This window comes from Rhizobium sp. BK491 (assembly GCF_014194925.1).
Taxonomy (GTDB): domain Bacteria; phylum Pseudomonadota; class Alphaproteobacteria; order Rhizobiales; family Rhizobiaceae; genus Rhizobium.
This window is the reverse complement of the sequence record NZ_JACIAR010000004.1, coordinates 460,148-517,064: the sequence shown is the minus strand read 5'-3', so window position 1 is coordinate 517,064 and position 56,917 is coordinate 460,148. Positions and strand designations below refer to the sequence as shown.

General features: G+C 58.0%; 54 protein-coding genes and 2 pseudogenes (2 of these 56 cut by a window edge). 30 read left to right on the top strand and 26 right to left on the bottom strand.

Annotation, left to right across the window (positions count from 1 at the left end):
• On the top strand, positions 1-424 hold the 3' portion of the coding sequence (locus FHX05_RS20755; protein ID WP_112412529.1) for a MarR family transcriptional regulator. Its footprint begins 128 nt before the window's first position; 424 of the gene's 552 nt are visible here — the last part of the coding sequence; the start codon falls outside the window, past its left edge; its stop codon occupies positions 422-424.
• 93 nt (positions 425-517) lie between these two features.
• On the opposite strand, the gene FHX05_RS20750 is transcribed toward FHX05_RS20755, so the two are convergent.
• Complete coding sequence (locus FHX05_RS20750) at positions 518-1,459, bottom strand: MYG1 family protein (protein WP_183874168.1); 942 nt, start codon at positions 1,457-1,459, stop codon at positions 518-520.
• A gap of 149 nt (positions 1,460-1,608) precedes the next feature.
• Positions 1,609-2,505 (bottom strand): GGDEF domain-containing protein, encoded by an 897-nt coding sequence (locus FHX05_RS20745; protein ID WP_183711737.1) that lies wholly within the window; start codon positions 2,503-2,505, stop codon positions 1,609-1,611.
• A gap of 441 nt (positions 2,506-2,946) precedes the next feature.
• Between FHX05_RS20745 and FHX05_RS20740 the strand changes: the two genes are divergently transcribed.
• A complete protein-coding gene (locus tag FHX05_RS20740; RefSeq protein ID WP_183874166.1) occupies positions 2,947-4,992 on the top strand; it encodes a flotillin family protein in 2,046 nt (681 codons plus the stop codon).
• A gap of 80 nt (positions 4,993-5,072) precedes the next feature.
• Here FHX05_RS20740 and FHX05_RS20735 read toward each other — a convergent pair whose 3' ends face one another.
• Genes FHX05_RS20735 through FHX05_RS20720 form a run of 4 tightly spaced genes read right to left on the bottom strand, consistent with a single transcriptional unit; the run spans position 5,073 to position 6,322 of the window.
• The gene (locus FHX05_RS20735) at positions 5,073-5,648 is read right to left on the bottom strand and encodes an alpha-ketoglutarate-dependent dioxygenase AlkB (protein ID WP_183874164.1); all 576 of its coding nucleotides are present in this window, start codon (positions 5,646-5,648) and stop codon (positions 5,073-5,075) included.
• Between the two features lie 15 nt (positions 5,649-5,663).
• Positions 5,664-5,858, bottom strand: a complete 195-nt coding sequence (locus FHX05_RS20730) for a hypothetical protein (protein ID WP_015343205.1) — start codon at positions 5,856-5,858, stop codon at positions 5,664-5,666.
• Between the two features lie 42 nt (positions 5,859-5,900).
• Complete coding sequence (rpsU, locus tag FHX05_RS20725) at positions 5,901-6,137, bottom strand: 30S ribosomal protein S21 (RefSeq protein ID WP_112337728.1); 237 nt, start codon at positions 6,135-6,137, stop codon at positions 5,901-5,903.
• 32 nt (positions 6,138-6,169) lie between these two features.
• Entirely contained in the window at positions 6,170-6,322 is a 153-nt protein-coding gene (locus FHX05_RS20720) for a hypothetical protein (RefSeq protein WP_183711731.1), read from the bottom strand.
• Between the two features lie 864 nt (positions 6,323-7,186).
• On the opposite strand from FHX05_RS20720, the gene FHX05_RS20715 reads away from it, so the two are divergent.
• On the top strand, positions 7,187-7,714 hold the full coding sequence (locus FHX05_RS20715; RefSeq protein ID WP_183874162.1) for a hypothetical protein: 528 nt from the start codon (positions 7,187-7,189) through the stop codon (positions 7,712-7,714).
• A gap of 69 nt (positions 7,715-7,783) precedes the next feature.
• Positions 7,784-7,945 carry a DUF1328 domain-containing protein gene (locus tag FHX05_RS20710; protein ID WP_015343210.1) on the top strand — a complete coding sequence of 54 codons (162 nt, stop codon included), beginning with the start codon at positions 7,784-7,786 and terminating at the stop codon, positions 7,943-7,945.
• 187 nt (positions 7,946-8,132) lie between these two features.
• On the opposite strand, the gene FHX05_RS20705 is transcribed toward FHX05_RS20710, so the two are convergent.
• A complete protein-coding gene (locus FHX05_RS20705; protein ID WP_112609014.1) occupies positions 8,133-8,507 on the bottom strand; it encodes a hypothetical protein in 375 nt (124 codons plus the stop codon).
• A gap of 600 nt (positions 8,508-9,107) precedes the next feature.
• On the opposite strand from FHX05_RS20705, the gene FHX05_RS20700 reads away from it, so the two are divergent.
• From FHX05_RS20700 to FHX05_RS20665, 8 genes are all read left to right on the top strand, one after another.
• The gene (locus tag FHX05_RS20700) at positions 9,108-11,114 is read left to right on the top strand and encodes an ABC transporter ATP-binding protein/permease (RefSeq protein ID WP_183874160.1); all 2,007 of its coding nucleotides are present in this window, start codon (positions 9,108-9,110) and stop codon (positions 11,112-11,114) included.
• A gap of 149 nt (positions 11,115-11,263) precedes the next feature.
• Positions 11,264-12,064, top strand: a complete 801-nt coding sequence (locus FHX05_RS20695) for a hypothetical protein (protein WP_183874158.1) — start codon at positions 11,264-11,266, stop codon at positions 12,062-12,064.
• Positions 12,065-12,228: 164 nt separating this feature from the next.
• Positions 12,229-12,525: a hypothetical protein gene (locus tag FHX05_RS20690; protein ID WP_244441516.1), complete on the top strand. Its 297-nt coding sequence runs from the start codon at positions 12,229-12,231 to the stop codon at positions 12,523-12,525.
• 99 nt (positions 12,526-12,624) lie between these two features.
• Positions 12,625-13,416 (top strand): SDR family oxidoreductase, encoded by a 792-nt coding sequence (locus FHX05_RS20685; RefSeq protein WP_112337734.1) that lies wholly within the window; start codon positions 12,625-12,627, stop codon positions 13,414-13,416.
• Positions 13,417-13,473: 57 nt separating this feature from the next.
• Positions 13,474-14,160 carry a Crp/Fnr family transcriptional regulator gene (locus FHX05_RS20680; protein ID WP_112609008.1) on the top strand — a complete coding sequence of 229 codons (687 nt, stop codon included), beginning with the start codon at positions 13,474-13,476 and terminating at the stop codon, positions 14,158-14,160.
• A gap of 151 nt (positions 14,161-14,311) precedes the next feature.
• Positions 14,312-14,722, top strand: coding sequence for a VOC family protein (locus FHX05_RS20675; protein WP_183874156.1), 411 nt, complete (start codon positions 14,312-14,314; stop codon positions 14,720-14,722).
• 248 nt (positions 14,723-14,970) lie between these two features.
• Positions 14,971-15,444 (top strand): MarR family transcriptional regulator, encoded by a 474-nt coding sequence (locus tag FHX05_RS20670; protein WP_183874154.1) that lies wholly within the window; start codon positions 14,971-14,973, stop codon positions 15,442-15,444.
• On the top strand, positions 15,425-16,753 hold the full coding sequence (locus FHX05_RS20665) for an alpha-amylase family protein (protein ID WP_183874152.1): 1,329 nt from the start codon (positions 15,425-15,427) through the stop codon (positions 16,751-16,753). Before FHX05_RS20670 ends, FHX05_RS20665 begins: the two co-directional genes overlap by 20 nt.
• A gap of 170 nt (positions 16,754-16,923) precedes the next feature.
• Here the strand turns inward: FHX05_RS20665 and FHX05_RS20660 are convergent, their stop codons facing one another.
• From FHX05_RS20660 to FHX05_RS20645, 4 genes are read right to left on the bottom strand one after another with little or no spacing between them, the layout of a single operon-like run.
• A complete protein-coding gene (locus FHX05_RS20660; RefSeq protein WP_183874150.1) occupies positions 16,924-17,844 on the bottom strand; it encodes an HlyD family efflux transporter periplasmic adaptor subunit in 921 nt (306 codons plus the stop codon).
• On the bottom strand, positions 17,831-18,568 hold the full coding sequence (locus FHX05_RS20655) for an ABC transporter ATP-binding protein (RefSeq protein WP_246699020.1): 738 nt from the start codon (positions 18,566-18,568) through the stop codon (positions 17,831-17,833). The genes FHX05_RS20660 and FHX05_RS20655 overlap by 14 nt, the downstream gene beginning before the upstream one ends.
• A 1-nt stretch (position 18,569) precedes the next feature.
• Positions 18,570-19,706: an FtsX-like permease family protein gene (locus tag FHX05_RS20650; protein WP_183874148.1), complete on the bottom strand. Its 1,137-nt coding sequence runs from the start codon at positions 19,704-19,706 to the stop codon at positions 18,570-18,572.
• Between the two features lie 2 nt (positions 19,707-19,708).
• Complete coding sequence (locus tag FHX05_RS20645; protein WP_246699019.1) at positions 19,709-21,013, bottom strand: TolC family protein; 1,305 nt, start codon at positions 21,011-21,013, stop codon at positions 19,709-19,711.
• A 695-nt stretch (positions 21,014-21,708) separates the two neighbouring features.
• Between FHX05_RS20645 and FHX05_RS20640 the strand changes: the two genes are divergently transcribed.
• Positions 21,709-22,638: a GNAT family N-acetyltransferase gene (locus tag FHX05_RS20640; protein ID WP_112608996.1), complete on the top strand. Its 930-nt coding sequence runs from the start codon at positions 21,709-21,711 to the stop codon at positions 22,636-22,638.
• Between the two features lie 29 nt (positions 22,639-22,667).
• Here the strand turns inward: FHX05_RS20640 and FHX05_RS20635 are convergent, their stop codons facing one another.
• Positions 22,668-22,895, bottom strand: a complete 228-nt coding sequence (locus FHX05_RS20635) for an HAD hydrolase-like protein (protein ID WP_246699042.1) — start codon at positions 22,893-22,895, stop codon at positions 22,668-22,670.
• Between the two features lie 75 nt (positions 22,896-22,970).
• Between FHX05_RS20635 and FHX05_RS20630 the strand changes: the two are divergent.
• A pseudogene (locus FHX05_RS20630) lies at positions 22,971-23,473 on the top strand (sugar phosphate isomerase/epimerase family protein); the annotation flags it as partial.
• Positions 23,474-23,565: 92 nt separating this feature from the next.
• Here the strand turns inward: FHX05_RS20630 and FHX05_RS20625 are convergent.
• From FHX05_RS20625 to FHX05_RS20615, 3 genes are all read right to left on the bottom strand, one after another.
• Positions 23,566-24,399 (bottom strand): carbohydrate ABC transporter permease, encoded by an 834-nt coding sequence (locus FHX05_RS20625; RefSeq protein ID WP_183874146.1) that lies wholly within the window; start codon positions 24,397-24,399, stop codon positions 23,566-23,568.
• Positions 24,396-25,292, bottom strand: coding sequence for a sugar ABC transporter permease (locus FHX05_RS20620; protein ID WP_112608992.1), 897 nt, complete (start codon positions 25,290-25,292; stop codon positions 24,396-24,398). The genes FHX05_RS20625 and FHX05_RS20620 overlap by 4 nt, the downstream gene beginning before the upstream one ends.
• 131 nt (positions 25,293-25,423) lie before the next feature.
• Entirely contained in the window at positions 25,424-26,758 is a 1,335-nt protein-coding gene (locus FHX05_RS20615; protein WP_183711714.1) for an extracellular solute-binding protein, read from the bottom strand.
• Between the two features lie 236 nt (positions 26,759-26,994).
• On the opposite strand from FHX05_RS20615, the gene FHX05_RS20610 reads away from it, so the two are divergent.
• Entirely contained in the window at positions 26,995-27,618 is a 624-nt protein-coding gene (locus tag FHX05_RS20610) for a GNAT family N-acetyltransferase (protein ID WP_183874144.1), read from the top strand.
• A 26-nt stretch (positions 27,619-27,644) separates the two neighbouring features.
• On the opposite strand, the gene FHX05_RS20605 is transcribed toward FHX05_RS20610, so the two are convergent.
• A complete protein-coding gene (locus FHX05_RS20605; RefSeq protein ID WP_183874142.1) occupies positions 27,645-29,402 on the bottom strand; it encodes a glycogen debranching protein in 1,758 nt (585 codons plus the stop codon).
• A gap of 41 nt (positions 29,403-29,443) precedes the next feature.
• On the opposite strand from FHX05_RS20605, the gene FHX05_RS20600 reads away from it, so the two are divergent.
• Positions 29,444-29,659: a hypothetical protein gene (locus FHX05_RS20600; RefSeq protein WP_162708060.1), complete on the top strand. Its 216-nt coding sequence runs from the start codon at positions 29,444-29,446 to the stop codon at positions 29,657-29,659.
• Between the two features lie 113 nt (positions 29,660-29,772).
• Positions 29,773-30,945 carry an ROK family transcriptional regulator gene (locus tag FHX05_RS20595; protein ID WP_183874141.1) on the top strand — a complete coding sequence of 391 codons (1,173 nt, stop codon included), beginning with the start codon at positions 29,773-29,775 and terminating at the stop codon, positions 30,943-30,945.
• Positions 30,946-31,087: 142 nt separating this feature from the next.
• Here the strand turns inward: FHX05_RS20595 and FHX05_RS20590 are convergent, their stop codons facing one another.
• The 4 genes from FHX05_RS20590 to FHX05_RS20575 form a co-directional block, all read right to left on the bottom strand.
• Entirely contained in the window at positions 31,088-32,947 is a 1,860-nt protein-coding gene (locus tag FHX05_RS20590) for an ABC transporter ATP-binding protein (RefSeq protein WP_281411872.1), read from the bottom strand.
• Between the two features lie 621 nt (positions 32,948-33,568).
• Positions 33,569-33,976, bottom strand: a complete 408-nt coding sequence (locus FHX05_RS20585; protein WP_015343243.1) for a hypothetical protein — start codon at positions 33,974-33,976, stop codon at positions 33,569-33,571.
• Positions 33,977-34,546: 570 nt separating this feature from the next.
• Positions 34,547-35,638, bottom strand: a complete 1,092-nt coding sequence (locus tag FHX05_RS20580; protein WP_246699018.1) for an AraC family transcriptional regulator — start codon at positions 35,636-35,638, stop codon at positions 34,547-34,549.
• A gap of 102 nt (positions 35,639-35,740) precedes the next feature.
• The gene (locus FHX05_RS20575) at positions 35,741-36,877 is read right to left on the bottom strand and encodes an acyl-CoA dehydrogenase family protein (protein ID WP_183874139.1); all 1,137 of its coding nucleotides are present in this window, start codon (positions 36,875-36,877) and stop codon (positions 35,741-35,743) included.
• A gap of 78 nt (positions 36,878-36,955) precedes the next feature.
• On the opposite strand from FHX05_RS20575, the gene FHX05_RS20570 reads away from it, so the two are divergent.
• Complete coding sequence (locus FHX05_RS20570; RefSeq protein WP_183874137.1) at positions 36,956-37,201, top strand: hypothetical protein; 246 nt, start codon at positions 36,956-36,958, stop codon at positions 37,199-37,201.
• 3 nt (positions 37,202-37,204) lie between these two features.
• Here the strand turns inward: FHX05_RS20570 and FHX05_RS20565 are convergent, their stop codons facing one another.
• A complete protein-coding gene (locus FHX05_RS20565; RefSeq protein WP_183874135.1) occupies positions 37,205-38,701 on the bottom strand; it encodes an aldehyde dehydrogenase family protein in 1,497 nt (498 codons plus the stop codon).
• 147 nt (positions 38,702-38,848) lie between these two features.
• On the opposite strand from FHX05_RS20565, the gene FHX05_RS20560 reads away from it, so the two are divergent.
• From FHX05_RS20560 to FHX05_RS20550, 3 genes are all read left to right on the top strand, one after another.
• Positions 38,849-39,595: a glucose 1-dehydrogenase gene (locus FHX05_RS20560; RefSeq protein ID WP_112337808.1), complete on the top strand. Its 747-nt coding sequence runs from the start codon at positions 38,849-38,851 to the stop codon at positions 39,593-39,595.
• A gap of 163 nt (positions 39,596-39,758) precedes the next feature.
• On the top strand, positions 39,759-40,997 hold the full coding sequence (gene serA, locus FHX05_RS20555; RefSeq protein WP_183874133.1) for a phosphoglycerate dehydrogenase: 1,239 nt from the start codon (positions 39,759-39,761) through the stop codon (positions 40,995-40,997).
• A 214-nt stretch (positions 40,998-41,211) separates the two neighbouring features.
• Positions 41,212-41,670, top strand: coding sequence for a hypothetical protein (locus tag FHX05_RS20550; protein ID WP_246699017.1), 459 nt, complete (start codon positions 41,212-41,214; stop codon positions 41,668-41,670).
• A 48-nt stretch (positions 41,671-41,718) separates the two neighbouring features.
• On the opposite strand, the gene FHX05_RS20545 is transcribed toward FHX05_RS20550, so the two are convergent.
• Positions 41,719-42,495 (bottom strand): SDR family NAD(P)-dependent oxidoreductase, encoded by a 777-nt coding sequence (locus FHX05_RS20545; protein ID WP_183874131.1) that lies wholly within the window; start codon positions 42,493-42,495, stop codon positions 41,719-41,721.
• A 534-nt stretch (positions 42,496-43,029) separates the two neighbouring features.
• Here FHX05_RS20545 and FHX05_RS20540 point away from each other — a divergent pair.
• Positions 43,030-44,964: pseudogene (locus FHX05_RS20540) on the top strand (methyl-accepting chemotaxis protein).
• A gap of 100 nt (positions 44,965-45,064) precedes the next feature.
• Here the strand turns inward: FHX05_RS20540 and FHX05_RS20535 are convergent.
• Complete coding sequence (locus FHX05_RS20535) at positions 45,065-46,591, bottom strand: SulP family inorganic anion transporter (RefSeq protein WP_183874129.1); 1,527 nt, start codon at positions 46,589-46,591, stop codon at positions 45,065-45,067.
• 5 nt (positions 46,592-46,596) lie between these two features.
• Complete coding sequence (locus FHX05_RS20530) at positions 46,597-47,286, bottom strand: carbonic anhydrase (protein ID WP_183711684.1); 690 nt, start codon at positions 47,284-47,286, stop codon at positions 46,597-46,599.
• A gap of 437 nt (positions 47,287-47,723) precedes the next feature.
• On the opposite strand from FHX05_RS20530, the gene FHX05_RS20525 reads away from it, so the two are divergent.
• The gene (locus FHX05_RS20525; protein WP_183874476.1) at positions 47,724-48,521 is read left to right on the top strand and encodes a creatininase family protein; all 798 of its coding nucleotides are present in this window, start codon (positions 47,724-47,726) and stop codon (positions 48,519-48,521) included.
• On the opposite strand, the gene FHX05_RS20520 is transcribed toward FHX05_RS20525, so the two are convergent.
• Entirely contained in the window at positions 48,509-49,477 is a 969-nt protein-coding gene (locus FHX05_RS20520) for a LysR substrate-binding domain-containing protein (RefSeq protein WP_183874127.1), read from the bottom strand. The genes FHX05_RS20525 and FHX05_RS20520 overlap by 13 nt on opposite strands.
• A 184-nt stretch (positions 49,478-49,661) precedes the next feature.
• Here FHX05_RS20520 and FHX05_RS20515 point away from each other — a divergent pair, with 184 nt between their 5' ends.
• The 7 genes from FHX05_RS20515 (at position 49,662) to FHX05_RS20485 (ending at position 56,652) form a co-directional block, all read left to right on the top strand.
• Positions 49,662-50,678, top strand: a complete 1,017-nt coding sequence (locus tag FHX05_RS20515) for an ABC transporter substrate-binding protein (RefSeq protein ID WP_112399943.1) — start codon at positions 49,662-49,664, stop codon at positions 50,676-50,678.
• 146 nt (positions 50,679-50,824) lie between these two features.
• The gene (locus FHX05_RS20510; protein ID WP_183874125.1) at positions 50,825-51,649 is read left to right on the top strand and encodes an ABC transporter ATP-binding protein; all 825 of its coding nucleotides are present in this window, start codon (positions 50,825-50,827) and stop codon (positions 51,647-51,649) included.
• Positions 51,649-52,515 (top strand): ABC transporter permease, encoded by an 867-nt coding sequence (locus tag FHX05_RS20505; RefSeq protein ID WP_246699016.1) that lies wholly within the window; start codon positions 51,649-51,651, stop codon positions 52,513-52,515. Before FHX05_RS20510 ends, FHX05_RS20505 begins: the two co-directional genes overlap by 1 nt.
• Positions 52,515-53,828: a cytosine deaminase gene (locus tag FHX05_RS20500; protein ID WP_183874123.1), complete on the top strand. Its 1,314-nt coding sequence runs from the start codon at positions 52,515-52,517 to the stop codon at positions 53,826-53,828. The genes FHX05_RS20505 and FHX05_RS20500 overlap by 1 nt, the downstream gene beginning before the upstream one ends.
• A 1-nt stretch (position 53,829) precedes the next feature.
• Positions 53,830-55,239: an FAD-binding oxidoreductase gene (locus tag FHX05_RS20495; protein ID WP_183874122.1), complete on the top strand. Its 1,410-nt coding sequence runs from the start codon at positions 53,830-53,832 to the stop codon at positions 55,237-55,239.
• Positions 55,236-55,817: an NAD(P)H-dependent oxidoreductase gene (locus tag FHX05_RS20490; RefSeq protein WP_183874121.1), complete on the top strand. Its 582-nt coding sequence runs from the start codon at positions 55,236-55,238 to the stop codon at positions 55,815-55,817. The genes FHX05_RS20495 and FHX05_RS20490 overlap by 4 nt, the downstream gene beginning before the upstream one ends.
• A 337-nt stretch (positions 55,818-56,154) precedes the next feature.
• Complete coding sequence (locus FHX05_RS20485; RefSeq protein WP_183874119.1) at positions 56,155-56,652, top strand: BON domain-containing protein; 498 nt, start codon at positions 56,155-56,157, stop codon at positions 56,650-56,652.
• 56 nt (positions 56,653-56,708) lie between these two features.
• On the opposite strand, the gene FHX05_RS20480 is transcribed toward FHX05_RS20485, so the two are convergent.
• On the bottom strand, positions 56,709-56,917 hold the 3' end of the coding sequence (locus FHX05_RS20480; RefSeq protein WP_183874472.1) for a YqaA family protein. It continues 229 nt past the right edge of the window; 209 of the gene's 438 nt are visible here — the last part of the coding sequence; its start codon lies beyond the right edge, outside the window — the gene reads right to left on this strand; it ends in the stop codon at positions 56,709-56,711.

The following is a 56,917-nucleotide window of genomic DNA, read 5'->3' as shown; positions in this document are numbered from 1 at the left end:
CGCTGAGCTGCTCGCCTCCTATTACGGACCAAGATACGGTCTGTCGCAAGCCTCGTGGCGAATTCTCGCCATCGCCGGTGGCCGTCCCGGGCTTTCGAGCAAGGAAATCTGCCACGCAGGCGCGCTCGATCAATTTGCCGTCAGCCGCGGTATCGCGCAACTGGTTTCGCTGGGCTTCGCCCGGCGCAACGCCGGCGCGGGCGACCGGCGGTTTTCGGCCGTCGAACTCACATCCGAGGGCTACAAGGTGCTCGACGAGATCGTGTCGATCGGTCAGGCGATGGAGGCACGCATTCTCGAAAGCCTGTCTGAACACGAGCGCGAGATGCTCCATGCCATGCTCGATCGCATCGAGGATGCTTGCGCTGGAGCTGTCGCTCGCGGGTGGCAGGCCGTGGTTGGCGACGTCAGATCTGGAGGCTGATCCAATTCGGCATGCAAGCGGCCCGGCACATGGCTGAAACCAGCCGCTTGTTCTTCCCGACGTTTGCGGCATGTGCCGATGGCGAGTTCAGCCTTAGTTCGAGACTCGATCGGCTCTTTTTTCCACGTCCTCTACCGCCAACCTAGCGAGAGCAAGTATAGCTTCTCGCGTTTTGGCGGCGGCAATAAAACGGCCGTTATGGCAGAAGCTGGCTCCCTCGACCCCCGTCGCCACTTCCAAATCGCGCCCGCTCAACCCCGCCCAAGCCGCCGGCAGGTCGGCGCGCAGCTCGAACCCTTCCTCCGCGCGGCGAATTCCCGTCAGGCACCAATCGGCCTCGCGAGGATGAACCACAAACAGAAGGTGATCGGCACCTGCCTTCATGATGGCCGGACGAAACGGCATGCCCATCGGCAGCTCGAGAACACGGCCCTCCCCGGCGGACGCAATCGCCTTCAGAACCAGGGTTTCAGCGCGTAGTTTCGCGTGGATCCCGGCAATCTTTGCTTCGACAAAACTGCGGGCGATCGCAACCGCAGCATGGAAGGCTCGATCGGTCGCCTCCGGATCCGGATCGTCGAAGACAGGTTTCAATGTTTCGAGCAGGGACGGCAGGGTCAATCCCGCCAGCAGACCGGCGCTATCCGGGCTGAGTGCGCCATTGTCGACCAGGTCGATCGGCAAGACGAAGCTGGCATCGAAGGCGGCATGCATCGTCTCCACGAAGGCGCCCGGAACAGAGAGCGCGGCCAGATAGTCACGACCGAAATGTTTCCAGATCAAGCCGAACGAGCTGAAGGGCTGGCCATCGTTGCGCTGCGGGGCGCCGCGCTGGTGATGATCGAAAATCCCGGCAGCGGCGTCATAGGCGCCGCCGACATCATAGACGATGCGATCGGCGCCGGGGGTGATCCATTCCGGCGCCCTGCTGCGAACAAGCCGTGCTTCAGGGAAAATCTGCGTGAGAATGACGCTGGACAACACTTCGTCGGCATGAAAGCCGCCGGAATGCGTGACGAGGAAATTTGGAGCCATACGGCCATAGCCTTACTGTTCGCGAATTGGACAGCCCGGCAGATAACCAGTTCCGGCCGTTATCTCAACTGCTTATCACGAAAGTGAAGGGATACCGGCAGGTGCTGCCATGTTGAACCGCAGAACGATGTGCAAGGTGGAACGATACTTCAGGCAGCGCGAACCCGGTCGCGGCCGCTGAGCTTGGCAGCGTAGAGAGCCTGATCGGCGCGCCGGTACAAATCCGGCGCACTGTCGGTTTCCAGGCAGGCAGCAATGCCGGCCGAGCAAGTGTAACCGAAATCCGGCGAGGCTGTGAGCGGTCGGGAAAACCGGATCGTCGTCAACATCCGTTCAATAAGTTCGATTGCATCTTGCTGCGTTGTTCCCGGCATGACGAGAACGAACTCCTCGCCGCCGACGCGCCCGAAACAGTCGGTACGCCGCACATATTGATGGAGCCTATGTGCAAAATCCCGCAGGACGAGATCTCCGGCGTCGTGACCGTGCTTATCGTTGATCAGTTTGAAATTGTCGATATCGAATACGGCAAGGCATCCGATATCGCCACTCCTGGCGCCGGCCAGCATATCGTCTATTCGCGCCATGACGAAACGGCGATTGGCGATCCCTGTGAGCTCGTCGGTTTGAGAAGCCTTGATGGCCTGGTCGCGATCTTGCCGGACGCTTCGGCCTTCAGCACGCAATGTTGTTATATCGCTCGCAATGCACAGCATCCAGCCATTCTTCTGCATGGTTTCGGTCATCCAAAGCCAGCGACCGTCCACCAAATCCGTCTCGAAGGCTCGATAGCCGATCTTCCCGCGACGTGACTGCGTCGACCGTAGCCATCCGTCGAAGTCGACCGTGCGAATGACCGTACCGCGCCCAAGTGTGAAGTTGCGCCGCATCAGATCCGGCCATAGCGGTGCTTCATCGGGATCGATAAAATAGGCTGATCGAAAGGCAGGGTTTGCATATCGCAACCGATCCTCGGCGTCATAAACCGCCATAAGCGTCGAACTGGTTGCACAAAGGTGCAGAAGCTGTTCGATTATTTCGTCCATGTCGGCTCCTGCTAATTCAGCCGCACAATACTTACCGCAGAATCGCTGCGAGAAAAGGGGCGAGCCAGCTGGACGGAATCGGCTTGCCCTTCAATTTGCTTTAGCCCCGCCTGCGATCGATTGGTTGCTCGAAATCGCCGAATCATTGGAAGTACTTATGCGATTTCCGCACCAAGCATCTTTAAACCTATAGGCGCAATCCCTACGTGGTCTACCGTTATGTCTATCAAGGCAACACCGATGTGAGATTACTCACGACCACGCAGTTCCCCAGTGGGGACTGGAGACGCGCGGTCATTTTTCCAGACAATGAGCAGCCCAAACTTTCGACACGCCCTTGGTGCGTCGAGTGCTTAGGCGCGCAATCTCCCCGTCTTATCAACCAATACCAACCGGGCGGCTGTCGGGTGGATGAACCCGTGCGCCCACAGGAGAGAAGAGATGGAAGCCCTCACCAATCTCAGTCCGATGGAATGGCTGGCGATCGAGATCGCCGGTGCCGCAATCGTGCTCGCGATAGTTTTCCGATGGAGCGGCGTGATCCGCTATATTCCCAACGACAGGCTCGGCATCCTCGAAAAGCTGTGGAGCTTTCGCGGTTCCGTGAAGAACGGTTTCATTGCGCTGAACGGCGAGGCCGGTTTCCAGCCTGAGGTCGTGCGCGGCGGCCTGCATTTTTTCATGCCGTTTCAGTATTCCCTGCATCGCGCCAATCTCGTGACCATTCCACAGGGTCAGATCGGTTACGTCTTTGCCCGTGACGGCAAGCCGCTGCCGCCCACCCAGACGCTTGCCTCGAACATGGAAGCCGATGACTTCCAGGACGTGCGCGACTTTCTCCTCAAAGGCGGACAGAAAGGCCCGCAGCGTAAAATCCTGCGCGAAGGCACCTATGCCATCAATCTTGCGCAGTTCATCGTGCTGACCGCACAATCGATCTATGCCGTCAACCTCAGTTCGTCGGAACAGAAACTGTTTGCCGACATGTCGACGCAGATCACCGAGCGGGAGGGCTTCGAGCCCGTCGTCATTCATGACGCAGAGGACATGATCGGCATCGTGACCATCCATGACGGCCCGGCCCTGCCCGACGGCGAGATCATCGCACCGACGGTTGCCAACGATCCGACGGATGCAAACTTCCATAACAATTTCCAGGATCCGGAGAAATTTCTCAATGCCGGCGGCTATCGCGGCCGTCAATTGCAGGTGCTTGCCGACGGCAGCTACTTCCTTAATCGCATTTTTGCGACCGTCGAAGTGGTCGACAAGACGATTATAGATGTCGGCACGGTCGGTGTTGTTGTCTCTTATACCGGCCGCCGCGGCGCAGACATTTCCGGCAAGTCCTATCGCCATGGCGAACTGGTGGAGACCGGCGCGCGCGGCGTCTGGTCGGCACCGCTTCTGCCCGGCAAGTATGCGTTCAACACCTATGCCGGTAGTATCGTCATCGTACCGACCACCAACTTCGTACTCAAATGGACGAAGGAACAGTTCGGCGAGCACAGGCTGGATGAGAATCTGTCTGAAGTATCGCTGATCACCAAGGACGCGTTCGAACCCGTGCTGCCGCTCTCGGTCGTCGTACATATCGACTATATGAAGGCACCGCTCGTCGTGCAGCGCTTCGGCGATATCAAGCGCCTGGTGGAGCAGACGCTCGATCCGATGGTCTCGGCCTATTTCAAGAATATTGCCCAGACCAAGACCTTGATAGAACTCCTGCAGGAACGCAGCGAAATCCAGCGCAAATCCGGCGAGGAAATGCGCGAGAAGTTCGCCTCTTACAGTCTCGAGCTGCAGGAAGTTCTGATCGGCACCCCGCGCGCCAGCAACGGCCAGAACAGCATAGAGCAAATCCTGATCCAGCTGCGCGAACGCCAGATCGCCGTCGAAAAGGTCGAGACCTATAAGCTGCAGGAAGTTGCGGCCGTCCAGGAGCGCACATTGCGCGAGAAGGAAGCGCTTGCCGAACAACAGGCCAAGATCACCACTTCTGCATTGACCATCGAGATCAGCGAGAACGAAGGTAAGGCGCAGCTGGCCCGCACCCGCCAGGAGGCGGAAACCATCCAGGTCACTGCCAAGGCTGAGGCCGAGAAGGTACGCCTTGCGGGCCTCGGCGAGGCCGACCGCATCAAGGCGATTGCGCTTGCCGATGCCGAGCGCATCAAGGCAACAGGCCTTGCCGATGCCGAAAAGGTGCGCGCCGTCGGTCTGGCGGAAGCAGAAGCCACCGAAAAGAAGGTCGCAGCCTTCGGCGGGCCGGATTATCAGCTGAATTCGCAGGTTCTGATGCGCTTCGCTGAAGCGATCGAGAACGGCAGGCTGCCTCTCGTGCCGCAGATCCAGGTCGGCGGTGGCGCTGGGGAAAAGGGTGCCGCCAACGGTCTTGTCGAAATGATGTTGTCGATGCTGGTCGCCGACCGGCTTGGGCGGCAGGAAGCGCCGGCTGCTGCCCCCACAGCGATCGCCCATGATTGATTGCGGATGGGCCGGCTATTCCGGCCCGTCTTGTCCAGTGGCTCGCTTCCAGCCGCAACTCACTGCGGCTCGACATCGCGCTAACCGATTTCCCGAAAGGTAATCGAATAGCGAAGCCGATCAACCGGCGGGATGGAATGCTCCCATTCGCTTCGCGCAGGACCTGACAGCACGTAAGCGGAACCGGGTTCGCAGATTAGCGTGGCGCGCTGCCATTTATCCCCGGCACGGCGCCTCAGCCTGAACGTACAAGGCGATAGCAGGGAAATGCCGACAACCCGCCCGAACACCTTCTTGTCCCTATGCCAGCCGATCGGCGCACCCAGCGCGTATTCAGTGACGAGGGCTTGCTGCAGATCATCAGGCGCTATTCCCGCAAACTCAGCCGCGATGCTACGCATGGGCAGAAGGAACGACGGAATTTCGCCAGTGCGCCTCGGACGCTGCGCCTCGTAATCGTATTTCCAACCATAGGAGACGACGCGTCGCCTACCTTCGAAGCCATGAAAATCGAACGGCTTCAGCGGCAATTGCGGTATCTCGCGAAGCAGATCCAACTGGATGGACTCCGGAACGATATCGGCTTGGTAGCGGAAACCCTCCGGCAACGGCGGTTCTACTGCCGCAAACAGGTTTCCTTGCGCTGAAATGCCCATGGCCGCTCCTTCTGTTTAATGGACACTTGGAACTTTCGCGACCGCGGCGAAATCCTCCGCGACAAGTTCGCTGATCGCAATCAGGACCTCTTCGGCCGAGAAACCGGAGACAATCGTGCTCCGGATCAGCTCCTGCAGATCGAACTCAATAGCATCGCGGCAGTCTTCCAGCCGCTGCTCCGAAACCGTAATGCTGTGCAGTTCTTCCATTATGTGATCCTTTCGTAGATGCTTGCGGTTGCTGCCAACGATTTATCGAGCAGCCGCCCGGCGCCTGGAGGAAGGAAGAAGCCCTTCGCGCTGCATCCTCTTGCGGACGGCCTTGCGCTGGCGGGCAATCGCTTGCGCCCTTTCGCGCACACGCCGCTCGGACGGCTTTTCATAGGCCCGATGTTCCTTCATCTCGCGGAACAGACCTTCACGCTGCATCTTCTTTTTCAGTGCCCGAATGGCCTGTTCGACATTGTTGTCTCTGACGATGACTTGCATTCTCGTTCTCCTTGTTTCGTTGATAGTTCCGCTCAACCGAGCTGCTCGGCTATGATCGCCTTCAATTCGGCGCGCGTGAGCAGGCAGGGATATGGCTTCTGGTTTTTGTCCGGTCGTTCGATGCGTTCACCGCGGTCGCGCGGCTCCATCGCCGCCGGAGCGGCGGGGATATTTGCTTTGTTCAATTGAAATTCCTTACCAGCCATTCGGCGAAATGGCGGTCCGGCGCTGTTGCGCACGGGAGCGCCGACGACTTCAGCCGTCCGCTGTGGCCAATTATGTGAGTGATGTCGGAAATATAAGGAGTGGCATATCGCATTACAAGGCGATATCCAGGCTTTGAAAGGCCTTGATCCAACGCCATTGGAGCCGGAACATCGCACGTCGGGTCGAAGGGTGGATTAATTAGCTATTGACGTGCTTGATCGAGCCCGGTGTAAGAGGCCCGAATTTCGCCGGCTCGGCAACGAGGACGCAAACCTAGCTTGCTAGCCGAAAAAGCAAGAGGGCACGACGAAGTTCTGAAGACCGCCCTTCTATCGCTCACCAAGTGAAACGAGGACCGAAAGAGCCGTAGTAGCCCGGTGTCGAGCCGCCTGGAGCAAGCTCATTGTCTCGCTGTACTCTCTCCGCCCATCGCCGACGCTCGGCCGCTTTTTTGGCGGCGGCAGGATCTGTCGATTTGCTTGCCGCTACGGAACCCGATTGACCGCCAGTTCTATTTCCCGTCGAGCAGGACGCACAAAAAACAGCCGGAAAAATAATCAGAATGCCTAGGGCTATTGCCCTTTTGAGCCTGTGGTAGATCGGCTGCATAGACATTCTCAATACTCTCTGACCATTCGCGATGAGAAGAGACATTATTCGATTCCACATCGCATGGGAACTAAAGGCTATTCGCGTTTCCGCTACGACGATAACGGCCGTTCTTCCATCCGTGCAGGGGAAAACGCCAGGTAACCGCAACTGTATCGGCGGATTTTCAGTCTTGCCATGCTGGTGCCGGATTCTTCTGATGGTTAGCTGCGCCGACATTGGAAGGGCACACCATGGAATTCCTCAATCGCTACATCGATCTTCCGCTGCTTCGCGGCGGATCGGCAGCCATGCGGCTGTGGCACAAACAAACCGGTCTTTCTCCGCAGACGCTAAGCCCGTCATGGAGCCTTATCGTTGTTCTTGCCCTTATGGCGGCAAGCGGCCTGTTGCTGAATGGCCCGCTTTACGCTTTCGCCATCGGCACGCTCTTCATGCTTTCCGTTCCGTCATTGCGATTTTTGATGCCGGGTCGAATGGGGCGCAATTACGATATACGATCCTATCAGGCACTGGCAGCTACAGCCACGCGTAAGCGTGAGAGCGAATGGGCGACCCGACTGACAGTTTTGCTTACCGCCGTCATTTTCCCCTTCTGTGTCTACGCCGGCGACGAGGCGGCAGGCACCTTCCTGCTTGGCGCCAGCCTGTGGTTTGTGCTCACGGCTCCGGTAAAGATGTATCTGGATGCCGCCGAACCGCCGCCGCCGGACGCCGGCGGAAAGCAAGTTTGGTTGAAACAAGCCGTAACCACGGCGTAACGCCAGCCCCATTCAAGGAACAAAGTGCACTTTACTCCGTTCTCCATCCAGCAACCAATGGAGAGCGAAATGCTTTATTATGCACTGGTATTTCTCGTCGTGGCCTTGATTGCAGGAGCCCTCGGCTTCGGCGGCATAGCAGGCGCCTCTGCGTCGATCGCCCAGGTCCTGTTCTTTATCTTTCTTATCTTCTTCGTCGTTTCGCTCGTCATGAATGTGATGAGACGCTGAAGGCGATGAGACCATGATCCGAATGCCAGCCCACCCGATCAACCATGACGGTGGGCTGGCCGGCGCCCTTCCTTAATTGATTACGACAAATATTCTCCGGGACGGCCCCTTCCCGTCACATTTCATAGCTGCGGCGAAAACTCGGCAGAGGTTCATTGGTAAGAGCGGCCTCAGCCCTTTAGCACCCCTATTTCTCAGATCGCTGCAGAAGAATTCGCATCTCCTCAAAATGTCGCTTGCGATCCGCATCCCCGTCATTAGGCACATAGCATGTGCTGGAGACGCAAAATTTGACGAGGTTGTGAGGCTTGTCCGCCTTTTCGAACTCGCATTCGAAAGTGTCGCTCATCTCGGCTGCCGCAGTGCCGGGCCGGGTGGAGTAGGTCATACGAACGCCAGGCGGCTTGAGTTCCGGAAAGGACTGCACCGTTCCAATCGCAAGCCCGTCCGATAAAAAGAAATTCTTGGCGACGGTCTTGCATGTTGCTTCTAGATCAGGGGACTGGGCAAGAACGGCGGTTGGAAAGAGGATGATGCTGAATAAAACAGGAAATTTAAACACGATAGCCTCCTGTAAAGATCTCCAGGATCGAAGAGATCGCGATCAGCAAACGTCGGTCGAAACATAGAGTTCCATGAACCTATGCCAAGCAATTTCCGCGACCGGCATCAACGCTATTAAGTTCGAAAGCCTTTCGCTTCAACAGCACGGACTACCGCGAGTGTGCTGTTTTCCGTCGCTATATATCTACTCTGCGAACCGGATCTTCTGCCCATCAAGGTAGCCATGCTCGTAGGCTTTCGCCTGTTCGCTATCCTCGGAATAGGGGTTCTTTCTATTTTCGGCGTCGCATTTTCCATCCTTCACCCCCTTTTCGTAAGCCTCCTTTTCGCTCTCCGAAGCCGGAAGGCGAGGCGATGGCTCGGGGAAATATTGTATGGGGTTCGGGAGTCCAAGCGCAGGTGCGAAGTCTGAGGCCGTAATCGGCATTTGCGGGCACATGGTGAATTCCTCCTCTCATTGAAACGCCCTTTGCGGTCGACGGTTCCCTCAAGTCTTTTAACCCTCGCGCTGCTTCCGCGCGGCCTGTCCTCCAAGCCCCTGCATGCATGCTCATGATCAAGGGTGAAACTTTTTGAATTTTGGGCCGTTGTCCTGCTTATGACCGACGCAAAATCCAGTCCGAAATCGGTCGATGACGCCAAGCCGGCTGATGCCGAAAGCTTGCATCGGGGGAAGAGTTCGACTGTCGAGGCCGAACAGCCACCCGATTTAGTAGAACCTGACCCGGATTTGACCCCCGAGCAAACAGAGCAGGCACGCAAACGATATTTGCTCAGCCGTTTCTGGATCAGCGCCCGCGGTTATTGGAGCCGTCGTGGAGACCGTTTTGCCTGGCCATGCTCGATTGGCCTCCTTGCCCTAATCGGCCTGAATGTCTGTTTCCAGTATGGGATCAATATCTGGAACCGGGCGATTTTTGACGCGATCGAGCAACGCAACGCTCATGCCGTCTACGTCCTGAGCGCGGTGTTTCCCCCACTCGTGCTCGGCAGCGTCGCCCTCGTCACCATACAAGTCTATGTTCGTATGATGATGCAAAGACGCTGGCGCTTCTGGCTCACAACCGCTTTGATCGCCCGGTGGCTCGCCAACGGCCGCTATTATCAACTGAATCTGATCGGCGGCGACGATCACAAGAACCCCGAGGCCCGTCTCTCGGAGGATTTGCGGATCGCCACGGAATCCCCGGTCGATTTCATTGCTGGCGTCATTTCAGCATTTCTCTCGGCCTCGACCTTCATCGTGGTCCTCTGGACGATCGGCGGCGCCCTGACTTTCGAGGTCGCCGGTTCAATCATTACGATTCCCGGCTTCCTCGTCGTCACGGCGGTCCTCTACGCCGTGGTCACGTCTACCTCGATGGCGGTCATCGGCCGCCATTTCGTGCGGGTTTCCGAGGTCAAAAACCAGATGGAAGCGGAGTTTCGCTACACGCTGACGCATGTCCGCGAAAACGGTGAGAGCATCGCATTGCTCGGCGGTGAAGAGGAAGAGCGCAACGACCTCGAGCGGACATTCGGAAACGTGTTGAAACAGTGGGCGTTGCTTGCCCATCAATATATGCGCACGACCCTCGTGTCGCAGGTCTCCATGTTGATTGCGCCTGTCGTGCCGGTCCTGCTTTGTGCGCCGAAATTTCTGGAAGGCAGTATGACGCTCGGTCAAGTCATGCAGGCTGCCTCTGCCTTCGCCATCGTTCAGAGCGCATTCGGATGGCTGGTCGACAATTATCCGCGCCTTGCCGACTGGAACGCCTCGGCGCATCGTGTCGCCTCGCTTATGACCTCGCTTGACGGGCTCGAGCGCGCCGAAAAGAACGATACGCTCGGACGGATCAAGCATGGAGAAACCGAAGACGAGACGATGTTGTCGCTCAACGATCTCTCCGTGACGCTCGACGACGGCACGTCCGTAGTCAAGGAAACGGAGGTGGAAATCGATCCGGGGGAACGCGTCTTGGTCGCCGGCGAATCCGGTTCGGGCAAAAGCACGCTGATACGGGCAATTTCCGGTCTGTGGCCTTGGGGTCATGGCGGCGTCAATGTCCACCCCGATAGCCGGTTGTTCATGTTGCCGCAGCGGCCTTACATACCGTCGGGCACACTTCGCCGCGCCGTCGCCTATCCCCGCGCGGCCGACGACTGGACGCCGGACGAGATCAAGGCCGCCCTTGAAAAGGTTGGTCTCGACTATCTCAACGAAAAGATCGAGGAGGACGCACCGTGGGATCAGACGTTGTCAGGCGGCGAAAAGCAGAGGCTCGCCTTCGCGCGTCTTCTGCTGCACGATCCCGATATCATCGTGCTGGACGAGGCAACCTCAGCCCTTGATGAAAAGAGCCAGGATAGGATGATGGAGATGATCATCCGCGAATTGCCGAAGGTCACCATTATCAGCGTCGCGCACAGGGCTGAACTGGAAGCCTTCCACAGCCGCAAGATTACCCTGGAACGCCGCCAAGGTGGCGCAAGGCTGGTCAGCGACATCGAACTCACTCACCGCCACAGAAAAGGGAACCTGATTTTGCGCCTCTTGGACGATCGAAGACCCATATTCAAAGATAATTCGACCTCGGATCAGGGCGCACGATCCCCACGCCGATAGCGGTTAGTGCAATCGCCGCGCACGCTTCGAACCCGCGCAAAGTGAAGCAAAAGCAAATGCACCACGTCTGCGCCATTCGACATTGAGATGTATTCCCTTATGCTGGAACGTGACATACTCAACGATTAGATGCAGTTGGAGCATGTTCGATGCAACGAGAAGCGATCTGGTCGCTGGTCTTGCTTGTTCTTCTTGTCCTAGGCGCTTTCGTCGGCTCGATACTGCGCACCAAATTGCCTGCGCCGCATCGCGGCAACGAGACAATGGACTTTCTTCGGGTGGTAACCGCACTGCTCGTGACTTTTGCAGCCCTTGTCATGAGTTTGTTGCTGGCATCGGAACTCAATGCCTTCACCGCCGCCTCCCACGATCGCAATCGTTATGCCGCGGGGCTCGCCGAGATGGACGGTTGCCTGAAAAATTACGGCTCGGCCCTCGACAATGAGAGGCAGCTGTTGCGCAGCTATACCGCTGCCGTCATTGCCAGCACCTGGCCCGATGAAGCGCTTCCGCAGGGCGAGAAATATCCCGACATCTCGGACTTGCCTTTGACCGGCGAGGCGCCGGCCCTTGGATCGATGTTGAATAATGTTGGGCTTAACATTGACCGTCTGCAGCCCGCCGACCCCTTGCATCAGGCCCTAGCGACCCGTTGCAGCCAGCTTTTCAGCAATGTCATGGCCGCGCGATGGACCGTCATCGAAGATGCACATGGCTCGCTTTCCGCGCCCTTTCTTGGCGTTCTCATCTTCTGGCTTATGCTGGTATTTTTGAGTTTCGGGCTTCAGGCTCCCAAAAACCCGCTCGCCGGCGCGATTGTCCTTGTGGCCATCGTCTCCGTCGCAAGCGTCATGTTCGTAATCCTGGATCTCGACCTTCCCTATGGCGGCTTTTTCGGCATTTCGAGCACATCGATGCGACACGCGCTGACCGACATGCAGCGCAACTAAAAATCGCAATCTTGCATATATGTGGATCGTAGCGCTCCTGCGATGACCTCCCCTGGAGTAACACCCGCAGTCGCTTCACCTTCTGCTCATTTGCTGACATGATGGAAGGAGCTGTTTGCTGTCGTGGGCTTATCATGAACGGATCAACACCGGAAGAAAGCAGGATGCGCGCGCCGGCAGGTTCGGTTACCGGGCTTTGCTCGGCATCGGCAACCATGTTCGCAGTTGGGATGGCGTTCCTTGGCTACTGGGGCGTTTATGAGCAAGGGCGCTGGCATGTCTCGGATTATTTTGTGGTGGCCCTGGCACTCATAGGCTTTGCGGCGCTGGGTTCCGTTCCCTGGATCGTAACGACGCCGGTGGCGCGCGAGGATGAAGAAAAGGTGGTCGGCGCGCGGCGAGCGCTGGCGCTTGGAATTGCCTTGCTCTGGCTGTCGGTCTGTATCGCAGTATTTGCCTGAAAGCCCTAAATGCCCTTGTGGCAGCCACGGTTGAACGCCCGGCGCGCGCTCAGGCGTTCTACACATTCCACCCCCTGACGTTTTCATTGGAGAAGCATCATGAATCTCGAACTCGACGGCAAATTAGCTCTGGTCACCGGCAGCACCGCCGGCATCGGTCACGCAATCGCGGCAACTCTCTTGCGCGAGGGTGCCCACGTTATTGTCAATGGGCGGACCCAAGAAGCGGTCGATCGTGCGGTTGCCGAACTTGCTGCGATTGGAAGCGGCCGCGTGGAGGGATTTGCCGGCGATCTCGCAACCGAGCAGGCCGCAGATGAAATCGTAAGGCGCTTTCCGAATGTCGAGATCCTCGTCAACAACCTTGGGATATTCGAACCCAAGCCGTTCGAAGAGATCCCGGACGCCGACTGGCGTCGGTTCTTCGATGTCAACGTGATTTCCGGCGTTCGTCTCGCCCGCCTTTATCTGCCCTCGATGCGCCAGCGTAACTGGGGTCGTATCATCTTCATTTCGAGCGAAAGCGGCGTCCATATTCCGGCCGAGATGGTGCATTACGGCGTGACCAAGACGGCCCAGATTGCAGTGGCGCGCGGTATTGCGGAATCCGTTGCAGGCACCGGAATCACGGTCAACAGCGTCTTGCCAGGTCCAACGAAATCGCGCGGCGTCGTCGATTTCGTCGCCGCGCTGCCCGGCTCGGAAGGAAAGACTTTCGCGCAATTCGAGACCGAATTCTTCGAGAAAATCCGGCCAACTTCCCTGATCAAGCGCTTCACGCAGCCTGAGGAAATCGCGACCATGGTCGCCTATGTCGCAAGCCCCCTGTCTTCGGCTACCAATGGTGCAGCGCTTCGGGTCGATGGCGGAGTGGTGAAGAGCGCGTTCTGACCATCGCGACCAAACGAACGAACTCCGGCGGCAAGATGCGCCAAGCGCAACCTATAAATGTCGCCGGACGCCACCAGATTACTCTTTTCCCACGGCGATGAGATGGGCCAGATTAAAATCATCGCCGACTCGCGGATTGAGCTCATGAACACAGAAGCATTCTTCACCAAAATCCGGACCTACACCCCTCTGTCAGAAAAAGCCGAGCTCGCCTGGTCATCACTCCTGCGGCCGAGACAGTATCGTAAGGAGGAGCCCTTCATTCGGGCGGGCGACGTACCGACGACCTATGCCTTCGTCGTCAAAGGCCTGCTGTGTCAGCGCTATGTCGGCCGCGACGGCAACATGATTATCAAATGCTTCTTTCCTGAGAACCGCATTGCCTCTTCGGTCAGCGCGACCCTGCTCGGTGAGCCCAGCCCTTTCGCGATTACGGCGATCGAGAACACCACCGTCCTCGAATATGACTTTGCGGCTTTTAGGTTGCTCGTCAGCGACTTTGCCGACATTGCCGCCTTTTATATCAGGTACATGGAGCGCCATTGGATTATCGACAAAGAACCGGGGGAGATTGCGTTCAGGCATGACGACGCGATGCAGCGCTATATCGATTTTATCCGCAAGGAGCCGGAACTGCATAAGCGTTTGAAGCAGCATCACATCGCCGCCTGGTTGGGCATCACTCCGGAAAGCCTCAGCCGGCTGCGAAAGACAATCGCTATCACAAGGCCAGACAGAGGCTGACGCGATTTCTTACCAAACATCAATTCTTTCACGGTCGGATTGCGGCATTTCTGCCGGGCAAGCAACCACCGCAACGGTCACGGCGGGCATCAACCAGCGGATATCGACCGCGGGTGCGGCCCTGTCCTGCCGTGAAGAAAGGAAACCAAAAATGACCAAGATGATTTTCGTGAACCTGCCGGTGACCGACCTGGCCCGGTCCAAGGCCTTCTATGCAGCCCTGGGATTTGCCAATAACGCCCAGTTCAGTGACGATAGCTCGGCCTGCATGGTGGTGAGCGAGACGATCAACGTCATGCTCCTCACTCACGAAAAGTGGCGCGGTTTCACCAGCCGCCCGATCCCGCCGGCAACCTCAAGCGAAGTAATGCTGGCTATATCCTGCGAGAGCCGTAAGGCCGTCGACCAGATGAATGATGCCGCCGCGGCACATGGCGGGCAAGCGGACATCAATCCGAAACAGGACCTCGGCTTTCTGTATAATCGCAATCTCGCCGATCCGGACGGTCACGTCTGGGAAGCAGTATGGATGGATCCGAGCGCAATGTCCGCCGGTAACTGAAGCTCGTCAGGTCGCGCGGTAAAGCGTGGGGCTCCGAGCGTACCGTTTGAATGACGAGAGCCAAATTGGGGCGCAATGCTGTCCTTCAGCGGTTGCGTCCCAAATATCTGAAAAACCGGGCGAGACCTGGAAAGGACGTGCCGTCGAAGCCGACCAGGTGGTTCAGATACCGGCGTACGACTTATATCCGCGGTGGGGAATGGTGATGAATGCTCGCCTTTCTTCAATTAATACGCTATGCGTAGTATATGATAAATAAAGTCGATCAAGAAGCTCTCTCTCTCCTGCGCGCCGTCCTGGCGCTCGGACGGCGGCTGCGCGGCGAGCGCCCGCAAGGCGCGCAGACGCTCGCTGCTATCAGTCTTCTGGGAACGCTCGGTCGCCTCGGACCGATGCCCGCTGTGCAACTGGCGACCGAGGAACGCCTTCAGCCTCAATCTCTGACACGGATCGTAGCCGGTCTTGAAGGCGATGGACTGATCGAACGCCGGCGAGATCCGGCTGACCAGCGAGCGTTGATCATCGCTCTGACAGAGAAGGGCAAGACGGTGCTCGCAAATGATCTGCGCGCGCGACAGGCGTGGTTGCGCGAGGCGATGTTGCGCGTGCTTTCAGAAAGCGAGCGCACGACGTTGATCGCGGCAACCGACATTATGCTCAAGCTCGCTTTTGATGATCAAGGCAGATTGGAGATCGATGCTCATGACGCATTGGATCGATAACGCCATCTTCTGGCACATTTATCCCCTCGGTTTCGTCGGCGCCGAGCAGAGGGCCCATGCGGGCATTCGTCATCGCCTGAACCATATCGTCGATTGGCTCGACTATGCCGTCGCGCTGGGGGCATCGGGTCTGCTGTTGGGGCCGATTTTTACCTCATCGACACACGGCTACGACACGATCGACCATTTTCGCATCGATCCCCGCCTTGGTGACGATTGCGATTTCGACCAGCTCATCATGGAGGCGCGACGACGTGGATTGAAAGTCATCCTTGATGGCGTCTTTAACCATGTCGGAAGGGATTTTCCGCTTTTCCGTGCCGCCATTGAGAATGGAACGGCCTCTCAGGAGGCGAGCTGGTTCCGCTTGCTCGGCGGCAAGGACGACACAGGCGGCCCTGCCTATGCGACGTTCGAGGGACATCATGCGCTGGTGGCGTTGAACCACGATTCTTCGGATGTTACCAGCTATGTGACGAATGTCATGAACCACTGGCTGGACCGTGGCGCTTCAGGGTGGCGGCTTGACGCAGCCTATGCAGTATCTCGCCCATTCTGGAAAACGGTGTTGACGGATGTCCGCCAGCGCCATCCCCACGCTTACATATTCGGCGAGGTCATTCACGGCGACTACGATGGCTTCGTAACGGCGACCGGCGTCGACGCAGTGACGCAGTACGAATTGTGGAAGGCAATCTGGAGCGCGATCAATGACTGCAACCTGTTCGAACTTCAGTGGGCGCTGGAGCGGCACAATGGGTTCCTGGAGCGTTTCGTACCACTCACCTTTATCGGCAATCATGATGTCACGCGGCTGGCAAGCCGGTTGACTGATGAACGGCACATCGCTCACGCTCTTGCCATTCTTATGACAGTCGGCGGCACGCCGGCCATCTATGCCGGTGACGAGCAAGCTTTCCGAGGCGTCAAGGAAAACCGGGTCGGCGGCGATGATGCAATCCGGCCTGCCTTTCCCGCAAGGCCCGAGGAGCTCGCTCCGTTTGGCTGGCCGATTTACCGGCTTCATCAGCAGCTTATTGGGGTTCGCCGCCGTCATCCCTGGCTCGTCAGAGCCAGAAGTCGAAAAATTCACCTCACCGCTCGGCAGGCCGTCTGGGCCATGGAGGCAAACAACCAGACGATCCTCGTCGCCCTTAATCTCCGTGATGGCGACGCCATTCTCCCTGCGCCGGGTGCCAAAAACGTGCTTGCTGGAACCGCTGCAGCAACAACGATTGAGCTGGATCGATCGACTTCGATCCGGTTGCCCGGATACGGCTGGGCCGTGCTTTCGACGGCGGAACAATAATCATATCGTGACGGAGCAGGTTCCGACCCTTTCGCCGAACTCGGAGAAGTCGCTTTTGTGTCTCATCCACCGGCTGATCATTGTCTTGACATTGATCACTCCATTGCTCGGGCACTCCCTTTCAAGCAATTTCTCGCAGAGCGCTGGAGTTCTCTTCCGGCACTGAGCCATCATTTCAGAACTCGGACAACCACGCGCTGTCCAATCGCCAAAGGAGCGTCACGCGGAACAGTGATGATGCAGTTTGCCGTGCGTATATCGCTGCGTTCTCCGGGGTTTTCCGTCGATTTCGCGTGTGTCAATACTTTGGAAACTCGGCCGACACGGCCTGAAACGGTTTGTGTGGAGCGCCCTTCGGGAATGATTTCAACAGTCATGCCGGGACCGACAAGGTTGAGATATTCTTCCGGAATGTCCGCGCGCACGATTTTCGGGCCATCCGGCAAGAGGACGAACATCTCATTCATCGCCTGTGACGAAACGGCTTCGCCGGCCTTTATCGCCTGCCGTATGACAATGCCGTCGGCCGGCGCCTTGATCTCGCGCAGACTCACCTCCCGTTTGGCCATTTCGAGACGTTCCCGCGCGATATTCAGAGCCGTCACAGCGGATTTGGTCTCGATAGCCTGCGTCTCATAGGCGTTGCGCGCATCTTCGAGTGCCTGATCGGAAACGGCTTTGCCGGCAGCGGCGCGGCGCATTCTTTCATAGGTCTTGGAAAGGTTCCTTTCCTTGATTTCGAGGAGTTTATGATGATCTTCGGCTTGGGAAACCTCCTGCTCAGCGATGCGAACCCCGGCTTCCTCCTGCCTTCTGTCGAGAAGGGCAAGCACATCCCCCTTACGCACATACGCTCCTTCACTTGCCGGCACGTCGGCAACGATCCCGTCGCGCACGGCCGTTATTCGATAAAGCCCTCCCTCGACGTCGACGGTTCCGCGTGCAGCGGCGGTGATGGCCGGCACGATGGCAGCGTCTGAATTTTCGTCCGCCTTCGGGACACCGACCGCTGTCCAGAAAAGGCCCAATGTCAGGGACGAACCCAATAGGCCGGCCGCCCAAAGACGGCGCGAACGTTTAGTGTGATCCATGCCAGTACTCTCGTGTATCGGTGTTTCGCCCGGAGGCGAGCCGTTCCTCAGGCAACAGGCGCCCGTCCTCCATCCTGAGGAGGCGATCTGCTTTCGAAAACAGACGGCTATCGTGCGAGACGCACAGAACCGCCGTTCCCAACTGTCTGGCCGTATCACGCAGGATCTCGACGATCCTCGACCCATTGCTGCTGTCGAGCGCACTCGTCGGCTCGTCTGCAAACAGGATCGCGGGCTCTTTAACGATGGCTCTCGCAATGGCAACGCGCTGCTTCTCGCCGCCGGACAGATGCGAAGGCCGTAAATGCTGGCGGTGCAGCAGGCCGACACGCTCCAGCGCCGCAAGCGCCCGAGCTCGTGCCTCGGCTTCCGGAACCTTGAGGTAATCCAGCGGCACCTGAACCTGCTCGAGCGCGGAAAGTGCCGGAAAGAGATTGAAGCCCTGAAAGATAAAACCGCAGCTTCTCAGGCGAAACGCATCTCTCTGCGCGTCCGTTGAGGAGGAGAGATCGGTTTCGCCGGCGCGAAGCTGCCCGCTGTCGGGTTTGGTCATACCGCCGAGCGTCGCTAGAAGCGTGCTCTTGCCGCAGCCGGAAGGGCCGCTCAGGACAGCGAATTCACCGCGATACATCTCGACGGAAATATCGACGAGCGCGTTTGTACGAACGCCCTGGACGGTGAAGGACTTGTGGAGATTGAGAGCAGTGATAGCAGATCGCATCATATCATCTCAATAAGGAAGCCGGGTCTGCCTGACGCAGGCGATGAATCGAAAGAAGACAGGCAAGTACCGCCACGACGAGAACAACGAGCGAGGCGAGAAGGATGACGATGCCGTCGAGCACGAAAGGAACCTTGTAGACCTGCGCAATGAGGGCGATGAGAAGGCTTAATACGCCGCTGATGATCAGGCCGGAAACCCCCACCCAGGCCGCCTGCTCGGCGACAATGGTTCTCAACTCGCCAAAGGGCACGCCGAGCGCGCGAAGCGTGGCATATTGCGGAAGCGCGCCTGCGACTGCCGCCATGAGGGTCTGGCTGGTTATGAGCGCTCCAATGGTTGCGGCTATCAGCGTCGCAAAGATGAACGCAATACCGGCGCCGGAATCGAACAGCATATAGCTGGTCGACATGCTCGCAAGCCTGCCGGAAGGCCATATCTCGAACCGGTCGACAGAGGCTCGTTGATTAAGACGCCTGATCACGCCCCCGGACTTATCGCCAGTGTTGATATCGAACAGGAAATAGGTGGCGGCACCATCGGTAGGTAGCGTCTGATCAAGCACGCGCGCGGTATCGAGCGAACCGACGACATTCACACCACCCAGACCGCGAAGCCCGTCAATGAGGCCGACCACGCGTACGGCATGACCGTTGACCTCCGCCAGATCCCCGGGTTTGGTGGAAAGCTTGTCACCGTCGGATGCGTCAACGACCACGGCACCGGGCTCGCGCAGCTGGCTGCGCAATCCTGCCGGAACGACCTTAGCCAGCCCGGCACTGCCGGTCTCGGTATCGATGCCTATGATCGTGACGCCGACGCCACCATTGCCTCCGGCGGCCCGCCAGTCGCCGGATCCGAGCAGCAACGGCTCGATATGGGATACAAGAGGCTCGGAATAGAGGCTCGTCAACACGCGCGCTTTCACCGTTCGCCCAAGTTCGACGCTTTGCGTGCCGGGATAGCCGGCCCAGTAATCGGCAGTCGATTGCGATACATAAAGCGAATTCGCACTCACAATCCCAAGCAGCAACGCTCCTTGGGCTGTCATGAGAAGCCCGGAAAAGGCAACGGCTGCGACGGCCGGCAAAAAGCGCCGCCATTCGTAGATAAGGGTTTTGCGCGCGATCGGAACTGGCATGACTACATCCGCCTTTCCGGCACAGGAGGTGAGGAAGCCTGCTGCGCGGTACCTGTTGCCTTGTAGAAAGCGATGAGGGCGCGGGCTTCGTCTTCGAGACTGTCTGTCAGCGAAGCCCGCAGTTCCAATATGTCGAGCGCGCCCCTGATGGACTTCGATTTATCTTCCAGACCTTCTTGAACGAGCTTATCAGCGCTGTTGCGCACCATCGTCGCTCGCTTCAACCTCGATCTTAGCAGCGTCGTCTTTTGTCGGGCGGCATTGAACTCACGCAGCGCTCTGGACGCTTCCTCATAGGCAACGAGGACGGCCTGCCGGTATGCCAGGCCCGCTTCCCGAAATTTGGCTTCGCTCGCCGCGACGACGTCTTTGCGCCGGCCCAGATCGAACAGCGGGATTTGCAGCGATGGCCCTCCGGAAGCGCCAAACAAAGAACTTCCAATCGGAGCGCCAATCCCTATCGTGCCGGAGAGGCGTAGTTTCGGACAGAGGTCGCTTTTCGCAATGCCGACCTGCGCGCCCGCTTGGGCTACCGCGAATTCGGCTCGCCGCACGTCGGGTCGCAAACGCAGCAGATCGGCGGGACGGCCTCCCAGCAGGCTGGCTCGGACGGTTGGCTGCGGCTGAGGTTTAGAGAGGTCCGCGGTCGGCGTCGACGTTCCTTCGAGGGTCGCGATTTGCTGGACTGACGTAGCGATCTCGCTTTCCAACTCAACGAGCCTCGATCTGGCAGTGTCGATGACCGATTTCTGCAGTTCCGTGTCGGACGCCGTCGCCAGACCTACCTGCTCCCTGACGTTTGCCAGTCTGGAATTCCTCTCCAACAGACCGATCATGTCGGCAGTGTCGGCACGACGTCTTTGGAGCGCCCGAAGGTGAACGTAATTGGCGGCGATTTCCGCTGTCACCGCCAGTTTTGCCGCCGCCAGATCCTCATAAGCGATCTGCGCGGTCAGATCGGCCGATTTCTGGACCTGCCTGTCTTGTCCAAACAGAGCGACCTCCCAGCCTGCCTCGAGATTCAATTGCAGCGGACGCCGCGTGAAATCGTTATTCACCCGGGGTCCGGTTGCAGCATTTGCAATCCCGGTTGCCCCCAGCTCCGGCCGATAGCCGGAAAGCGCCGAATGCGCCATCGCTCTTGCCGCTGCAAGGTTCTGCTGGGCCTGCGCAACGGTGAGGTTGCTGTTTGCGGCACGAGAAACGAGCGACGACAACATCTGGTCGTGAAAGCCTTCCCACCATGCCAGATCCTTGGCGCCAGCCTGAGAGCTGCCGGGCGATGCCCCTGCATAGGCAGAAGGCAAGGGCGGAGGCGCTGCGGGTGGAGATAGATCCATCGTTTGACAGGCCGGCAGAGCGAATGCCAACATCATCATCGACAGGATGATTTGCAGGCACCGGTGTACGCGCTTCGGTATATCGGAACTGTCATTTTGACCCATGCCGTGCGGTCGGCACACAATACTATAAGATCTGCCGATCATGATCCCGTCACTAAGCGATCCATTTCGTAACCGTTGCAGTCGCACTTTGTGGCTGATCGCATAACGAAAAGCTCGGCAACACTGCCCGGTGAAATAGCCTGGTTCTGTGCAGATTTCATGGAGATTGCATACAGATTGAGTGAACGGCGGCGCATGGCGGGCAGCCAGTGTTTCACTCGTGAATTACTCTGCGGACCCTCACAATTGCCGATGATAGCGCTGCGGCGACAGAGGCAAGCATCAAGCGCTGCAACATGGCCGAGAGATTCTAAGGACGCTCTCGAAGAGTTTTGACATCAATCATTGCTGTGTTTAAGCGCAAACTATCTGAATATACTGCCCGCCCCATCAATATAAACAGCGATCGATTGCAGGATTTTATCTTAAGCCGGGGGAAAATATTACTTCATTTCTGAGGACGCCTGAGTATGCTAAGAGAGGTACTTTGGGGATGCTGCAGCAACTTAACCAATTCAAGAAGCAAGTTTGCACATTTCTTTTGGAGGAGGCCCGGAGTGTTGGATCCTTTGATACCGACAATATTTCACGAGCACTGGTGGCTCGATGCTGCAACGAAGGGACGAGCCGAGATATCCGAAGTGACCGAAGGCGGGCGGACAGTGGGCCGGCTGCCCTATCTCAAGGAAACGAGACTTGGTCTGCACAGCATCAATATGCCGACCCTCACCCACTTTCTCGGCCCGGGCATCAACGACGGTTCGGGCAGCGAGCCGAACCGCTTCGTGAAGCGTCAGGCGATCACGCGTGAGCTCATCCGCAAGCTGCCACAGTTCTCCTCGTTCCGTCAGAAGCTGCACCACAACGTCAGAGACGTGCTTGCTTTTCAGGCCGAGGATTTCGAGGTGACGGCTCAGTTCACATTCGAAGTCGGCCCGGCCCCTCTGGAAGTTATGTGGAAAGCCATGCGGGACAAGACACGAAATGTCATCCGTCGGGCAGAGGAGCGTTACGGCGTCTCGAACATCATGGACCCGCAGGCATTCTTCCGCTTTTCCATCGCCAATCTTAGGGCCAAAGGTGAGGAACCCAATATCGACTTTGTCACCTGCATAGATGTCGCCACCAGGGCACTTGACCGCGGACGTGGTCATTTCTACGTCGCAGTGGACGACAAAGGGGATGTCAGGGCAGCTATATTTTGTGTCTGGGATGCCAGATCGTATTACTACATGTTATCGACCCGCACGGCCGACAGCGGCAACGGCGCGATCCCTCTGTTGATCTGGAGTGCCATCAAAAATGCCGCTTCGATGGGGCTGGTCTTCGACTTTGACGGTGTGGCGAATGCCGGTTCCATCCTGCTCTATTCCGGCTTCGGCGGCACCGTTTCTCCGCGCTACATTGTGATGAAGTCGAACACCCTCTACCAGACTTTGCGCAGGATCCGCCGCATCAACCCAAGAGTTTCGAACCATTTTCTTTGAGGACAGGGACAGGGACAAGCACGTACCGTTCACGCTGCGTCGACCGAAAAGCACGGCATCAGATAGCTCGGAACTGCGTGATGTCGCCGCGTCAGCTCGGCCAGTTCCTGCTGGGAGGCGGCTGCCAGGATGCCGGTGCGCACCAGTACGGAGGCCAGATCCATATCGTCCGCGCCCTTGATGTCATGCTCGATACTGTCACCGATGCAGACGATCCTGCCGGCTTCGGCATTCGTCCAACGGGATATCGCCAGCATGTAGATCTCGCGATATGGCATGCCGATCCAGTGCATCTTACCGCCAAGCTCCTCGTAGATTCTGGCGATCGCACCAAGGTCGCCGACCAGGCAAAGGCTTCCGGCGGCACCCTCAACCTCGAGGTCGTCAATCGGTTCGAGAGCAATATGCTGAACACTGCCGCCCAGGGCATGGCTTACATTCGCGATACCGGCGCCTCCAACGTTTTCCTGCATCTCGACACGTTCCATATGAACATCGAGGAGGCCGATGTCGGGCTCGCTATCCGCCATGCTGGCGACAAGATCGGCTACGTCCATATCGGCGAAAGCCATCGCGACTATCTCGGAACCGGCAATATCGATTTCGCCGCCATTTTCGATGCATTGGTCGCAATCGGCTGGAATGACTACGTAACCTTCGATCCTTCTCGACCGCCATCGTCGACAAGGACCTATCGCTGAAGACTGCGATCTGGCGCAATCTCTGGGACGACAATGTTGCCCTTGCCAAGCATGCACGGCAATTCATCGAACTCGGACTGGAAACCACCAGCCGCAAGGCGGAACTGGTGAAGCTGGCCCACCTTTCCGGTTGAGCCATTTCCGCAGTAGTGGATCAAAGGTCACTCGACGGTCAGCAAACACCGGCGTAGAATTGCTCATCTCGCACGGCAAAGCACATACAGATCTACTTTGTCGCTCCAGCCGTGAGGCCTGTGATGAGTTTGCGCTGGAATAGCATGTAAGCGAGAATGAGCGGGCCGATAACGATGACAGCGCCCGCCGTCAGCACAGGCGTATTAACCGTATAACGTCCCTGGAAAAACAGCATGCCGATCGGCAGGGTGCGATAGTTGTCGTCATTGACCAGAACAAGTGGAATAAGAAATTCGTTCCATGTCCAGATAAAAAGGAACAATGCCAGCGTCGACATCGACGGCAGCATCAAAGGCACGATAACTTTCGACAGAATGTATCGTCTGGATGCTCCATCGAGGACAGCTGCCTCTATGATCTCCGATGGCAACTGCTGCATCGCACTTGCCATGAACATCGTCGCAAAGGGCAGCGACATGGCAATTTGCGGCAGGATCAATGCCGCATAGGTGTTGATGAGGCCGACATAGCGCATCTCATAGTAGAGCGGAATGATGAAGGCCTCGGTCGGCACCATCATGCCTATAGTCAAGAGAACGAAAATTGTGCGTCTGAAGGGAAAGCTCAGGAATGCGAAACTGAATCCCGTCAATGTCCCGAGTATGATACTGACAATGACTACAGGGAAAACGATCAGAACCGAATTCAGGAAATAGACGTTAAAATGGCCTTCGATCCAAGCATTCGCATAATTCTCGAAATGCGGATAGGCGGGCAATACGAATGCGCCCTGGATAAGATCGGCACGGCTCTTCAGAGACGTCAGTATCAGAAGCGCGAAGGGGATAACCGTCAGGACCGCAAAGACCCAAAGAATGATACGCGACGGCAGAACCGCGCCTATCCCATGAAAATTTCTGCTCACGATGCACTCCCCTCATTCACTGGCCGCACCAGACGATGAACGGCATAATTGATTGTGAAGACGAGAATCGCACCGATGATGGCGACGGCCGATGCATAGCCATATCGATTCAATTGGAAGCCAAGCTCGTACATGTAAATATTGGGAACGAGGGTTGCATTGGCTGGGCCGCCCCTGGTCATCGTAAAGATCAGGTCAAAGCTCTTGATGGAAGCAATGATGGTGAGAAGCAACGCGATGCGTATTTCCGGCAGCAGGAGCGGCAGCGTTATGAAAAAGAAAATCCTGCTTCCTGAAGCACCGTCCACCCTCGCCGCTTCAAACAGCGAAGGATCAATCCGCTGAATACCGGAAAGAAACAGGACCATACAGAAACCGAAGAAATACCAGCTGGCGACGATGCCTACGGCCGGTAGGACAAAGGTGAAATCGCCAAGCCAGGGTAAAGCGATCGAACCCAGGCCAGCCAGCTTCAACGCTTGATTGATCGGACCGAAGGCGGGATTGTAGAGCCAGTGCCAGATGATGCCGAGAACGGCGGTCGGCATGATATAGGGCAAAAACAGCAATGTGCGCAGTGCGAACTGCTCTCGCTGCCTGAGCGACCAGACCAATGCGGCAAGCAAGAGGCCGACGACGATCGGGATGACACAGTAGAACACCATAAAGAGCGCATTGTTTTTCAATGCGACATAGAAAGTCTCATCCGAAAGCAATTTTGCATAATTGCCGAAGCCAATCCAATTGGGCGAACCGATTCCATTCCATTCGGTGAAGCTGATACCGATTGCTGCGATAATGGGGCCGAGTACGAGAGCAAAATAAACCAGCAAACCAGGCAGAATATAAATGAGATTTCTGCTGGCGTTGGCATCAAGTGGTGAACGTTTCATGCACCATCTCATGAATATGCCAGGGGTCGACTGGCGCCTCTCTGGCCGTGATCAGGATTGACGTAGCGAAGTTTCCCGCCGCTGCATCCCATCAAATGGACCAGCGGCGGGATTGCTATGTTCCGTGGCAATCACTTGCTCTTCATATAGGCCGCATAATCCGCATCGAGCTTGCCGATCAGCTCTTCAGGCGTTTGTTTGTTCGCAAGCAGCAAGGGCGTATTTTCATCAAACGTCTTGAGCATGGTGGGGCTCGCCCAATCGGGATAATGCCCCAGTGCGTTATCATCGTTCAGCGATTTCCAGATCGCGATGCCCTCCTTCAGAAGCGGGGAAGCGTTAACCCCGGCATCTTCCGGAACGGGAGTTGCTGGCAGATAGCCGGCTCGGGCCCAGGTCACGGATGCGTCCTTGGAGACCATGTAATTGATGTATTCGCCGGCGAGATCCTTCATTTTGTCGCTCTTCGCCAGGCTGGTGATCGCCCAGGCAAGGTCGACCCCGCCGACCGAAAGCGGATGCTTGATACCGGCAGGCGCCGGGATCGGCATGAAATGGATATCCGGATTGTTCTGCATATCGCCGAAGTACCAGGTACCAGAAATCAAAAAGGCCCCTTGGCCGGCGACAAAAAGCTGAACCGCATCGTCACCCGAGATGCCCTGGTAACCATCGGAGAAATAGCCGTTTGTTGCCCATTTCTGAGCAAGTCTCACCGATTCCAGATTGCCTGGCGTATTCCAGGTTCCACCGCGGCCATAGATCAGGTCATCGAGCGCCTTTCGATCGGACGCATCGATATGCGCCTGACTGATCCCGGCCAGCATATGGAGCGCCAGGTGGCCCTTCGCAGTGCCTATGGTAAGCGGTGGGGTGCCTGCCGCCTTGACCTTATCGAGGGCTGCAAGGAAATCGTCGAAGTTCTTGATCGGCAGTTCGACTCCGGCGGCTTTCAAGACCTTTTCGTTGTAATAAAGACCGACGATTTCGGCGAGCGACGAGATACCGTAGGTCTCCCCGACACCGAACTCGCCCTTGCTCGACCATCGGTCGCGCGCAAGCAGACTATCGGACTGGTTTTTATCCCAGCCATATTTCTTGAGATAGGTATCGACAGGAACGAGAAGGTTTTCCTTCACCATCGCGCCCATGTCGCCGGCGCCCTGGTTAACTTTGGTCACTACTGGACCATCGCCGGATGAAACCGCAAGCTTTAGCGTAAGATTGAGATCCTGGAAGTCGCGTACCGTATGGTCGAGCTTAACATCAGGATGCGCCTTCTGGAAATTGGCGTTGAGCTCGGTCATCACGGCAGCCCGCGACTCCGAGTCATGGTCGTCCCAGACGGTAAGCGTCTCGGCAAAGACAGCCGTCGACATGCCGAGCCCGACGAACGTGGCGCCCGCCAAAATTCCTGCCTTCTTCAGCATTGATGCCATGTTGATGGAGATGAAATCGCTAAACATTGATTGGTTCCCTCTAGCTGCGTTTTGGCAGTTCCTATCGTTTCCAACCGGCCGGTCCTGCTGAGACGAGCCGAATGTCTTGCATCGTCAGGCCTTTACTGACCTGATGAATTTCCTTATCCTTTTCAAAAGATCAGCGGGCTTTCATCCCGCAGATGCAGTGCCTCAACCTTCCCAGTTTTACCGCTGCCTGATGTCAGCTCGCGCCGTGCAGCGGCCAGCAAATCGATGGTGCGATGCCTCCTAAGATCGACAATTATTTCATCCGTCCGGCGACCGAGAACGACGTTGACGCCCTCTTCCATATTTGTCTGGTGACGGCTGACGCGGGAGCCGATGCGAGTGCGCTTTACAGCAATCCGCGCCTTCCCGGTTACGTATGGGCGGTGCCCTATCTCAAATTCGCTCCGGAATTCGCGTTCGTTCTTGCCAGCTATGACCGGGTCGTCGGCTATATTGTCGGTACGCCGGATACCGCCGGCTTTGACAAAGCGCTCGGCAGAGATTGGTGGCCGGTTGTTCGCCGCGAGATCGCTAGTCTGGTACCCAGCACCGAAAAAGACGCCGATGTTCTGGAGCGAATAGCCAGTCCTCACAGCGGCACGCCGGGCCTTGAAGAAACCTACCCCGCGCATCTCCACATCAATATTCTGCCCGAAGCGCAATCGGGCGGATGGGGACGCCTGATGATCAAGACCATGCTCAATAAGCTTTCGAGCAACGGCGTGCCCGCGGTCCATCTTGGCGTCAGTCCCGCAAACGAACGTGCCAAGGGTTTCTACAGGCATCTCGGCTTCGAAGAACTCAGCCATGACGGGCACCTTGCCTTCGTTATGAAATTGGACCAGCCGGCAATCTGAACAGAAATCTTGCCGGCCTTCCTTCATTACCTATTCTCCGCGTTCGCCGCTTCCAGGCCATATTTGAGCACGACAGCCGCCGGCATCGCGCTCCACCCCTGCAGCAGGGAACCGCGTCCATAGGGTGGCGAGAAATATTCGACAGCGCCGGCCCAACCATTTGCCAGGCAGGTTTCCCACCAGCGTATAAGGGCATAGCGTGCGCCACCGAGACCGTGGCGTATTCTCTCTTCCGCATAGACACCGTCCCAATAGGGCCAATCGGATCCATTGTGATAGCGAAAGGGGAAAGCGGTTTTCGATCTCACGTCACTTGCCCGCTTGAACGGCGGATAGGCGCACAACATACCCCAATCGCCATAGGGCTGTCTGGTATTGTTTCGAGCCTCCAGGACCTCTTCCATGGCCTTGAGGAGGCCAGTGGCGCGTGTCTGCGAAATCGCCCCATAACGGGAGAGCGTCAGACTGTCGAGGACAAGATGATCCTCGACAAATCCATCAGGAGTAACGAAATCGGCGTAACCATTTCTGCTGGGGACAAAAAGCCTGTCCTCGATTTCGGCACGAGCGGAGGCCGCTACCTCGCGTGCCTTCTGCGCCAATGCGGGGTCATGTCCGGCTCCCAGCTTGGCCACGCCATCCAATGCACCGACGAAAAGGCCGAGATTGTAGGAGACGAGGCCCTCCCGGTAGACATTGTCCGCCCAATCCCTGTCGTTTCGCGGCTTCAGCGGCAATACGCTGCCGGGGCCTGCAAGAGCCAGATATCGTTCAACGATGGCGGTCACAAGCGGCCAGTGCCGCACCGCCTCCGCCATATCGCCCGCCGTTTCCACATAGTCGGCGAGGAAGAGGATGAAGAAAAGCGGGCTGTCAAAATGATCGCTCCACCAATCATCGGGACGATTGTGATGCTCCGGAGCAGCCTTCCCGCGATATTTCTCGGGATTTCGTGTGGCATCGAGAACGAAGTTCTGCCAGGCGCGCGATTGCGCCGGTCCGGTCAAAATCACACCGCTCGGCGCCTCTCCGTCAGGCTGGATTCCCTTGGCCAAAAGTCGAATTTCATCGCGTACCGCTTCCGGCGCAAGCTTCAGCAGCATTTGCATCGTCCAGTAGCCATCGCGATAATAGGTGCGTGCAGGCGCACTGTAGGCCTGACCCGCAGCCAGACCGGCAAACACGCCATTCTCGTCCAGCCGAATGCTGGAAAGTGCGGCGTGTGCTCCCTGCATCACCATGCTGCGCATTACGGGATCGGCCTTCGGCGTGAGGTCGCAGCGGGCTATATAACTCGCGGCTTCTGCGACGATAGCGTCGTTTGCGAGACCGAATGCAGCTTCTGCTTCCTCTATTGAGGCTCCGGCAGCAATACGGATATCGCCATCATCGACCTCGATGATCATCGCACCCCAACCGGTCACGACGATACGGCGATTATTGCGTTTGGTGAGCTTGGGCTTCGGACTATCCTTGTCACTCTCATGCCACCAAGCGCAGCGACGCGCCGGATAAACGCCCTCCAGGCGGGCATTGCGGATCAGAAGGATGGGCCTTGATTGGGCGACAAAGATGCCACCCGCTTCGGCAATAATCCTGTTCGGCCCATAAATGTAAGGTCCGGTAAGCCTGGAAAAACGTATGCGCCCTAGACGACCGCTTCCCCAAAGAGCGAGATCAAGATAGCCATCGGGATGCGCATCCGCCTGCAGCCGAGGCGCCATGATCGGCAGAATGACCGGGTGGCTGGTTGTGATTTCGCCGTGGGACGTGGGAGTCATCATGGCAAATCAAGCACCTTTCACCGCGCGGTGTCGGACATGGGATGACGTATGAAAATCAGGCGGCAATACCAAGCAATCTTGCCGAAATGGAGCGCTATAAAGTCCGCGGCATAGGCGAAAGGAGCTCTCTCATCCGTTGGCCTCGCTTTCATGACCCCTCCGCAATTTGCTTAGTCACTGGGGAAGTCTACAAATCACGCGCCGAATTTGTCAATGATATGGACAAATTAAATGATTTCGCCCAGCCAACCGACTGAGATTTACTTGCTTTTTGTTCATTTTCCCTGGAATTTGACATTGCCGCAGCACGACATGGATGAATTAGGAAAAGGTCCCGAACTAATTAGAGGTAGAATGCGAGACCGCCATCATGCCTAACGCGCCACAGACACCGATCGCGCGAAAAATCTCGACGAACTCTGTCATTCGGACCATCCTTGCCAAAGGCCCTATTTCCCGCGCGGATATTGCCAAGCAAACCGGCTTATCAAAGCAAACCATTTCCGACGTCGTTCGCAGTTTGGAGAGCAACGGGTGGCTGAAGCCGACCGGATATACCGATGGGCGTTTGGGGCGAACGGCAATAACCTATGAGCTCGATGCGAGCGCGGGCTTTGCCGCCTCCATTGATCTTGGCGGAACCAAGATTGCCGCCATCATCTGCGATCTCGTCGGAAATGTCGTCGCCGAAACGAAGGTGCCGACGAACGCACGCGGCGGGCTCCACCTGGTCGATCAATTCCAGGCCATTATTGAGGATCTTGCCCACAGCGCCGGTATTGATCTTTCCAAATTGCGCATCATCGTGCTGGCGACGCCAGGCATACTTGACCCGGCCACCGGACATATCAACGTTGCACCGAACATCCCGGGTGTGGAAACGATCGACTTGCGCCGGCTCCTGAGTGACAGGATGGCAACCCCGGTTATCATCGAAAATGACGTCAATCTTGCTGCGCAAGGAGAACGATGGCGAGGGCACGGCTCCACGTCGGATAATTTTGCCTTCGTGGCACTCGGAACCGGTATCGGGATGGGCATCATTGCAAATGGTCGCCTCATGCGCGGCGCGCGGGGCGGCGCCGGCGAGATAGCCTATCTGCCTCTCGGCGGGGAGCCATTTGATCCAGACGGCTTTACACTTGGAACGCTGGAAAGCGCCGTGGGCAGCGCGGCAATGGTGCGGCGCTATTGCGGATATGGTGGGCAAGGCAAGGCAACGGTAGCGGATCTTTTTTCGGCGCTGGTGGCCGGCGAACCGGCCGCTATCGCGGTCATCGAAGAAACGTCGCGATTGATTGCGCTTGCCATTGCCGCAATCGGCGCAACTCTCGACCCCGAATTGGTGATCATGGGCGGCAGTATCGGCGCGCGGCCCGAACTTGTCGAAGCTATCAGCAGATATCTACCACGTTGCACACCCTACCCGCCGCGCATCGAAATCAGTCGGTTTGGCAATCGGGCGGCACTCATCGGTGGCATCAGCATTGCCGTCGAGCACATGCACCACGAGTTGTTCGGTGTCGATTTGCAAGATCCGTGAAATAGACATCTATCGCTCGGATGACGCGGAAAAACTGTCGATTGCAACCGTGTCTACGGATCGCTGACGACGCCTCAGGCCTCGGCAGCGTGATACCCTCCGGAGATGGTCACCGGTTTGCCGCTTTGCAATCTCGATTTCCCTATGCCACCGGGCTATCTTCCAAGGCCAGAAAGCCTCCCGATTGCCGTCGCCACAATCTTGCATAAAGGCCATCTTTGGCGATCAGCTCCTCATGCCTCCCCTCCTCGACGATCCGGCCCTCGTCGAGCACGATGAGCCGGTCGAGTTCCGCGATCGTTGAAAGACGATGCGCGATGGCAAGCACTGTCTTGTCGCGCATCAGGCGATGAAGTTGGCCCTGGATCACCGCCTCCACCTCTGAATCGAGGGCGGAAGTCGCTTCGTCGAGCACGAGGATAGGAGCATCCTTGAGCAAGACGCGAGCAATGGTGATGCGCTGGCGCTGGCCGCCGGAGAGCTTGACGCCGCGCTCGCCTACGCGCGAGTCATAGCCGGCACGCCCTTCCTGGTCGGAAAGTCCTATGATGAAATCATGGGCGGCCGCCTGCTGGGCCGCGGTCTCGATTTCTTCTCGTCCGACCCCCGTGCGGCCATAGGCGATGTTTTCATGAATTGAGCGATGAAGCAGCGAATTATCTTGCGTTACCACGCCGACATGCCGCCGCAGGCTGTCCTGGGTAACGCCTGCGATGTCCTGACCATCGATGAGGATTCGGCCGGACTGGATCGGATAGAGACGCAGCAAAAGATTGACCAGCGTCGATTTGCCGGCGCCGGAGGGACCGACAATGCCGATCTTTTCACCGGGACGAATGACGAGCGACAGATCGGTAAAGACGGGCCTGGCGCCGCCATAGCGGAAATGAACGTGATCGAAGACGATCTCGCCTCTGGGAACCGCCAATGTGCCGGCGTCAGGCGCATCAAGGAGATCATGCGGCTTTGCAATGGTCAGCATGCTCTCCTGCACGGTACCGATATTGTCGAAAACATCGCGGATCAGGTACATCAGCCAGCCCGACATCTGGACAAGCCGCAACACCAAGGTGATGGCTGCCGCCCCAGCGCCGGCGGTCATGGCCCCGTGGCTCCACAAATATAGTGTCAAACCGGCAGTGATGACGATCAGAACGCTATTGAGGATCTGAAGCACGAGGCTGGCACCGAGGATCAACCGCATCAGGTCGAGGAAACTATCGTTCCAGCGTTTCAGAGAGTCCCGAACGGCGGTACGCTCGAGATCGCCGCGGGCAAAGAGCTTCACGGTGAGAATATTCGTATAGGAGTCGACGATGCGGCCGGTGGTCGATGAGCGGCCGAGGGAATTGGCCTCCGAACGTTTCAGAGCTCGCGGGACGAAATATCTGAGAAGCACCGCATAGGCTACCAGCCAGACGATAACCGGCAGCATCAACCAGACATTGACGGAGCCGAAGAAGCCGATCGTGACCGAGGCGAAGATCAGAGCGTACCATAGGTCGCCGATCACGGCGATGATAGCCGAACGGATGGATTGTCCCGCCTGGATGACGCGTGCCGAAAGCCTGCCTGCGAAATCATTCTGGAAATAGCTCAGCGAATGGCCGAGCGTATAGATGTGATTGCGCCAGCGGATCTGATTGGTAAGCGGCGGCACCACGATCTGGTTGGTAACCACCTGCGTCACGAAAAACAGGATCGGCCGCAGCACCAGAATGACGAAGGCAGCGCCCGCAAGCGGCCAGCCATAATCCTGAAACACCGACTGTGGCGAGTGCTTGTTGAGCAGGTCGACAAACCAGCCGACCATCAAATAAATAGCCGCTTCTATACCGCTGAAGGCGAGCTCGATCAGCATGATGGCGACGAGCCATCCTTTGACCACCTTGAGATGATGCCACATGAAACGCCATACGCCCGTTGGCGGCGTCTCGTCCTCGTTGAACGGGGCGAAAATATCGATGCGGCTTTCCAGGAAGTGAAACAGGCGAGCAAACATCAAAATAAGACCTTGGCTGAAGACATCATCGGCTGAAAGCCGGCGAATTTGGGGAGAAGGTCTGGCACGGGCCGATTTATGGCACGCCAACCGACAGGAACACCCCGTTCGTTGTCCGCGTTGAGCGTCCGCATGTAGGCATCGATCACCTCATTCGGTGACGTTTTCTCAAATCGGCGATAAGACGCCGCGTGTTCACGGCATTCGCAGGCACCGGGAAATTTCTGCCAACAGGCACAAACCGCCGGTCAGAACTCTCTACGATATCTAATAATTCAGGCAAAACGACAACGGAGCGAAAGACGGTTAGGGCTATTTATACGCTGATGCCGTACCGCGATTCGCGCTTCACTTGTGATAAAGACCTAGCCGGACGATCGGCCAGAAGCAAGTTACAAATCCCATAGCCGAGCAGTAACGGCCGAAGCCGCATCGTGCTTGGGCTTACGTTGCACACGCGGAGACGCGCATGCAGCTGACAGCGAATAGGACAGGCTTCTAAATAGCGCCAGTTCAGCGCGAAGACATAGGCAAACAACCGAGCGGGTGCGGAGCAGGCCTCAGCCAGCTTGCCACTTAGCATGCAAGCAGAGGCGCTCCCATCACCCATTCGCTTCCGGCCTAGTCAGCCACGGCGTTGACGACACGGCAGAGATTGTCGCTCATGTTGGGGGCAACCTGCCCCTGCGGCACCATGAAAACCGCATCGACGCGACTGCCCTTGCCGGTTTTGCGGACGACGACGCGCAATGTCTGCGGGCGACCTGAGCCGGACGTCTCCTGCTGTGCCGTCAGCGTGCCGAGTTGCTTCTCGACATTCACATCCACAAAGCCTTCCGCAAGAACGGCTCTCGATACTTTGTCGAAGGCCGCGGCGGGGCTAACGGAGGGAAACTCCATCCAGGTCTTGTAGGTCACACCGGTGACGAGGGGAACGCCGCTGCTTTGATAATGCTGCGAACATACGCTGGCAGCTGCGGGCGTGAATGAAAGGGCGACGAAGGCAGAAGCACAGATGACCTTACGCAAGGTGAGTTTCCTCTTTTGACGAATATACTGATAGATACTTTCTTGATGACTTATGCCGCGGCAACGACCGAGCCTTGCGACTGCGCAGCGATCTGTCAGTCGATTCCGGATAGCGTTGGAAGACTTGAGCCTTCGACGTTCGGGATCGAATGGCGTGTCGCGTCGTGATCGCCGCGGCTTGGATAAATAGGAGGCAAGCTCAATGGTATGCCACTCGTTCACGCATTGCTACAGATGGACGCCGCTATCGGGGCTTGTGAGGTTGATCGCGGCTCCTGACTGATTTCCATTCCAGTTCGGGAACATAACAGCAAAGCCCGATCGAGCAACAATAACGACCCGATCATCGGGTGCAAGATCGTCCATAACAGGTGCACATGAGTTTGGAATTGCATAAATCCCCCGGCGTCGGCCGTGATATCGGCTAGTGAACCATGGCTGGAAAGCCGAGCGGTCGAGAAGTCCGAGTGTCATCGGCCCAACATCGTTCAAGACATGCTGGCCAGCGTCGGGTTTGCTCATGTCCATTTCGAGTACCCGTTGGTACATCTTATGCTCGCGCAAACGCAATTAACGGCCCGGCACGCCAAAGGGCAATGTCCAGCCAGAAGGACCGTTCGCCGGCTTTTCGCGGGTATGGAAACCAATCGTTTCTGAAGCGACGGTCGAGTGGGAAATGTTTTCCAGCGTCTCGCCCGGAGTGTGGCCGAATTCGGCCTTGAACAGCCGGTAGAAGTACTTCTCGTTCGAGAAACCATGTCTCCACGCAAGCTCAGCTATGTGGAGCTTTGGTCCGCTTGGATTTGCCAGCATCTGATAGGCCTTGAGCAAGCGCTTGCGCTGTATCTGCCGCATGATGCCGCCATTGCCCTCGAACAAATGGTAAAGCTTCGCACGCGAAACCCCGACATCGTGGCAAATCCGATCGGGCGTCAGGTCGGGTTCGAGCAGATGCGCATCAAGATACCGCAAGATACGCCCCAGTAATAGTTCGCGAAGCGGTCCGGCTGCTTCCTGCATCGCCTCGGATGCCGACGACACCGCGGCAGTCAAAAGCTGCAGCGTCGATTGCACCACATAGGGGATCTCCCCTGGTCGCAACCTATTGAAATTGTTCAGCAGCGAAACGAGATGATCGGTCAGAAGCCGGGCAACGCCCGTTGAGAGGGTATGGCCGTGCAGGAGCGCTGTTCGGTTCGGCAATAAATCCCTTGGAACGGCGATGGAAATCGTGTTGTCTGCCTCGACCAGGCAGTCGTTAACCTGAGCGGCATCCAATATGAACAAGTCGCCCGCCCTCTTGACCGACGACGCATCCGCCGATCGAAAGGCAAAACGGCCGCTCAGAATTGAGGTAAATCGGTAAAAATCATAGCCGTCGGTTCGGATGCGTCGCTCGGATCTCAGAACCTCGTAAGCCGGGAGCGGGCCTTGGCGAAGCAGCCGTCTGCCGGAGAGGATGAGCGGACCGAGCGCCGCGCCGGTGGCCTCCGCATCGAACGGGCCGGACTCAGGTTCCTGCATTCTGCAGTCGCAATGATTATCCTTAACCCAAGTGTGAAATCGGTCTTTCTCGGGGAAGTTAAGTGTCGAGAAATTATAGATTAAATCGGATGACGTCTGTGCCATAACTACAACCCCGGCCCCTCCGGCCCGAGGCATACATAGGTGAACCATAGCTTGTGGCAATAGGCGTCTAGACGTATTAAGTGTCTATTTGAGTGACGCTATCAGGGATTCGATAGGTCGCCGTCGGTATCTGGATCAATCGAAAATATGACGGGCAATGATCAGCCTCATGATCTCGTTGGTGCCTTCGAGGATCTGGTGCACTCGCAGGTCGCGGACGATCTTCTCGATGCCGTAATCTTCCAGGTAGCCGTAGCCACCATGCAATTGCAGCGCCGCATTGGCCACATCGAAGCTAGTGTCCGTCACGAACCGTTTGGCCATGGCACAGAATTTGGATGCGTCCGGGGAGCTGGCGTCGAGCTTCCAGGCAGCCTGATATAACAAGGTCCTTGCGGCCTGAAGCTCGGTTTCCATGTCCGCCACTTTGAACTGAAGGGCTTGAAAACTGCTCAATGCGGCACCGAATGCGCGGCGTTCACGCATGTGGAGAACCGCCTTATCAAGGGCAAACTGAGCGCCGCCGAGTGCGCAGGCGGCGATGTTCAACCGTCCGCCATCCAGAGCCTTCATAGCATAGCGGAACCCCGCTCCGATCTCACCAAGCCGATTTTCGAATGGAACTTGGCAAGCGTCGAAATGAACCTGCGCCGTCGGTTGGGCGCGCCAGCCCATCTTTCGCTCGAAGGCGCCGAAACTCATACCCTCGCTGCCACTCGGAACCACGAGTGTTGAAATACCCTTTGCCCCTTCACCGCTTGTCCTGCACATGACGATATAAAGATCGGAATAGTTGCCGCCGGAAATGAACGCCTTTGTCCCGTCAAGGACATAATGATCGTCCACGACGCGTGCGGTCGTGCGCAATGCTGCGGCATCGGAACCGGAACCGGGCTCCGTGAGGCAGTAGGATGCCACCTTGCGGAAGGCGCAGAGATCGGGAAGCCATGTCGATTTCATCGTATCCGATCCGAACGTATCGATCATCCAGGCGCACATGTTGTGGATCGAAACGAAGGCCGCCACGGACGGGCAGGCATGCGACAGCGCTTCGAAGATCAGCACCGCATCCTGCCGAGACAGGCCAGAGCCGCCGAACTCCTCCGAAACGTAAATTCCGCCGAATCCCAAAGCGCCGATCTCTTCCAGCATACCCCTTGGAATAGTGCCCTCATGTTCCCAGGCCGCGGCGTGAGGCGCGATGCGTTCCGCGGCAAAAGAGGCGGCCAAGTCGAAGATCGCCTGTTGTTCGGCAGTTAGAGAGAAATCCACGATACGCTCCGCAATTCGGCAGGAATGAAATCGTGCCGAGCATGCATCGCTTCTTGAGCTCTGACAACGGTGAGATCGATGAGCGCTCAATACGAGGCGGAGAGCACGCGGATCGCCCTTGCCTCGCCCGAGTGCGGCACATCGATCGTGCCGGGCATCGCGGCCGGGCAGAATGTCGAAAGCCGCGTCCGTGTCGTGCTGCTTCATAATCTCAACGCCCGGCGGGCTCGCGGAATCATTACAAGCCTGGGCTATATGCTGCAGCAGCGCTATGCCGAACAGCTTATCGCCCTCATCCGAACCTATCTGCGCGGTAAAGGTTGAGTTTTATTCCGTCTGTATCCAAACGGCCTTGGTTTCGAGATATTCGTGCAGGTGCTCAATGCCCCCTTCGCGCCCGTAGCCCGACATCTTCATGCCGCCGAAGGGCACGGCCGGGTCGAGCGCATGATACATGTTCACCCAGACCGATCCGGCCTTGATGCGGCGCACCAGCTTGTGCGCCATTCCGAGATTTTGGGTGAAGACGCCAGCCGCAAGTCCATAGGGCGATGCATTGGCGCGCTCGACGGCTTCCTCGATCGTATCGAAGGGCATCGCTGAAATGACTGGCCCGAAGATCTCCTCGCGGGCGATCCTCATCTCGTCCTTGACGTTACCGAATACAGTCGGGGCGATGAAGTTTCCCTTGTCGTAGAGCGCGCCCGAAAGGCGCATGCCGCCCGCGACCAGGGCCGCGCCTTCGCTCTGCCCGGATGCGATGAAGCTCTCGACGACCTGCGCCTGGCGAGCCGAAATCAGCGGTCCGATATCGGTATCGGCTTCGATCCCGTGGCCGATCCGCAGCGAGCGGGCAAATTCGCCGACCTTGGCGACGAATTCTTCGTGGATCTCGCGCGCCACGAACAAGCGCGAGCCGGCGATGCAGATCTGCCCCGAATGCGCAAAGACTGCCATGGCGGCGACGGGCACGGCCCGGTCTATGTCCGCATCACGGCAGACGATCACCGGCGACTTACCGCCGAGCTCGAGCGAAACCCGTTTTAAGTTGCCGACCGCGGCACGAGCGATCGATTGCCCGGTGGCGGTGGACCCCGTGAAGACGATTTTGTTGACATCGGGATGTTCGGCCAGCCGGGCGCCGGCGACCGATCCCTTGCCGGTGACGATATTGACCACGCCGTCCGGCACGCCCGCCTCTTGCATGAGTTTGGCAATCAATAACGGAGTGAGCGGCGCATCTTCCGAGGGTTTCAATACCACCGTGCAGCCCGTCGCCAGCGCTGGGGCGATCTTCCAGATCGATGCGGCGGTGGGCGCGTTCCAGGGGATGATCGCACCGACAACCCCGATCGGCTCCCGACGGGTGAAGGTGACGATCTCGCCGGGTATCGAATTGTCGATCACCTCGCCATGAAGGGCGGTCGCCATGCCGGCATAAAACCGCAGCATGCCGATAACCCGTCGTTTGTTGGCGAGCGTGCGCATAATTGGCATGCCCATGTTCAGCGTGTCGGAAACCGAAAGGCGTTCCCAGTTTGCTTCGAATAAATCGGCAATTTTCAGGAGCAGCGTCTGGCGCTCATAGGGCGAGAACCTGGACCACGGCCCTTCGAGAGCCCGTCGCGCCGCGGCAACGGCGAGATCAATATCGGCGGGCGCGGCCAGCGGAACTGTCGCAAGGACCGCGCCGGTAGCCGGATTGTAGGTCTCGCTGACTTCGCCGGATTGGGCGGCAACCCATTGGCCGCCGATGAACATTGGCCGAAAGCCGCCGTCGTAAAGCTCGGCCGCCATTTGCTTGGCGTCGAAAGTCAATGTCATGGCGCGGCCTCCCAGCTTCATTCTGTCGTCGATATTCGCTATCAGACGGTCACAATACAAATAAAGAAAGCTAAAAAAGCGTTCAGATAATCGGACTGTGAAATCGCTCCGAGTTATCCGATGCTGGAGCAAATGGAGGAGCTTAATATGCGTCTTGTGGGAAAAGTGGCGATCGTCACGGGTGGCGGGTCGGGTTTCGGCGAAGGGATCGTCCGGAAATTCGTCGAGGAAGGCGCGCGGGTCGTGCTTGTCGATCGTGACCTTGCGGCAGCAGAGCGGGTGGCGGCGCAGCACGAAGGATCGGTCGCACCGCTTGCCGGTGATGTCGCCACGCTCGACAGCCTCGCCGCCGCAAGGGATCTTGCGCTGTCGCAGTTCGGCGGTCTGCACATCCTCGTCAACAATGCCGGTGTCGGACAGCCGCCGATGCCGATGGAGGATATGGATGAAGGCCTGTTCGAGCGCATCTTCAATGTCAACATCCGCTCGATCTACAACGGTGCGCGCGCGGTGCTGCCGCATTTCAAGGCCGAGCGGCACGGCGCCATTTTGAACATTGCCTCTACCGGTGGGGTCTCCCCTCGCCCCAACCTCACCTGGTACAATGCCTCGAAGGGATGGGGCATCGCCGCCACCCGCGCGATGGCCGTGGAGCTTGCTCCCTTCGGAATTCGCGTCAACGCCATCAATCCCGTCGCCGGCGATACGCCACTGCTCTCAACCTTCATCGGCTCCGACAGCGACGAAAGCCGGGCGCGGATCGTCGCCACCATTCCGATCGGGCGGCTTTCGACACCGGCGGACATGGGCAACGCCGCCGCTTTCCTCTGCTCGGACGAAGCGAGCATGATTACCGGCGTCGATCTCAATGTCGATGGCGGCAAGTGCATCTGAAGAGGCGGGCAAGCCCATCAGCACGGCGACTTGCTGTAAACAAGGGTCCTCCCGCTGAGCGAATTGAGTTTGTTCTTGCGCTGTCCCTTGGATGGTCTAAGTCATGTGGTCGTGGCGGCGAGCGACGTCGGCCTAATCGAATTCGACTATCGAAGGTAATTCAATGAGCGGACAACTTTCTCTTCCCCGTGATCGGATTTCAGTCCTTCTGCTGGAAGGGATCAGTCAGAGCGCGGTGGACTATTTTGCCTCATCGGGCTACGTCAATCTCACGCATTTGCCGAAGGCCCTCGACGACAAGGATCTCAAGAACCATATCGCCGAAGCACACATCATCGGCATTCGTTCGCGCACGCAGCTGACAGAAGAGATTTTCAGCTCCGCCAAGAAGCTCATGGCGGTCGGCTGCTTTTCCGTGGGGACGAATCAGGTCGATCTGGATGCGGCCCGTCGGCGCGGGATACCTGTATTCAACGCTCCTTATTCGAATACCCGCTCGGTCGCCGAACTCGTCATCGGTGAAATCATCATGCTGACGAGGCGGATCTTCCCGCGTTCGACTTCCGCTCATGCGGGCGGATGGGACAAATCCGCCGAAGGCAGTCGCGAGACGCGTGGCAAAACGCTTGGCATCGTCGGCTACGGCAATATCGGCTCGCAGCTGAGCGTCCTTGCCGAAAGCATGGGTATGAACGTTCGCTATTTCGATCCGTCGGACAAGCTTCGCCACGGCAATTCAGAATCCATGGCTTCGCTCGGCGAACTGCTGGAAATCTCGGATTTCGTGACGATGCACGTCCCCGAAACCAGTTCGACCCAGAACATGATCACCGAGGCAGAGCTGCGCAGAATGAAGAAGGGCGCCTTCTTCATCAACAATTCCCGCGGCACCGTGGTCGATCTTGACGCTCTGGCAAAGGTTTTGAAAGAGGGGCATCTCGCAGGCGCGGCGGTCGACGTATTCCCGAAGGAACCGGCATCGAACAAGGAGCGCTTCGAAACGCCGCTGCAGGGGTTGGATAATGTGATCCTGACGCCGCATATCGGCGGATCGACCGAAGAAGCCCAGGAGCGGATCGGAAGGGAAGTTTCCAGGAAGCTTGTGGAATACTCCGATATCGGCTCGACGCTGGGCGCGGTCAATTTCCCGCAGGTTCAATTGCCGCCACGTCCAAACGGCACGCGCTTCATCCATGTTCACGAAAATCGCCCGGGGATCCTTAACAGCCTGAATACGATCTTTTCATCGCGTGGGTTGAATATCGTCGGCGAGTTCCTGCAGACCCACGGCGACACGGGCTACGTGGTTATTGAAGTGGAAGGCGTCGGCCAAACGGCGAATGAAATACTCGACACGCTCCGCCAGATCCCCGGAACGATAAGAGCTCGATTGGTTTACTGACGCCTTTTATTGACACCCATGGGCGATCGGCATTCTCCAGCTATCCCTCGCTTGATCGCCAGATGACGCCGCTAACTGCCTTAACCCACACGCCGTGCGTGCATAGGCAGGCGACACCATGGGACTTGAACAGCTCGTCTTGACAAAGCTGCGCTTTAAAATACTTCCCTTGCGTTCATCCGTATAGGCTATACAACGCAAGCGAGGAATTTTAATGAAAAGTGCAGCTTTGTTCGCCACCGCATTCATCGGTGCCCTCATCACAGGCGCTGCCTCACATGCAGGCGAACCTTCCGGTAAGGGATCTTTCGAGATACTGGTCGCGCCGGAGCAGGTTTTCAATTTGAAAGCAAAGGCTTGGAAACCGGTCCCAAACGAAGATAGTTTTGCGCTGACGCACGATGGCGAATTCTTTCTCACCGTCGCAAAACGCAAAGACGGCATGCTGATGTTGCTTGTACGCCAGCCCAGCACCGAAAAGCAGGGGCAGCCCTTCTACGCGGGATATTATCTTAAATGCGGTGTGATGGCTGATGTGCCGGTCTTCCCGCAAAATGCGGCTGAGCTGAAGAGCGAGCTCGCCAATCCGCAAGCAGATAGTGAGGAGGCTCGAATCGGGTTTGGCCCAGGCAGCGGCATGCATGACCTTTACACTCTCGTTTGCCGGTCTTGAGAGCATTTGCAGGGCTGCCGCGACATCGGCAGTCCTGGCCTCTGCCATCTAGCGCAGCAGACCTTGACCCCCGTCCACCCAGATGGGCGAGCCGGTTATATGACGGGCCTTATCGGACGCCAGGAAAGCGATCACCTCGGCCACATCTTCGCTTCGGCCCGGCCGACCACCGGTAATCGGCACCTGGCCCTCAGGCCAGATGACGGGGATCAATGTTTCCTCGCGTTTGCGCAGGCTGGTATTCGCATCGATATTGGTTTCGATTTCACCGGGACAGACCGCATTGATGCGTATGTGATGGCGGGCCAGTTCGAGAGCCAGCTGCTGCACCATGGCGACCTGCCCCGCTTTGGTGGCGGTATAGGCCGTCGCGCCTGGGGTCGTGAACGTCCTCGTTCCGTTGATGGAGGAGACGACGATGATCGAGCCGCCGCCCGAGTGCTTCAGCTCCGGCACCGTCGCGCGGATGGTCAGAAAAGTTCCGGTCAGATTGATCGAAATGGTGTCATTCCATTCCGATAGGCTCAGATCGTCGATCGGCGCCCAGACTCCGTTGATGCCGGCATTGGCAACTACGACATCCAGCCGGCCGAAGCGCGCGACAAGCTCTTTCACGGCTGCCGATATCTGACGTTCATCCGAAATGTCGGCGAGGAGGATGGCCGCCTGCCCGCCCCTGACGGAAATCTCATCAAATGTCGAGGAAATCTCTTCCTGCGTGCGTCCCAGCACACCAATTGCAAAACCATCCTTCGCAAGCGCCAATGCAGTCGCTCTTCCAATCCCCGAGCCAGCTCCGGTGACGAGGGCGACGGCAAAACTCATTGACGAACCTCCAGCGGACCTAAACTTACGTGTGACGACGGCGACAGCAGCGCCAGAGAATGAAATCTTCTTGCTCGCATCCTTGCTCGCCGTTGAGCTGCTGAAACGCGCGGATCTATCGTATGTTCCGGAATAATTGGCACTCAGGGACGTCGCCCTCAGAAGCTCCTTCAATACGACGAAGCGCGGTCTGAGTGTACCTGACGCGGAGAGTATATCGCCGATTTAACCCGAGCATGCTGCCGCAAATTTCCAGTTCGAGCCTCCGGAATATGTGCGGCTACAACTATGGAGTAATTTAGAATTATATGTCCCATATCTGTGGCGGTATTTGTCGGACTATCGGACGAATATCCAACAGGATTAACCGTTTTGTCAGCTTGGTTATAGATTTTGAAAGAACAGCGCCAAGATGCGACGAGCAGGATGCTCCCTCTCTGTAATGCCCCCATTATCCAGAGCAGGTCATCGCTGGCACTTGCCCCTCTTCAATCGTCCTAGCGGTTGCCGACCCTTTCGAGAGCGAAACAAGCCATGTCATTTCTCCAGAACGCCAAGATCAAGACGAAAGTCCTGACGATCTTAATCCCGATCTGCCTGATCGGGATCGCCGGTGTCCTCGTCGTCTCGAACCAGTTCAGGGACACGGTTGGCACCTACTCGAATTTTATCGCCAAGGATGAAACGGCGGCGGTCGAGATGTCGAGAGCCAGCCAGCGCGTGACCGCCATGAGTTACAACGCCTACCAGATCCTGCAATATACCGCTAAGGACCCGCAGATGGCGGCGTTCTCTAGGGACTATCAGGAGAACAAGCAAGTACTTCTGCAGCGTTTCGCAAACGCCAGGCAGTTGGTTCCGACAGAAGCAGATACAATCGACAAGCTCGTCGCAAGGGCAAATGACATCATCGCTCTTACAGACCAAGCCGTCAAAGCCGGCCTGATAGACGATAACAATAGCGCCGCCACGCTCTTGAAGCAGGTAGATCCGATGATCAATGACGAGGTCGTTTCGATTCGTCAGTGGCTCGACGCGTTCAACAAATCCCTCAACGACAAGAGCAACATGTTGGCAGAAGAGGCAAGCAGCACCATCGACGACGCTTTGATCGCGCTCGGCCTTCTCTTTGCCGCCACCATTGCAATCGCTATTCTCGTTTCAGCACGCGGCATCGCCGCCCCCATCGAACGTCTGCGGGCGCGCATGGTTTCGCTTGCGGATGGCAATACCGACGAGCCTGTTTCAGGGATCGAGCGCAAGGACGAAGTCGGCCAGATGGCCGCGGCCGTCGCAGTCTTCCGCGACAGTGCCATTGAGCGTCTGCGCCTGGAGCAGGAAGCCGACGCCAATCGCAGCCTCTCCGAAAAGGAAAGGCTGGAGCGCGAAGCGCAGAAGGCCAAGGATGCCGCCGACGCGCAGTTTGCAGTCGACAGTCTGGCACAGGGCCTGGGAGAGCTCTCGAACGGCAACCTGACCTATCGCCTGGAACAACCCTTCGTCGCGAATCTCGATCGTCTGAGAATGGATTTCAACGCCTCGATGACGAAGGTCGAGGAGACCCTTGTCGCGGTCGGTCAGGGTGGTCAGGCCATCGCCGCCGGCGCCAATCAGATCCGCTCGGCAGCCGACGACCTCTCCAAACGCACCGAGCAGCAGGCGGCCTCGATCGAGGAGACGGCGGCGGCACTCGAGGAGATCACCACGACGGTCAAGGATTCTACCCGGCGTGCAGAAGAGGCAAGTTCGCTGGTCGGACGCGCGCGCATCGGCGCCGAAAAATCCGGCGAAGTCATGCAGGACGCGATTGCCGCAATGGAAGCAATCTCGAAATCCTCGGGTGAAATTTCCAACATCATCGGCGTCATCGACGATATTGCCTTCCAGACGAACCTGCTGGCGCTCAATGCCGGCGTCGAGGCGGCGCGTGCCGGTGACGCCGGCAAGGGCTTTGCCGTCGTTGCGCAGGAAGTCCGCGAACTCGCTCAGCGCTCCGCCACGGCGGCTTAGGAGATCAAGGCGCTCATTTCCACATCCGGCCAGCAGGTCGGCAGCGGCGTCGATCTCGTCACGAGAACGGGGCAATCGCTGCAGCAGATCGTCAAGGAGGTGGAGGAAATCGACCGCAATGTACGGGCGATCGTCGAAGCCGCCCGCGAACAGGCGACCGGCCTGCAGGAGATCAATACGGCCGTCAACAGCATCGACCAGGGAACGCAGCAGAATGCGGCCATGGTCGAGGAATCGACGGCTGCCAGCTACAGCCTCGCCAAGGAGGTGACGGCGCTGAACGAAATTCTCGGTCAGTTCAATCTGCAGAAGGGGCGCTCGCATGCAAGACCGGTTGCAGCCACCGAGCGCTCCAGCCCTGCCGCATCGCCGGCACGCTCGCTGCGAGCCAAGATTGCTGGCGCATTCGGAGGCTCCGGCGCTGCCACTGCGGCGTCGCCGTCCTGGGAAGAGTTTTGACCTGGCGCGCTTCGGCCCATCCTTGAAATATTGCCGGATTTAAAATTGAAGGTCGCGGGAAGGTGCGAGTTTCCTTCCCGCCGCCATGACTGGTCGCCGATCAGGCAACCTCTTCCGATAGCTTTTCAAAGATCGGCTTCAGCCGTCGATGGCGTCCGAGCGGCGGATGCTCGATTTCGACCAGGCGTCCCGATTTTTTCTGCCGTTTTAGCCACTCACGCAGTGTTTCGGCGCTCGTGTGGTCAAGATAATGCAGGCGAGCGCCGGCAATCCTGATCTTGCGACCCTCTGGAAGCGTTTCCAGCGTGTTGAGCAGGGCGGGAACATCCTTGCATGTCGCCACGCCGACGAGGTCGAGATGGATAGTTTCATCATCCTCCAATCTGTCGATGGCGAGCTTGCGCCGCAGATAGGGAAGGATTTCCAATATGGACAGTGCAAGGCCGAGCGCCACGCCGACGAGCAGGTCCTGAAGCACCACCATGGCCACCGTCGCGGTCCATATCCCGACGGGAACCCAGCCGTGATGATCGAAGAGGTGGCGGACATGATGGAGACTGATCAGCCGCCATCCCGTCACCAGCAGCACTGCGGCAAGCGCCGTCAGCGGCACCATTGCAAGGAGCTGCGGCAGAAATGCCACTAGCCCAAGGATCCAAACACCATGCAGTACGGCAGATGCCCGGGTACGCGCGCCTGCCTGAATATTGGCGGACGACCTGACGATGACACCCGTGATCGGCAGTGCACCAAGCAGACCACAAAGCCCATTGCCGATACCTTGCGCAAACAGCTCCTTGTTGAAGCGAGTCCGCACGCCATCATGCATGCGATCGACGGCGGCGGAAGACAATAGCGTTTCCGCGCTGGCGATCACGGCGATGACCAACGTCGCCAAGATGATACCGGGCTCGGCCATTCTAGCAAAACTCTCGAGCGTCGGCAGCGAAATGCTGTCGATGAGAGAAGACGGCACTTCCACCCTGGCGATCGGCAGCTTCATCCCGGCCGTCAATATCGTGCCGGTAGCAACCCCCACCAGAGCACCGGGCACCAGCATCAATGGCTTCGGCCTGAACTTCTCCCAGGCGACCATGGCGAGCAAGGAGATCAAGCCTACTAGGAGAGCAACCGATTCCTGGGTGAGTCCCGCGCCCCATACGCGGCCAAGGGTCTGCTCCATGGCAGTCACGTTTTCGATGCCGCCGGCAGCAGGTCTTGCCCCCATCAGCACATGGACCTGGCCAAGGATGATGAGGATGCCGATCCCGGCGAGCATGCCGTGGACCACCGCAGGCGAAATTGCCCGAAACCACGATCCGATCTTCAGGAATCCGGCAATAACCTGCAGCAATCCCGCCACGATGAGGACCGGCCCGAGCATGGCAACGCCATGTTGTTCGACGAAGCCGAAGACGATCACGGCCAGTCCCGCCGCCGGCCCTGACACCTGAAGTGGAGATCCGGCCAAAAGGCCGACGACAATGCCCCCGACAATGCCTGAAATAAGACCCATGGCCACCGGAACGCCTGACGCCACGGCAATCCCGAGGCAAAGCGGTATCGCGACGAGAAACACGACAAGCGACGATGCGAAGTCTCGCGAAAGAACAGAGCTTGACATCATCGGGCCTACTCCGCAGCTTGCGGCATCACATGCGGACGACCACGACCGGTGACGGCGACGGGCAAGGGCCTGTCCTCGTTGATATCCGTGAACCGAGCGGCGGCACCGTCGTAAACGAGCACCTCCCCGGTCTCGATGTCGAAAAACCAGCCATGTAGGGCAATGTCGTTGGTCGCCAGCTTGGCCGCGACCGAAGGATGCGTGCGCAGATGGTCAAGCTGGACAACAACGTTTTCCATGGCTATGGCGCGGACCCTTTGGCGCTCGGGCAGATCGCCAGGATAGGCTTCGCAAACGATCGAATGGGCAGCATGGCTGTGTTTCAGCCACGCAGCAACATTCGGCATCGGCTTCAGGAGATCGGGATAGCAAAGCCCCTTCATAGCGCCGCAATCGGAATGCCCGCACACGATGATATCGCGAACGCCCAGCGCGACGACGGCATATTCTATCGCCGATGATACGCCGCCGTTAGCGGTGGAAAACGGAGGAACGATATTTCCGGCATTGCGGCAAACGAAAAGTTCGCCGGGGCCGGATTGCGTGATCGTTTCAGGCATCACCCGGCTGTCGGCGCAGGAAATCATCAGCGCTTGTGGTTGCTGTCCCTCCTCCGCCAGCCTGCGATAAAGTGCCTGATGGTCGGGAAATACGGCTCCGCGAAAGCTGGAGATACCCTTGAGCAAATCACCCATTGTCGAGTCCTTGTGATGGGCCGGACGGCAGGCAGGGGGCGTACCCATGCCCGGCGGGTTGGAATGCGCGATCATTTCGCAAGTGCGAGATAGGAACGGGTGGCCGGAAGAGAATAGCGGAAATGAATTTAGTCGAATCTAATTTATAAAATTCTTGTGAGTGAACTGTGAGATGGTTTGAATCGACCTGGGATCCATATTGTGCGCCCGCGCCGGAATGAAGCGATCTCGTTCCAACAGCGTCAATCGGCGCGGCAGTCACGCTCCTTACCGATGCGGAATGCTTCGGTTGCCGCATCGCTTCTGCCCTATTCCAAGTTTGCCCATCGGTCAGCGCACGCAAAAAGGCAGCGGCACGGCCGCAAATTGATGCTTTCCACCGTTACCATCCTTGCCGTATCCGTTGAGCAACCAGGCGCTGACGAGAGGACATGGCAATGACGAAGCCCTTCTATTGGAACGAACTCAATACCAATGATTTCGCCGAGCTTTCGCCAGACACCACGATCGCGATCCTGCCGATCGCCTCTACGGAACAGCATGGTCCGCATCTGCCGATCGCGACGGATGTCGCAATCGCTGAAGGCATGCTGGCAGAATTGAAAGTGCAGCGTCCGGACGATCTCGATTTTCTCGTGCTGCCGCTGCAGGAGATCGGCAAGGCCAACGAACATGTCTACGGCCCCGGCACGCTGTCGCTCTCCGCAGAGCTGCTGATCCCGGTCTGGACCGCCATCGGCGCGAAAGTGGCCGAGGCTGGCATCCGCAAGATGGTGATCGTCAATTCGCATGGCGGAAACGTGGATATTATGAGCATCGTCGCGCGCGAACTGCGCGTGCGCTACCAGATGGCCGTCGTCGCCACGCAATGGACCCGCTTCGGCACGCCCGACGGCATGATCGACGAACATGAGCAACGCTTCGGCATTCACGGCGGCGATGTCGAAACGTCGCTCATGCTGCACTTCCGGCCTGAACTCGTGCGCATGGACAAGGCTGAGAATTTCTCCTCCAAGGCCGAATGGATGAAGGAGCGCTCCAAATATCTGCAGCCATTGCCGCCCCATTCGCTCGCCTGGATCGCCCACGATCTCAATCCGAACGGCGTCGTCGGCAATGCCGCCAACGGCACGGCGGAAAAGGGCGCGCTCATCTGCCGGCATGAGATCGCTGGCTTCATCGAGATGCTGCGTGATCTGCGCGACTATCCGCTTGCCAACCTCTATTCGAAATAGGCGTCCGAGCGGCGGCGTTCGGAGGGTAGCATGATATGCCCCTTCGCCTGCAGCTCCTCGACCATCCCCGCAAGCTCGGCAAGCAGGTATTCGACAAAGAGGCTGGTCGCAGCGTCGAGTGGCGCTCGTGCACGGGCGACGAGCTTCATCGGTTGATGCCGCGAATGAGGCTCGGCGATCGGCCGGAAGACCAGCTCTCCCCGGCGACATTCGGTCAGCACATCAAGGGGGTTGAGCAGTGTCAGCCCTGCCCCGCATTTTACCAGCTGCTTCAGCATTTCCGACGCATTGCTCTCCAGCACAGGTTCGACCTGTACGGAAAGACGCGAAAGCATCAGATTGATGACCTCTCGCAGGCTCGTCCCGGGCTGCGCAAGCAATAGCCGCTCCTCCACGACATCGGCGAGATTGATGGGACCAGGCCCGATCAGCGGATGACCGGGCTGCAGGACGACGCCGATCGGTATATCGAAATTGGCAAGGGAGCGAATGCCAGGCATTGCCGGAATGTTGAAGCCAAGCCCGAGATCCACTTCTCCTGAGACGACCGGCGCCATCGTCGTCGATCCGGCATCGTTGCGCAGCTGGACGAAGACTCTTGGATGCTCGGAAAGAAAACGCGCGATGATCTCGGGTAGCGGACCTGAGGCCAGGCCGACAGTGGCGACGATGCGAACCTTGCCCGCCTGCTGCATCTTGAGACTGCGAATGCGGCCCTCAAGCCGCTCGTAATTCTTCAGAACCTCGCGGATATGCTCGATACAGAGCTCGCCGGCCGCGGTCAGTCTGAGTCCACGAGGCAGCCGTTCGAAAAGCGGCGCCCCCATTTCCTCCTCCAGCGCCAGGATCTGCCGGTTGATGGCCGACGAGGCGACATTGAGCCGTGCCGCCGCCTTGCGGATCGAGCCACAGCGGGCGATTTCATTGATATAGAGAAGCCGTCGCGAGTGCAGCATATCTGTCCCCATTGCTTAATTTTTGCCCAGACCGCACAATTTAGGCACAGACCCGGGAACAGATGCCGAAAAGGCATCAATGCGCACGAATTTTGATGCTTTTCAAAGAGCAAAGCAACCGCTCAAATGTAGGAAATGGGCGCCAACCACGACGTCCCATGGCAGATAAGGGGAACAGTCAGCCATGTATAAAGCCTTGAAGACGAAAACATTCTTTGCCGCCATGGGGCTTGCCGCCGCAATTATGGCCGCCGAGCCTGCAAATGCGCTCGATAAAGTCAGCTACGGCACGAACTGGCTTGCGCAAGCCGAGCACGGAGGTTTCTATCAGGCGGTTGCCGACGGCACCTACAAGAAATACGGCCTTGATGTCACGATCGTCCAGGGCGGCCCCAACGCGGCCAATTCGGCCCTACTGATCTCCGGCAAGCTGGATTTCTACATGGGCGGCCCGCAGCAGGAGATCGATGCGGTCAAACAGGGCATTCCGATCGTTGACGTCGCCGCCATCTTCCAGAAGGATCCGCAGGTCCTCATCGCCCATCCGGATGCCGGCGTGGAAAAATTCGAGGATCTGGCCAAGCTGCCGACGTTGTTTCTGAGCAAGGACGGCTACATTACCTATTTCGAGTGGATGAAGGCCAATTTCCAGGGCTTCAAGGACGAACAGTTCAAGCCTTACAACTTCAGCCCGGCACCCTTCCTCGCCGATAAGCAGTCCGCGCAACAGGGTTACGTCACCTCCGAGCCCTACGAGATCGAGAAGCAGGCCGGCTGGAAGCCGAAGGTCTTCCTGATCGCCGATGCCGGCTACTCGCCCTATTCGACGATGATCACCGCGCAGAAGGCGCTGGTCGACAAGAACCCCGATCTCGTGCAACGTTTCGTCAATGCCTCGATCGAGGGCTGGTACAATTATCTCTACGGCGACAACAAGGCGGCCAACGAGCTGATCAAGAAGGACAATCCCGATATGACGGATGGTCAGATCGCTTATTCCATCGCCAAGATGAAGGAATATGGCATCGTCGAATCCGGCGAAGCCCTCGAAAAGGGCATCGGCTGCATCACTGAGGCCCACTACAAGAAGTTCTTCGACGAGATGGTCCAGATCAAGCTCTTTGACGCCGACATCGACTACAAGAAGGCCTTCGATACGCAGTTCGTCTGCAAGGGCATCGGGATGTCGCTGAAGAAGTAACATTGGCACCTCCCCCTTGAGGGGGGAGGTCGCCGCAAAGCGGCGGGTGGGGGTGATAGCCTGAGATAGCAACAGATCACCCCGCCCCGGAGCTTCGCTCCGACCCTCCCCCTCAAGGGGAGGGTGGATCAATAAAGAGCTAAACCATGCTAGTGTCCGAAGCTACCAAATCCACCCAACCCGAGACACGCAAGCGGCCGCTCGTCGTCATGGAACAGGTCTCCAAGGTCTTCTCCAACGGCACGCTGGCGCTATCGGGCATGTCGCTCCATGTGGAAAGCGGCGAGTTCATCAGCCTGCTCGGCCCTTCCGGTTGCGGCAAGTCGACGGCCTTGCGCATCATCGCAGGCCTTGGTGGTGCCTCCAGTGGCAGGATCGATTGGCCGAGTTCGCGTATCAACGCCAAGGGCCTGCCGGAAGGCGATATCAGCTTTGTCTTCCAGGAGCCGACGCTGCTTCCTTGGAAGACGGTGCTCGGCAACGTCCATCTGCCCTTGAAGCTCAGGGGTATTTCGAAAGCGGCCGCTCACGACCAGATCATGGAAACGCTGGCAACGGTCGGCCTCCAGGATTTTGCGCAAGCCTATCCGCGCGAATTGTCCGGCGGCATGAAGATGCGCGTTTCGATCGCCCGCGCCTTGGTGACGAAGCCGAAGCTGCTGTTGATGGACGAGCCCTTTGCGGCACTCGACGAAATTACCCGACAGAAACTGAACGACGATGTTCTCAACCTTTGGCAGAAGACCGGCATTACAGTCATCTTCGTCACGCATTCGGTCTATGAGTCTGCCTATCTCTCCAATCGTATCGTCGTCATGAAGGCACGACCGGGCCGCGTTCATAGCGATTTTCCGCTGAAAACCAGCGGCGAGCGCGATCCGCTTTATCGTTCGTCGGAAGAATATCGGCAGGTGTGCGAAAAAGTGTCCCGTTCCCTGATCGAGGCCATCGGCTGGCCGGAGGCCCATTGATGAGCGACAGCACCAGCCTGCCCGCCACTCTTTCCGTTGAATCGGCCGATGCGCCGGCGGTAGATGCAGCCAGAAAGCGCAGTATCGAACGCACGCTTGGCATCTTCGTGCCCATCCTGACCGTCCTTGCGCTTCTTGTCCTCTGGCAGCTTCTGGTCGTCGGCACCGGCATTCCGCAATATATTCTGCCAAGCCCCATCGCCGTCGCCAAGGCGCTCGTTTCCGACTGGGGCATCCTTTGGCCGGCTCTGTGGGTGACGACTGAGATCACCTTCATATCCCTCGTGCTGGCGCTGATCGGCGGCGTCGGCTTTGCGATCTTCCTCGTGCAGTCCCGCTGGATCGAACTTGCCTTCTATCCGCTGGCCGTCATCCTTCAGGTAACGCCGATCGTCGCGATTGCGCCGCTGATCCTGATCTATGCACCGACGCGCGAGGCCGCACTTCTGATCTGCGGCTTCCTCGTCGCCTTCTTTCCGATCCTCTCCAACATGGTGCAGGGATTGAAGAGCGTCGACCATAACCTGCTCAACCTCTTCGATCTCTATGGCGCTTCGCGTTGGCAGGCCTTGCTGCATCTGAAGCTGCCTGCCGCCCAGCCCTATTTCATGACGGGCCTGAGGATCGGCGGCGGCCTGTCGCTGATCGCATCGGTCGTGGCCGAATTCGCCGCCGGCTCGGGCGGCCCCAACTCCGGCCTCGCCTTTCGACTGCTGGAGGCGCAATACCGCCAAAACATGCCGCGTCTCTTTGCAGCACTCCTGCTGCTATCGGCGCTTGGCGTTGCAATCTTCGCCTTTACCTCTTTCATCTCATGGCTGAGCCTGCATCGCTGGCATGAAAGCAGCCTCAAGCGGGAGAACTGATGTCACACGCCTTCATGTCGCCGCCGAACGCCGCCCGCTTCGTGCTGAGCAATGCCACCATCCCAGCCGTGACGCTTTCCGGTTCCAAGACGCCTGCCAACGAGGGTCTCGTCAAGGCCGATATCGTCGTCACCGACGGTCTCGTCAGCGGTATTCTGGCGCCTGGCACCGCGCCAGTCGAATATGCCAAAGTCGATATGAAGGAAGGTATGGTCTGGCCGACTTTCGCCGACATGCACACCCATCTCGATAAAGGCCATATATGGGAGCGGCGTTCTAACCCGGACGGCAGTTTCATGGGTGCGCTCGACGCCGTGCGCGCCGACCGCGAGGCCAACTGGTCGGCCGAGGACGTGCGCAAGCGCATGGAATTCTCGCTGCGCTCGGCTTACGCGCATGGCACCGGCCTGATCCGCACCCATCTGGATTCGCTGGCGCCGCAGCACCGCATTTCCTTCGAGGTTTTCACCTCGGTCCGCGAGTCCTGGAAGAGCAAGATCGCGCTGCAGGCTGTCGCTCTCTTTCCGCTCGACAACATGGTCGATGATGCCTTTTTCGCCGACCTGCTTCGCGTCGTGCGCGAGGCAGGCGGGTTGATGGGCGGTGTCACCCAGATGAACCCCGATCTGGATGCTCAGCTTGACAAGTTGTTGCGCGCCGCTGCCAACAACGGCCTCGATGTCGACCTGCATGTCGATGAAACCGAAGACAAGCAGGTGCTGACGCTTCAGGCGATTGCCGAAGCCGTGTTGCGAAATGGCTACCAGGGCAAGGTCACCGCCGGCCATTGCTGCTCGCTTGCCCGGCAGGATGAAGATGTCGCGCGCGCCACCATCGATCTCGTTGCCAAGGCCGGGATCTCCATCGTTTCGTTGCCAATGTGCAACATGTACCTGCAGGACCGCCATGTCGGCCGCACACCACGCTGGCGCGGCGTCACGCTTCTGCATGAACTTGCCGCCGCCGGCGTTGCCACGGCCGTCGCCTCCGATAATACGCGCGACCCCTTCTATGCCTATGGCGATCTCGATCCGGTGGAAGTGTTCCGGGAAGCCGTGCGCATCCTGCATCTCGACCATCCGCTGGATACGGCTGCAAGGGTCATCACCACCTCGCCCGCAGAGATACTTGGCCGCCCGGATATCGGGCGGATCGCCGTCGGCAGCCCGGCCGACCTCGTGCTTTTCAGCGCGCGGCGCTGGAGCGAATTCCTCTCTCGTCCGCAGTCCGATCGCGTCGTCCTTCGCAAGGGCAAGGTGATCGATCGCAGCCTGCCGGATTATCGTGAACTCGACAGCGTCATTGGAGCCTGACATGCCGGATTATCAGCGCATCAAGAAAGAACTCGAAGGTATTGCCGTCGAAGACAATCCGGCGCTCGTACGCCAGAAAAGCCGTGACTTCTACTGGTATTCGCCGATCCTGAAGGCCCAGCTCGACAATGTCACGGCCGATCTCGTCGTCACCCCGAAAACCGAGGAAGAGGTGATCCGGACGCTCAAGGTCGCCTATGCGCATGACGTCCCCGTCACGCCGCGCGGCGCCGGCACCGGCAATTACGGCCAAGCCATGCCGCTTTCCGGCGGCATCGTGCTCAACCTTGCCGCCATGAACAGGGTCAAGGAGATCCATCCCGGTCGCGTCATCTGCGAGCCCGGCATCGTCATTGCCGAGCTCGACCGGCAGACCAAGGCCCATTCGGGCCAGGAACTGCGCTTTCACCCCTCGACCGCGCAGATGGCGACCATTGGCGGCTTCATCGCCGGTGGTTCGGGCGGCGTCGGCTCGATCACCTGGGGCGGCCTGCGCGATCTCGGCAACATCCTGCGGCTGCGCGTCGTGACGATGGAAGCCGAACCCCGCACGCTCGATCTCACCGGCTGGGATCTGACCAAGGTCAGCCATGCCTACGGCACCAACGGCATCATCACCGAAATCGAAATGCCGCTGGCGCCGGCCTATGATTGGATCGACGTGCTGGTCGGCTACGACGATTTCATGGACGCAGTGCGCTTTTCCGACGCGCTTGCCAAGTGCAACGGCATTCTGGTCAAAGAAATCGCTCCGATTGCCGCTCCCATCCCGCAAGATTATTTTACCCGCCATAAGTCCTACATCCGTCAAGGGCAATCGATCGTGGCGCTGATGATTGCGCCGCATTCGATGGACCCTTTCGTCGCCTTCACCATGCAGCAGAAGGGTGAAATCACCTTCCGCTCCGACACGGTCGAGAGCATGAAAGGCATTCCGCATGCCTATGAGCTTGCCTGGAACCACACCACACTGCGCGCCCTGAAGGTCGATCCGTCGATCACCTATCTGCAGGTGCAGTATCCCGGGCCGGATCATGTCGCCAAGGTCCGGAAGATGGTGGAAATCTTCGGCGACGAGGTGCCCGGCCACCTCGAATTCATTAGGTTCGACGGTCAGATCCAATGCTCGGGCCTGCCGCTGGTTCGCTATACGTCTGAGGCTCGGCTTGAAGAGATCATTAGGATTCACCAGGATCACGGCTGCCCGATCTTCAATCCGCATCGCTATACGCTGGAGGAAGGCGGCATGAAGCAGACGGATGCGGTCCAGCTTGCCTTCAAGAAGGAAACAGATCCGAAGGGCCTGCTCAATCCCGGCAAGATGATCGCCTGGGACGACCCGAATTTCGACTTCGAATCCGGCAAGAACTATCTCTTCCCCGGCCTTGAGGCGCTGATGGAGGCTTCATGAAGGTTCTGGTCCTTCATTCCCATCCGGTCGAGGAAAGCTACGGTGCCGCGCTGCACCGAAAAACCATCGAAAGCCTGAAGAGCGCCGGCCACGAGGTCGACGATTGCAATCTCTACGCGGAGGGCTTCGATCCCGTGCTGTCGCGTCGTGACCGCATGATCTACCACGACTATCCAGACAATACCGAAGCAGTCAAATCCTATGTCGACCGGCTCGCGCGTACCGAGGCCTTGGTGATCGTCACCCCGGTCTGGAATTTCGGCTTTCCGGCCATTCTCAAGGGCTATTTCGATAGGGTCTGGCTTCCGGGCGTCTCCTTCGAACTCGTCGACGGCAAGGTGCGCTCAAAGCTGCAGCATATCCGCAAGCTCGGCGCTGTCTTGACCTATGGCGCCGATCCGTTTCGCGCCTTCATCGCCGGCAATCCGCCGAAGAAGATCGTCAAGCGCGTGCTGCGCGCTCAGATCAAACCCTTCGCCCCGGTCGTCTTCCTTGCTCACTACGACATGAACCGCTCGACCGACATATCCCGTAGCCGATTTCTGACGAAGGTCGGTCAAGAGATGGAACGGTTCTAGAGCATTTCCGTTTTCGTCGGATCACGAAAGTGCAAGCAATTCTGTCGGAAGTAGCGGTCAGGTTCGCGGACACCCAGGACCAGGAAATACGGCGTTAGATATCGGATTCCCAAGCCATCGGCATTCGTATTCATTCCCGGACGGGAGGCAGATAGCGATTTCAACCGACGCCGCTTTAGCTGCTGACTGAGCGGCAACCTGCCGCGAAACTTCGCAAACGGCCAGATGCCACGACGATTGGGTCGATCGAAGATCTGCGTCGGCCAAGCGAAGGGAACATTTCCCCATTGCAGCTGTTAGATCATTCCAGATGATAGGTGGCTGTAAGGAGGTCAATATGGCACCGCCACGTAAACCAAACCCGTTGTCTCGCGAAGAAGACTATCGCGATTACGAGGATCGGGAAATTCGAGATGGCTGGCCCTATTCGGATGTCGATGGCAATCCATTGGAAAGCCATCCCGACAATACTCCCTACGGCGACACCCCGGCCAATTTCGACGAAGATCCGAGTACAGGATTCACCGTAGATACCGCCGACGCGTCAGGTCGCGAGGAGAGGGTAGATACGGCCGTTCCCTTGCCAGCCAGCAGAATTGACGACGACGAATTGGAAGCACAGATCACCGAGCGGCTCGAAGAGAGCGGCAAAGTCGTTACCGACAACATCGAAGTGCATTCCGTCGACGGGATTATCACGCTGGAGGGGCGCGTCGAGACGATTTCGTTGGCGCGCAATCTCGAGGAGATCGTTCTGACGGTTCCGGGTGTCGTGGGCGTACATAACAACCTCGAAACGCTCGGCGTCGATTCTCATATGCCCGATGAGGAATAGCGAGGTGGAGCCGGGCGGCAACGATGGCGGGGCGGCCGACGTCCGTTCGTCAGATGTCATCCCAGATTCATCGTGGCCAGCGCCACGATGACGTAACGCCCGAGCTTGGCAATCGTCACCAGCAGCAGGAAGGTTGGCAACGGCTCGCGCAGAACGCCGGCGACCACCGTTATCGGGTCTCCGACGATGGGCACCCAGCTCGCAAGCAGAGACCATTTTCCGTATTTTCGATACCATGCCTGCGCACGATCGAGGGTATCCTCAC

Bases quoted from the DNA above. Each gene is read 5' to 3' on its own strand.
- FHX05_RS20750 (WP_183874168.1), bottom strand. From the start codon at position 1,459: ATGGCTCCAAATTTCCTCGTCACGCATTCCGGCGGCTTTCATGCCGAC.
- FHX05_RS20745 (WP_183711737.1), bottom strand. From the start codon at position 2,505: ATGGACGAAATAATCGAACAGCTTCTGCACCTTTGTGCAACCAGTTCG.
- FHX05_RS20740 (WP_183874166.1), top strand. From the start codon at position 2,947: ATGGAAGCCCTCACCAATCTCAGTCCGATGGAATGGCTGGCGATCGAG.
- FHX05_RS20735 (WP_183874164.1), bottom strand. From the start codon at position 5,648: ATGGGCATTTCAGCGCAAGGAAACCTGTTTGCGGCAGTAGAACCGCCG.
- FHX05_RS20730 (WP_015343205.1), bottom strand. From the start codon at position 5,858: ATGGAAGAACTGCACAGCATTACGGTTTCGGAGCAGCGGCTGGAAGAC.
- rpsU (WP_112337728.1), bottom strand. From the start codon at position 6,137: ATGCAAGTCATCGTCAGAGACAACAATGTCGAACAGGCCATTCGGGCA.
- FHX05_RS20715 (WP_183874162.1), top strand. From the start codon at position 7,187: ATGGAATTCCTCAATCGCTACATCGATCTTCCGCTGCTTCGCGGCGGA.
- FHX05_RS20710 (WP_015343210.1), top strand. From the start codon at position 7,784: ATGCTTTATTATGCACTGGTATTTCTCGTCGTGGCCTTGATTGCAGGA.
- FHX05_RS20700 (WP_183874160.1), top strand. From the start codon at position 9,108: ATGACCGACGCAAAATCCAGTCCGAAATCGGTCGATGACGCCAAGCCG.
- FHX05_RS20695 (WP_183874158.1), top strand. From the start codon at position 11,264: ATGCAACGAGAAGCGATCTGGTCGCTGGTCTTGCTTGTTCTTCTTGTC.
- FHX05_RS20690 (WP_244441516.1), top strand. From the start codon at position 12,229: ATGCGCGCGCCGGCAGGTTCGGTTACCGGGCTTTGCTCGGCATCGGCA.
- FHX05_RS20685 (WP_112337734.1), top strand. From the start codon at position 12,625: ATGAATCTCGAACTCGACGGCAAATTAGCTCTGGTCACCGGCAGCACC.
- FHX05_RS20680 (WP_112609008.1), top strand. From the start codon at position 13,474: ATGTCGCCGGACGCCACCAGATTACTCTTTTCCCACGGCGATGAGATG.
- FHX05_RS20675 (WP_183874156.1), top strand. From the start codon at position 14,312: ATGACCAAGATGATTTTCGTGAACCTGCCGGTGACCGACCTGGCCCGG.
- FHX05_RS20670 (WP_183874154.1), top strand. From the start codon at position 14,971: ATGATAAATAAAGTCGATCAAGAAGCTCTCTCTCTCCTGCGCGCCGTC.
- FHX05_RS20665 (WP_183874152.1), top strand. From the start codon at position 15,425: ATGACGCATTGGATCGATAACGCCATCTTCTGGCACATTTATCCCCTC.
- FHX05_RS20660 (WP_183874150.1), bottom strand. From the start codon at position 17,844: ATGGATCACACTAAACGTTCGCGCCGTCTTTGGGCGGCCGGCCTATTG.
- FHX05_RS20655 (WP_246699020.1), bottom strand. From the start codon at position 18,568: ATGATGCGATCTGCTATCACTGCTCTCAATCTCCACAAGTCCTTCACC.
- FHX05_RS20650 (WP_183874148.1), bottom strand. From the start codon at position 19,706: ATGCCAGTTCCGATCGCGCGCAAAACCCTTATCTACGAATGGCGGCGC.
- FHX05_RS20635 (WP_246699042.1), bottom strand. From the start codon at position 22,895: ATGCTGGCGATATCCCGTTGGACGAATGCCGAAGCCGGCAGGATCGTC.
- FHX05_RS20620 (WP_112608992.1), bottom strand. From the start codon at position 25,292: ATGAAACGTTCACCACTTGATGCCAACGCCAGCAGAAATCTCATTTAT.
- FHX05_RS20615 (WP_183711714.1), bottom strand. From the start codon at position 26,758: ATGTTTAGCGATTTCATCTCCATCAACATGGCATCAATGCTGAAGAAG.
- FHX05_RS20610 (WP_183874144.1), top strand. From the start codon at position 26,995: ATGCCTCCTAAGATCGACAATTATTTCATCCGTCCGGCGACCGAGAAC.
- FHX05_RS20605 (WP_183874142.1), bottom strand. From the start codon at position 29,402: ATGATGACTCCCACGTCCCACGGCGAAATCACAACCAGCCACCCGGTC.
- FHX05_RS20600 (WP_162708060.1), top strand. From the start codon at position 29,444: ATGACGTATGAAAATCAGGCGGCAATACCAAGCAATCTTGCCGAAATG.
- FHX05_RS20595 (WP_183874141.1), top strand. From the start codon at position 29,773: ATGCCTAACGCGCCACAGACACCGATCGCGCGAAAAATCTCGACGAAC.
- FHX05_RS20590 (WP_281411872.1), bottom strand. From the start codon at position 32,947: ATGTTTGCTCGCCTGTTTCACTTCCTGGAAAGCCGCATCGATATTTTC.
- FHX05_RS20580 (WP_246699018.1), bottom strand. From the start codon at position 35,638: ATGCCTCGGGCCGGAGGGGCCGGGGTTGTAGTTATGGCACAGACGTCA.
- FHX05_RS20570 (WP_183874137.1), top strand. From the start codon at position 36,956: ATGAGCGCTCAATACGAGGCGGAGAGCACGCGGATCGCCCTTGCCTCG.
- FHX05_RS20565 (WP_183874135.1), bottom strand. From the start codon at position 38,701: ATGACATTGACTTTCGACGCCAAGCAAATGGCGGCCGAGCTTTACGAC.
- FHX05_RS20560 (WP_112337808.1), top strand. From the start codon at position 38,849: ATGCGTCTTGTGGGAAAAGTGGCGATCGTCACGGGTGGCGGGTCGGGT.
- serA (WP_183874133.1), top strand. From the start codon at position 39,759: ATGAGCGGACAACTTTCTCTTCCCCGTGATCGGATTTCAGTCCTTCTG.
- FHX05_RS20550 (WP_246699017.1), top strand. From the start codon at position 41,212: ATGAAAAGTGCAGCTTTGTTCGCCACCGCATTCATCGGTGCCCTCATC.
- FHX05_RS20545 (WP_183874131.1), bottom strand. From the start codon at position 42,495: ATGAGTTTTGCCGTCGCCCTCGTCACCGGAGCTGGCTCGGGGATTGGA.
- FHX05_RS20535 (WP_183874129.1), bottom strand. From the start codon at position 46,591: ATGATGTCAAGCTCTGTTCTTTCGCGAGACTTCGCATCGTCGCTTGTC.
- FHX05_RS20530 (WP_183711684.1), bottom strand. From the start codon at position 47,286: ATGGGTGATTTGCTCAAGGGTATCTCCAGCTTTCGCGGAGCCGTATTT.
- FHX05_RS20525 (WP_183874476.1), top strand. From the start codon at position 47,724: ATGACGAAGCCCTTCTATTGGAACGAACTCAATACCAATGATTTCGCC.
- FHX05_RS20520 (WP_183874127.1), bottom strand. From the start codon at position 49,477: ATGCTGCACTCGCGACGGCTTCTCTATATCAATGAAATCGCCCGCTGT.
- FHX05_RS20515 (WP_112399943.1), top strand. From the start codon at position 49,662: ATGTATAAAGCCTTGAAGACGAAAACATTCTTTGCCGCCATGGGGCTT.
- FHX05_RS20510 (WP_183874125.1), top strand. From the start codon at position 50,825: ATGCTAGTGTCCGAAGCTACCAAATCCACCCAACCCGAGACACGCAAG.
- FHX05_RS20505 (WP_246699016.1), top strand. From the start codon at position 51,649: ATGAGCGACAGCACCAGCCTGCCCGCCACTCTTTCCGTTGAATCGGCC.
- FHX05_RS20500 (WP_183874123.1), top strand. From the start codon at position 52,515: ATGTCACACGCCTTCATGTCGCCGCCGAACGCCGCCCGCTTCGTGCTG.
- FHX05_RS20495 (WP_183874122.1), top strand. From the start codon at position 53,830: ATGCCGGATTATCAGCGCATCAAGAAAGAACTCGAAGGTATTGCCGTC.
- FHX05_RS20490 (WP_183874121.1), top strand. From the start codon at position 55,236: ATGAAGGTTCTGGTCCTTCATTCCCATCCGGTCGAGGAAAGCTACGGT.
- FHX05_RS20485 (WP_183874119.1), top strand. From the start codon at position 56,155: ATGGCACCGCCACGTAAACCAAACCCGTTGTCTCGCGAAGAAGACTAT.